This window comes from Paenibacillus wenxiniae, assembly GCF_039822605.1.
Taxonomy (GTDB): Bacteria; Bacillota; Bacilli; order Paenibacillales; family Paenibacillaceae; genus Saccharibacillus; species Saccharibacillus wenxiniae.
In genome coordinates this window covers 173,015-230,685 of sequence record NZ_JBCGUH010000003.1, presented here as the reverse complement: position 1 = coordinate 230,685, position 57,671 = coordinate 173,015, and the positions used below count along the sequence as shown (strand labels likewise).

Below are 57,671 nucleotides of genomic sequence, written 5' to 3'. Positions count from 1 at the left end.
ACTATACAAATAACTACAACCCAGACACCTACAACTAGAACACAGACATGATAAGCACACCTCATATACCCACTAAACTGCACCTAAAAATAAAAGAGGCAACTATCCTAATCAAACGGTAGTTGCCTCTTTTTATAATGATCAAAAAATCTATGTATACACATACTAAGCATCTATTGAGATCAACAAAACTACAATCCTAAACCTAACCTCACCCAACCATAAACAATCATGCCAAAGCGATATTAAAAAAGAGCTAACTAGAGAACCCCGAAATACCGTAGGAGAATAATAAAAACAACAAAATAGCGAAACCACTACATAACGAAACAACAAAATAAAAGAAGCAAGGAAAGAACAACCAAACAACGTACAGCCTAAAAAAAAATTACATAAATACCCCTATAACCTGACTCCATCCCAAAGTTAATTCAAAACCATTCACTTTATATACTATTACCTATATACATCATCAAATCATAACAAGCGACACAACTAACAATTTCAATACTAAGAAATTTATTAAACTCCATTTAATTCAACCCAACCTAACTATAACAACTAAGCAGAAAGTAGAAAAATTAGTTCAGACAGTAATCATACATTAGTGATACCAGCAAGAATCATTCAGTATACCCCACCAAGAAAAAAACACCTTACCAAACAATACCTTCAAACCAGTAACCTATCTAAACTAACATTCTTTCCTATGCCCTCCTCCCACCCTAAGTGGGGTTGCGATCCTCACTTAGAAATTCCAAATGTTGCGCCCGCACAGAACGGAGGGAAGGAAATAAGGGGAAAGGACGACCTTTGAGCACGGGAATCTACAACTCACTCCTACTCCGTAGATTCCTGTGCGAGACCGGAGTCCGTCCCCTTATTCCTTCCCGGAGTGGTGTCCACAACAACAACGCAATTTCTCATCCCCAGCAACCCCACCAATTTTAATAACATTTTTAGTCCAACTTCATAAACTTTTAAGATAACCCGGTTATAGTTAAGTCATACCCCTTTTTGAATATATAAACAACTTGAACGCTACGGACTGCGACCGTAGCGTTCTCTTTTTGGGCAAATATTATAATAGAAGATACCTAAAATTATAAAATTAATGTTTCTTTAAGGTTGTTATCAGGTAATTTTAAGATGAGCAGGCTATAATGTCTGTAATAACCCCTTTTGAATTACTATACCTTGAACCCTATCAACTGCGAATGATAGGGTTCCTTTTTTTTGTCTGGATAAGCGATAATTGGACGATCCCCGGTCTTACAACCTGAATGGTTGTCATGACCGGGGATCTGTTTGGTGTGTTGCGTCTTATGTTTTATAGTTCGTGTCATAAGCCAATCATGCAGCTTACGAGCCATATGTGAAATGCTTCATGTGCGTTTGTTATACGTGAACAAGACGGTTCAAGTCGAACTAGGCGTTATGCCGGTTCGAACGCTGAGATGGATCAGCGTGCGTAGAGTCAGGATGCGTAGACCTGCTCTCCAGTTTCATATGGCTGCCTGCTGCAGCTATTTGTTAACCCGTAACCTCGTGTATGCGGTGAAAAAACATGGTGGACGAGGACGGTTTTGGTTCGCTTGCTTGTAAGGTATGCACATAGCCATACATGGAATAGGTTATGTGAGCATACACGGTAAATCCAAAACAACAAAAGCCCTACCTCTCTTCTGTCCTTGCGGCTCCGATGACCGCGCCAGTGTGAATCAGATCGTCAAATTTCAATGGGTTTAGGAAAAAGGAAATTTGAAATGATTCCGGCAGCATCCGGAAAATTGCGAAGGATAAAACCGAGGGTTAAAAATAACATCTAATAGCATACCGCATATCCGTGAAGAAGTCAAATTTTACAATCAATAGAACAAAAAAGCGAACAGGAAGGGCTGCAATGAATAGAGGCTTTGTGCCGTACTGTCTTTCCTTTTATGTATGTTGCGCCTTGAAGAGCTACGATGAATGTAGGCTTTGTGCTGCTTCCTATGATGGCACGATAGCTACAATTGCACAACGAAGTAGGATGCACTGGTGCTGATTCGATCGCATACATAGTAAAACCCGAAGCTTCTATATTAAAAGAGGCTTCGGGTTTTGTTGTTGCGATACTTCACTTATGGAATACGTAAGCAAAAAGGTGTGCGTAAACGAATGTGGCTATACATCGCACGGGAATCTACATCTATTCCTACTCCGTAGATTCCTGTGCGAGACGAGAGTTCGTCTCCTTATTCCTTACCGTAGTTGTGGATGCCCTACCACATATGTTTGCGCATTACTTTATTTTCGCTATCGTCATCTATCTAAAACGATTAATACGTTTTGCTCAATGTAACCATGCCGTTGCTGTAAGCGAGGTTCCATTCGAAGTTGTCAGCGAACCAGCGTACTGGAACGAGCGTGTGACCGTTCATCGAAATGATCGGATCGTTCAGCGCTTTACGCATGTTGTCTACTTTGTACACTTTTGCGTTAGCGCCTTTTGTCCAGAACTCGTAACGTGCCAGACCTGTATCCAGCCATGTCGTGGATGTCATTGGATCGTACCATGTTTTCATGTTGGCATTAGCTGCCAGATGACGAAGTGGAACATACGTTGTACCCATGTATACTACTGGTTTCATTGGCATCATCATGGACATACCATTCACCATGTACATTTTGCTGTTCATGTTGAATTGGATGGCGCGTGTTTGCAGCTCCGGATTGAAGTCAGCGCTTGTGCCTTGTGCAGCAAATGCGCCAGCAGCAGGAAGCATCAGGGAGAGTCCAAGAACAGGTGCAAGCAGTTTTCTCATTTTCATTGTCTATTACCCCTTTACGAAAAGTTAATGTATTGGCCTGACCATAAGGAAATATAACGCTTCCACTAATCAGGAAAAGCGTGACCGTTCTCCAAATCTATTCGTATGTCAGCACATTGATGCATATTGGAGAATCGTATGCTTATGTTGTTGCTATCTATGTATTGTATAAACGGATTCGAAAGTAGTTAATCAGATAGTACCAAAAAAGGATAGATTTTGGTTGGATGGCGAGTCATCCTCGACCGAATGAAGCAGGACTATGGAAACGGATTCCAGATTTTAAGGACAGGATAAAGGGCAGGGAAGTCAGCGAGCATTATGCTATATTGTTTATTTAAACCGGATAGCGATCGTTCCACCATAGGATGTATGATCAGGCTGTACATAGTAGTCCAGCGACTACGTTATAGGTAGAGGGGAATAGTAATGTTGTACAGTAAGAAGCAGCTCCTGGGTAAATGCAGGTGTATTTTATGAAAGAGTGTGCATCACAATTGGAATTGCAGTTCGTAAATGGTGTCTATCCCAGCAACAACAGTTTGCATGTATGTTCTGATCCATAGACTGGCAATTGCACATAAGGCTAGCAATCGCACATATATAGTATCTATTCCCAACCAGACTAATCATAAAAAAACCAGCCGATCAAGGAACATCGCCCTTCGATCGGCTGGCTGGTGTGGCGGCATGTGAGTACAGGCTTTCGCCTGTCCATCACATGACTACGGTATCGTCATTCCATATCATCATTCAATTAATACGTTTTGCTTAGTGTGATCATGCCATTGTTGTACGTTACATTCCAATCGAATGTCTCCGCTACAAAGCGAACAGGCACCAGTGTGCGTCCGTCTCTGGAGATCGTCATCGAATCGGTCATCATCAACATATTGTTGATTTTGTAACGACGAGAGTTGTTCCAGAATTCAAGTACATCACTACCTGTGTTCAGCGTAGTCGATTTCATTTTGTTGTCGAAGGAGATTTTTGCACCGATATTTGCTGCCAGATAACGCAGTGGGATATACGTTCTGCCATTGTACATCACCGGTTTTGTCGTCATACCCATCGATTCACCGTTTACCATATACATTTTGCTACCTACAGTGAACTGAATGACTTTGGTTTGCAGTTCAGGGCTTGCATCGGCAGATGTTGTACCGTTCATGCCGCCCGTTGTACCACCGTGGTTCATACCGCTATGATCCGTACCTGTAGAAGGTGTTGTTGTACCGCCAGTTGAAGGTGTGGTGGAGCCGCCGCTGGATGTACCGCCGAATTTCTCAGGGTACTGCATTACGATCGCTTCGCTCAGAATATCGCCAAACATAAACATGTGGGCATAAGCCATACGTTCCTGGCTATAGGCTTTGGCGTAATCTTTTGCTACATAATCGTCAAATGCCATCAGCAGCATGTTAATATGCTCAGCCAGACCTGCTTCCAGCGCAGATTGTGGCAGATTCGGGTTCGCATCAGCAAAGAATTTCGCCTGCGTTACTTTGTACTCGGCCAGCTCGTCTTTCGCTTTTTGCTTCGCTGCATCGTCTTTCGCCGCTGTTGCTTTTACATAGTCAACAAAGTAGCCGATATGAGACGACCAGATCGTTTTGAATGCATCGCCAGCAGCCTGACCGTATACGCTTGCTACAGCCGCAGACAGCTCATCTGTATTTTTGTTCAACAGACCCGCAGCCTGATTGAAGTCGGGTGCACCGTCAATTCCTTTTTGCATCGCCCATACAGCCAGTGTTGCATGCTCACCCAGAATGATACCGAGTGCAGAACGCAGGTCGGATGCTTGCATGGTGGACATATCACCTGTGAATTTGTTCGGGAATTGTTTTTCGATCGCCGCGCTCAGGATATCGCCAAACATAAACATATGCTTATACGCCTGATCCGCAGTATCGTAAGCTTTCGTATAATCCTTCGCTACATAAGCATCAAAAGCAGTCAGCAGCATATTGATATGCTCCGTCAAACCTGCTTCCAGAGCGGCTTGTTGCAGATTTGGATTGGCATCAGCGAAAAACTTCGCCTGTGTTACTTTGTACTCGGCCAGTTCGTCTTTCGCTTTTTGCTTCGCTGCGCTGTCATTCGCAGCGGTTGCTTTCACATAATCAACAAAGTAGCCGATATGAGACGACCAGATTTTTTTGAATGCTTCACCAGCGGAAGCACCGTACACGCTAGCTACCGCAGCGCTCAGATCATCGGTATTGGCATTCAGTGCAGCGGCAGCCTGATCAAAATCAGCTTTGCCGTCAATTCCTTTTTGCATAGCGATAATCGCCAGCAATGCATGTTCACCAAGAATTTGTCCCAGCGCAGAACGTAGATCAGCGCCAGCCCCTTTAGTTGTTGTTGCTGCTGCACCTACTGTTGTTGGTATGATCAATACAACAGCCATCAGCAAAATGCTGATTTTAGATAGAACCGATTTGAACATCATCCCACACTCCTTCAAGTTGATGAATAGACGTCAGCCTCTAACCGCTTGTCTATCCGATAAAACGGGTAAAACAAAAAAGCGGACCACACGACAGGTTAAAATGAATCTCTGGTCATGAAAAGGCTTGCAGAAATTATTCAAAGCGACGATACACGGTTACTGCCAGCCCATTTATGTAAGTTCTAGGTGGTACAAAAGGGCTACATGCAGTTATTAAACCGTCTGTAATCATTTCATGCAGGTGAGGAGGTATAAAATTAAGGAACTGTCATATACGGAGAAATGGTCGTATCTGCAAGCTGATATAAAAGCAGGAATGAGTACTGCCTAAACCTTTGCCAATAAAGGAAAAAGTACGCTTGCTTGTGAAGTGTGTACACGGATATAACTTACATTAGCTGTGATGAAATTAAATTTTGAACAAACAATATAGAAGTTAACATAACTCCCTTAATAACGGGTAGCTAAAAATATTTGCATATAAAAGTCATCCATCGCAAAATTTTGTGCGAACGTTATAATAGAGGGGACTGGGAAAGGAGCCCTTGGATGAATGAACTGAGTGAATGGATAGACGATAGAGAACTCATGCACCGGATTGCCGCAAAGGACCCGGAGGCACTAGAACAAGTATATGATCGTTATGAACGTGCGATATATTCATTTGCTTACCGAATCGTGCACGATACGATGGCAGCGGAGGAAGTCGTACAGGAGCTATTTTTACGAGTATGGAATCACGCGGAACGCTATGATCGGAGCCAGGGGAAGCTTTCGACATGGATGTTCACAATTGCACGAAACATAGCCGTAGATATGCTGCGGCGCAAAGCATCGCGAGCTGTAGCCGACCAGGTGGGCGACGAGGCTCTACAGGTTCTTCCGGATACAGACGCCGATGTGGAGCAAGAGGTGGCTATGAATTTTGAACGCCAGCGCATTCGTGAAGCAATGAAGGAACTCCGTGAAGAACAGCAGCAAGTCATCGAGTCAATCTATTTTCAAGGATTGACGCAGCATGAAGTATCCGAGAAGTTTAGCATTCCGCTTGGAACCGTTAAAAGCAGGGTCAGACTTGCGATACGGCAGCTTCATGGGAAGCTTGCTGAAGCGGTAAAGGGGGGAAACGCATATGAATAATGAACATGAACACAATGAATGGATGGATATGGTCGAAATGTATGTACTCGGCGGGCTGGATCGGGAAGAACAGGAGCGATTTGAGGCATATATGAAACAGAACAAAGAATGCCGCCTCGCTGTCGAGGAGTTTCGTGAAGTTGTCGGGTTTTTGCCACTATCCGTTGAACGTATAGAGCCGCCACAGGGCATGAAAAATCGTATTTTGGAACGTGTATTTGCCGAAGGCAAGCAAGATGGAGGGCAAGCTCGTTCAGTAGCTAGTACAGCAACATTATCTGAAGCACCGCGTGCTACGCTCGCTAGCGCAATGCCTGCTCAGGCATCGCAGTCAGAGCGTACTATGCCTACAGCGACAGAAACGTCAGCAACGACGCCACTGCGTACAGAGAAAACGACCGTGGGACGACGCAGCAGCGCACGTAACAGGGCAACACTGTGGCAGATGACTACAGCTATCGCTGTCGCTGCGGCTGTGCTAATCGGTATGTATGCTAGTAATTTGCGCGGTGAGATCGGTAATCTGCAACAGCAATTAGCGATGACTAGCGATGAGATGGGGAATTTGCAACAGAAGATTGTATCCGCGTCGATGCCTAGTCAGGGTCTGCGTGTGAATGAAGCGGTCAAGTTAAGCCCGGCTGCCAAAGATATTGTGGCACAGGGACTGGCAACGATCGTGATTGATGCCAAAGGTACACATTTGCTCGTACAGGCAGATAAGTTGCCGCAGCTCAAAGGTTCGCAAGCTTTTCAAGTATGGTTAATTAAAGGTGATGTGAAGCAGAGCGCCGGTACATTTCTTACGAGAGACGGTACAGGGGCGATGTATTACACGTTTAAGCCGGATGATTATGATACCGTTGCGATCACGCTGGAGCCAGATGAAAAAGGCAGTCAGCCACGCGGTCCGGTAATTCTCGCCGCTAGTATTGCCGATCAAGGTTAAATGATCGTATGCCGCTCATGACTGCAATCGCTTGGTCACGTTGTTACAGATCACAACGGATCGATAGCGTTATTAAAAATTCAATTGGAGTTTTCCATGACAGACAAGAGCAGCGATATACCAAAAAGGCAGTATGTCGGATATTGAGACATACTGCCTTTTTTGATATGGCTTATATACAGGTGCATGTAACGTATAGGAAGAACTTTCCGTATTCAATGTGACGTAGCTTTTATACTAAAAATAAAAAGTAGAATTAAAAAGTGAAATCGAAAATAGGAGCAGCAAGTATCGTAAGCAATATACTTGCTGCTCCTATTTGTATCATAATCGTCATGGCTACTGTTGCCTGCTCCAGTGTCTACCTGTCAGGAAACGGATGGAGAAGGATTGGTTTCGCCGGTAAACAGGCGCCGGATATCTTCGCGCTTATCTTTAGGTCCGAGCAAATAAATTTTATCGCCCGGCATCAATACCGTATCTCCGCGCGGTGTAACGATATCTTCATTACGCAGCACAGCGGTGATCAGCACGCTAGGTGGTAGGTCGATATCCTGTAGTTGTCGATGGATTAGCTTACTACGTGGAGTGAGCGTCATATGACTGATTTCCGATTGGGTTCGTCCTGTAGCGACCAGCTCCATAATCGATGGCTGGGCATACTTGTCCGTTTCGGTTAGACCGAGCTTCTCGGCAAGCGGTGAAATCGTTGTGCCTTGAATCAATGCTGATGTGAGTACGACGAAGAAGATGACGTTAAAAAATAACTGTCCATTTTCTATACCTGCCAGCAGCGGATACGTAGCGAGTACGATCGGTACCGCACCACGCAAACCAGCCCATGATAACAGCGTCTTCTCGGTAAAATTGAACTGGCTAAACATCAAACTAATAAATACGCCAATCGGACGCGCTACGATCATCAGCAAGACCGATAGCGCCAGACCTTGCCAGATAATCGATGGCAATTGCTCTGGAAAGACAAGCAACCCGAGCAACACAAACATCAAAATTTGCATAATCCAGCCAAATCCCTGATTAAATTGCAAAATCGTCCGGCGATATGTCAAATCGGAATTCCCCATCACTAGCGCCATCACATATACACCAAGAAAGCCACTGGCATGCGTAATCGAGCTGACCCCATACGTGAACAGTGCACTGGAGATAGCGAGCACCGGATACAGACTGGACGTCTCAAAATGAATTTTATTAATGAGCCAGACGGCAAGTTTTCCGCAAATGAGACCGAGCACAAGCCCGAAGCCCATCTCCCAGAAGAAAGATAGGATTTTACCAATAATGCTCGTTTCCGGTGTCTGAATTAACTCAATAAACATAATGGTTAAAAACACCGCCATCGGATCATTACTACCCGATTCCGCTTCCAGTGTGGACGTGAGCGAACTCCGTACATTTTTGCCGCCCAGGACAGAGAAGACGGCAGCCGCATCGGTAGAGCCGACAATCGAGCCGAACAACATCCCCTCCAGCAGACTTACGCCAAGAATCAGATGGGCAAAATAGCCGATCACCGAAGCGGTGAGCAGCACTCCGATCGTTGCCAGTGATAAGGAAGGCCGGATAATCGGTCGAATCTGCCGAAATTCGGTTTGCATCCCACCTTCAAACAAAATAATGACCAGTGCCAGCACACCGAACCATTGCGTAATAAAGGCGTTATCGTAATAAATGAAGCGGCCCAGAATCATACCCGCGATAATAAAAAAGACGAGTGCTGGCATGCCGAACCGTGAGGAAATTTTGGCAGATAGTACGCCGAGCAGTAGCAATGTGCCCAGCAGTAAAATCAGATCACTTGTCATTTCGGTTGCTTCCATGCTAAGCCCTCCTGTAATGATAGAATTTCTGTCGGTATCTCTTATCGCTTCGTAGTAAAGTCAGAATCGCTGTAAGAAAAGCATCAACTTTTTGCTCGATTTGCCGAAATATAATAGTGAGACTCTACATTTGGAAACGAACCTACTACTCATTTCTCAATTGAAAAATTCGGGCATCAGGTACATGAGAAGTCACCTGATCCCAACTATAGGTTTTAATGTGCGGGAAAGAGGAACCCACTGTGAAAGAATATAAAAAATTTCTGCGAAAAATGATTGCGAATTACCTTATGGGTTCTGTACTTGCGGTAGCTGTAGTTGGCGGATTGATGATTATGACGACCATCAATACGACGCTCTTTCAAAATCTAATTTTGATCGGCATTATGTTTGTGTCCTTTATCATTATGCTGCTGTTAGAAGGCATTACCTTTTATAAGCATGTAGCCCCGATTCGGCAGGCATTATTGCCGGATATCGCGAGCATTGAGCAACTGGAAACCGCCTATGTGCAGCTGCATCGATTTCCCAAACTAACGATCTATCGGATTATGTTGCCCCATTTTATGGGGTTAACGATCCCTGCCATTGCACTCGTTAGTGTGGCGATTGCCGAACAATGGATAACGATACCGTGGTATTATCTTGGCATTGGCACAGCGGGAGCGATCATGGTCGCCAGTATGCATGCTTTTATTGAATTTTTCCTCACATCGATTACGATTCGTCCGGTGCTGCGTGTCGTCAAAGACAAGCTATTCAAAATCCACGGGCGTGATACGCTGGCGCTAGCGCATGTGTATTTGACGGTACGCCAGAAGTATCAGCTCAGTATTTTCCTGATCGGTGTATTCCCGGTCGCCTTATTTAGTCTGGCTGCTCAGATTCGTCTACAGGAGATGACCGGCATCAATGCGCTGGAATACTGGCAATGGGCAGGACTGGTTATCGTCGTCAGCATTGTGTTCAGTCTATGTGGTGCGTTGCTGCTGGCACGTGATGTGGAGCATCCGATTAACAATCTGTTTAACGCGATGTCCCGTGTAGAAGCCGGAGACTTTGGCGTGATTGCACATGATGATTATTCAGATGACTTTTCCCGGTTGATCCTCGGCTTTAATCATATGGTCAAAGGGCTTAATATGCGCGATAGCCGCAATCAGCAGCTATTAGACAGCTATTTTGCGACACTGGCGGCAGCGCTTGATGCGCGTGATCCATACACCGCCGGCCATTCTCAGCGCGTGGCAGCCTATGCCGTCGAGATCGGTCTGCGTGCCGGTCTGTGCGAATACGATATCGACCAGCTACGTAAAACAGCATTGCTTCACGATATTGGCAAGATCGGTGTTAAAGATGCCGTGCTGCTCAAAGACGGTAAATTAACCGATGAAGAATTCGATCAGATCAAAAAGCATCCTGAGATGGGTGAAAGTATTTTGCGACAGGTCGAGCCTGCCGATGCGATGCGCCCTTATCTGCCTGGCGTGCGCTCCCATCACGAGCGCTTTGACGGTAAAGGCTATCCTGATGGACTCAAAGGCAACAGCATCCCCTTATTCGGACGAATTATCGCCGTTGCCGATGCTTTTGATGCCATGACCTCAGATCGACCTTACCGTAAAGGAATGCCCAAAGATCGAGCGATCATGATTCTGGAAGAAGGGCGCGGCACACAGTGGGACCCACAGCTAGCCACCTTATTCATCGAAGATTATCGCCGCAAACAGCAGGAGCAAATGGGCTTACACAACGCCGAAGCTCAGTAAATTCATGCAACAAGCGAACGATATCATCTGCCGCTACGCACATAGGATAAACGTAAATAATGTCCTATCGCTCATTCAACAATGGATATAAGCCTATTCCTTACAAACCTACCTACTATCAAAAACCTCATTTAGACGATAACGAAACAGCAAAAAGGTCTGATCCTTAAAAGCATCAGACCGAAGCGACCGTCCTAGCGCCATTGCGAGGACGGTTATTTTGCGATTTGCTTAGGGGTTTCGTTTGCAAACAGGGGGTGGGGGGCAGACACCACTCCGGGAAGGAATAAGGGGACGGACTCCGGTTTCACACAGGAATCTACGGAGTAGGAGTGAGTTGTAGATTCCCGTGTTCAAAGGTCGTCCTTTCCCCTTATTTCCTTCCCTCCGTTCCGTGCTGCTTGCACCCCTATGCGATTGTGCATACGAGATAAGTGGAATCGCAGCATTGTTAAGACAAGAGCAGATCAAATTCAAAATCTGACCTATTTGATTCGATACTTCGAGTCTAGTTCATTTTGTGATCGGGTCTAGCTTATAAAAATAGATGTTCGTCTTATTATTAGATTATCTCTGTTAGGCAAGATGCTAGTTCACGTGTAGCACGCTGAACGCACTAGCTAGCATCTTGACTATCATGGATGAAAGGCGAACCGCTTCAAGTTGTGCATCACAGCGACATTTGTACAGGATATATATTTATTATTTAAAAAGGTCAACGCATTAGCTGACCAGTACATAGATTCTAATCAAGCCAACAACTGACTTCTCAGATAAAGCAATAGACGTCGCACCCAATTGAACCTGATTGCAATTTGCATATATTCCTCATCCTCAACATATACCTCCAGTAGAGATCAAGCCGACAAGCTAAGCGCTAAAAAAGATATTTCATATAGTCAAATTAACTCATGCAATTCATCCAGTTCCTAAAGCCTTTAAAGCTCTTAAAGCTCTTAAAGCTCTTAAAGTTCTTAAAGTTCTTAAAGTTCTTAAAGTTCTTAAAGCTCTTAAAGCTCTTAAAGCTCTTAAAGCTCTTAAAGCTCTTAAAGCTCTTAAAGCTCTTAAAGCTCTTAAAGCTCTTAAAGCTCTTAAAGCTCTTAAAGCTCTTAAAGTTCTTAAAGTTCTTAAAGTTCTTAAAGCTCTTAAAGCTCTTAAAGCTCTTAAAGTTCTTAAAGCTCTTAAAGTTCTTAAAGCTCTTAAAGTTCTTAAAGCTCTTAAAGCTCTTAAAGCTCTTAAAGTTCTTAAAATTCTTGAAGTTCTTAAAGTTCTTAAAGTTCTTAAAGTTCTTGAAGTTCTTGAAGTTCTTGAAGTTCTTGAAGTTCTTGAAGCTCTTAAAGCCCTTAAAGCCCTTAAAGCCCTTAAAGCCCTTAAAGCCCTTAAAGCCCTTGCCCTACCTGCTACCGCCCCCATCAGCTGCGTGCAGTTATTCAACTTTTGCTGCGAGCAGCACGGAACGGAGGCAAGGAAATAAGGGGAAAGGACGACCTTTGAACACGGGAATCTACATTCTCTCCTACTCCGTAGATTCCTGTGTGAAACCGGAGTCCGTCCCCTTATTCCTTGCCGGAGTGGTGTCTGCCCAGAGCAAAAGTCAGCGAATAATCCCACCCAGCCAACACTAAGGAATCATTTTGGTTTTTTTGGCTTTCTCAGCCATCTTTTCCGTCAACGGTCCCAGCGGCTTTTTAAGCAACAGGGCAAATAGAATGAAAATTAGCATAAAGCCGATCAAATATAAAATATCTTTGTACACGGTGGACATGAGCATCCCGCCGACCGTTTCGCGCAGTAGTTCCACCGCATACGTAAATGGAAACCACGGGTGAATCGCCTGGAAAAATGTGCCGGTCATGCTGACCGGGAACGTTCCGCCGGAGCTGGAAAATTGCAGGACGAGGAAGATGATCGCCAGTCCTTTTCCGATACTGCCAAATACGGAGACGAGTGTATAGACCATCGTCACAAATACCATGCTGATCAGCATACTCATCGCGACAAACCACGCCTTGTCTGCAACATAAGCACCGAGTATGAAAATATCGCCCATCGAGATAATGAACGCCTGTACAAGCCCGATCGTCATAAAGGTAGCGAGACGTCCAAAATACACCTGATATGGGCGGAAACGTCGTTCGGGATCATCGACTTCGACTTTGAACATGGAGATTAGCAGCATGCCACCTACCCAGATCGATAGTGTCGTATAAAAGGGCGACATGGACGAGCCATAGTTCGGGATCGGGTACGTGCGCACCTGTTTCAGCTCGACTGGACTTGATAGAAAGTCGCTCTCCTGCTGAATATCGCCTTTAAGCCATTTGATAATCTGGGATAGCTCACTATCGCTATTTTTCAGGACGCGTACTTTATCCGCAGCATTCCGTACCGATTTCTCCAATCCAGGCAGATCGTTACGGACAAAATCGCCCACCTTATGCACTGCCGTTTCGGCTTCCGGCAGTTTATTTTGGATCAGGTCGGTAATTTTGTTCAGTTCTTTTTCGGCGTGTGGCAGGTCATTACGCACAAAATTAGCTGCTTCGTGCACTTTATTTTCAATACCAGGCAGATCGTTATTGACGAAGCTAGCCGCCGTATTGACCAGCTCGTTAAACTGATCCATTCGGCTCTGAATCAGCTCGTTCGCATCATGCAGCTTGGTACGGATTTGCGGTAAATCCTGTTTGACTCGTGCCAGCTCTTGCTGTCCGAAGGCGACACCGCTCTGTGCATCGCTTAATACAGCTGCGATATCCGGCAATGTGTTATGGGCGGTATGCAGCACATCGGAAGCATCGCGAGCGACGGTTTTCAGATGGTCCAGACCTTTATTAATGTCCGGTACGATCTGCGAATCATAGACAGAGATCAGCTCGCCCAGTGCATCGCTCGTCTGGGTAGAAAGCTGACGCAAATTGTCCAGAATATCGCGTGCAGGCTGCTTTCCGTTCCGGATCGCATCGCTAATGCCCTGTACGAGTGCAATCTGACGCTGCATCAGATCATGGATGCTGTTCAGACGGCTAATCCGGTCGCTCAGCGGATGATTAGGCAGCACATTGTTCAAACGGGTCAGCAGATCGGTGATCCGTTCCACGATCGCGGCACCACGTGTTAATCTCGTCTCGGCAAAGGAGAGTGTATCAAGCGCAGTTTGCGGATCCATATTGGCATTGTCGACCGCATCGACTAACTGTGTCGTAGCATCGGCAGTTTGTTGTAATAACACCAGATTTTGACGAATGACTGGAGCAATCGCATCAAATGCGCCATCATTATCGTTCAAAAAGGTATCGACCCGATCGGCAAAATCGGAACCGATATTCGTAATCTCCTGCACTTTCGGCAATGTCTGCTGAGCGGTCGCAATAATATTCGCAAGCTTATCCGCATCGGTAATCGCCTGATTCAGTGCATCTTCGACTTTATAAAAGTTCGCATCCAGCTCATTCACTTTATCCGCCGCTTTGCGAATTTCTGGCAGTCGCTTTTGCAATTCTAAAATCGCATTGCCTGCTTCTTTGATCTTCGGCAGATTTTGCTCGACTTTGAGAATCATCTGTCCAGCTTGCTCAATCTCCGGCAGTCGCTTTTGCAGCTCGACGATTTTTTGCGCCTGGGCATTGATTTCCGGTAGCTTTTTCTCCAGCACAAGCGCCTGATCGGCAAACTGGTTAATTTCGGGCAAACGCGCCTCTAAAGTTAAGATTTTATTTTCAATATTACGGATGGTAGGCAGTTCTTCTTCCAGCTTGATGCCCGCGTCTTTCATCTTGGTAAGCACCGCTTCACTGGCGGTTTCGATAAACTCCTCACTGATCTCCTGTGTGAGTGTAGTGGCACCTTTATCAGTAATCTTTGGCGCGATGGCGCTAATTTTCTCGTTTACTGTATAGACGATCTCCGGCTTGACCGGATCGTCGGTCAGAATGCTACCGATTTTTTCGGAAAAGTCCGGCGGAATCAAAATGGTCGCGTAATAATCACCATGATCCAGGCCACGCTTCGCTTGATTTTCGTCGACAAATGTCCAGCCCAGCTTGTTATTTTGTTTCAAGTTGCTGACGACCTGTTCACCGACATTCACGTCTTTATTTTGAATGCGGGTGCCTTTGTCTTCATTGGTTACGGCAATGACAATGCCAGACGTGTTGCTGTACGGGTCCCACATCGCTTTGATGTTAAACCAGGCGTACACCGATGGAAGCAACATAATCGCCACGGCCAGCAAAATGCCAGTTGAGACGCTAAATAGATTTTTCCAGTCGGATTTGTAAATATCCCATATATTTCTCATCGATTTTAATAACCACCCGGCTCTATAGTATTGGTATAGACTGATCTTGCGTATTAGTATGAATTGATCTTGAATATCGGTGTGAGCTAATCTTGAGTATCGGTATGAACGGATCTTTGTTCAATGTAATGTCCATTACCCAAAAGCTTCATCGGCGTTCACTGGGACAATCATTGCATCTACGGAGCTGGTCATACATTTGCCCCAGGCCTTTGCAAATCTAGCTTACCGATTACGAAGATCATATAAAGTATACCAAATGAATAAAGGGCAAAATAATTAGGCATACTATCTAATTATAAAATAGTATGCCTGTTTTTGCACGGCCGGGTTTCGTCTGTCTGAGTAAATATAGGCGTAATAGGACGGAATAGGTAGGTTCAAGCGCTAGTTTCCTGCTGGTTTTTATTGCTTTTGATCGCGTCACTGTCATAATGAATCTTTTGATTGTTTTATTTTGATCCTTTTTGAAGGAAGCTGCCGACTTATTATCGGATCGGTCATTCTACTCTGCCCACTTCTTTTTTACGATGAAAAACAGCGAGCACCAGTCCCAGCACAATCAGCATCGTGACAATGACGATCCAGATGGCAATAAGTGGAATACGCTGCTCCACGACCGTCGCGATGACCGCTCCACCGCCGTAAATGAAAATGGCGATCAGACGCAGCAATGTTTCTGCGGCAGGCCAGCTTTCGCGTGCAGCGGTTCCGTCACGACGTGCAAGCTGACGCAGGCGTGCCGTCACGTCTTCCACAATGCTTGCCATATTGTTCGTCAGTACAGTAGTCGAGATGCCGGCAATGCCGAGTCGACGCGCCATCGTCGTCTGCATGCCCATCGTGAAGCTGAGTAGGGCGATCAAGCTGTATTCCACTGCTGGAATAAGCAGTTCTTTTGCCAATAGCGCGAAGATTAGGAAAAAGAGTAGCTGGATCACGACCAGTATCGTTAGACGCGGCGACCACGGGCCATCTGGTTTACGACTCCCCAGAAACAGTCTGGCTACCGCATTGCCTGCGATAAAGCCAGCAAAGGCAACACCAGAACGCAAAAACGAGACGGTATGCAGATTACCAATCGCCATCCCCATCACGATAATATTCCCGGTCATGTTGGCGGTAAACACACGCCCCAGATTCAGATAACCGATCACATCCACAATGCCTGCGACCAGACAAAGCAGTACAATAATTAAATTACGGTAAAAATTAATATTCAACACGTATTCTCCTTCCAACAACGATAACCTGCTTTTGATGATGCCTGTTTTTAGTCAGCTAAGTATGCTAACCTGCGCAGGAGCTGCTTACCCTTATAATGTATAATGATCAAGCAATCATACTGCATCTGTGAGCATACGTATGACGATGATCTCTATTATGTTACCACAGTCTAGCCCTTCATTTAACGGCGCAGTAGGCATCGTAACTTGTTTACAATTCAATTGTGCATCTAAAAATTACAAATATGTAATATTTACCAAATGGCAATTTTATTCGCAAAAGGGGTTGCAAGTTTGTCCAAAGTGGGTTAGTATTACATTGCATCTGACAACGACATAGAAGGCACATAACATAAAGGACGGCTGTAGCATCCCATCTGGGAACTACAGCCGTCTGTTTTTATTTTAATATTTGACTGTTCGTTACAAAATAGATATACTGATGTCGTTACAGAAGAAGCCAAAGGAGGATATGATCGTGCCTGCACCTGGTAGACCGCGAGAATTTAAAGATCAGCGTGTCGTGGAAGCTGCTGTGGACGCATTTTTGAATAAAGGCTATGCTGCTTGTTCGGCGCAGGATTTGTGTGAGCAGACAGGGCTTGGACGAGGCAGTCTATACAATGCGTTTGGCAATAAGCATGAGCTGTATATCGAAGCGTTGGAGCATTACGATCAAGAGGGCATTACGGAACAACAACGTATTTTGCAGCAGTCTCTATCTGCTAAAGAACGATTGCAGACGTTGTTTGAGTACGCATTGCCGTTCGATTTTACAGACCAGCAAAAGCCCGGCTGTCTGATCATTAATGCTGCGATGGAACGCGGCGGTATGGATGACGATGTGGATCGTATTTTCCGCAGACACGTGGATATATTGGAACAGATGATTGTACAGGTGTTGCATGAAGCGATAGCGACTGGCGAATTGCCTTTACCGCAATCAGCTGTGGCAGACACGTATGTCGCTGAGCTTGCGGATATGGCGATGAGCAGTTTCTATGGATTGCGTGTATTGAATAAAGGTACGCAAAATCCAGCGCTGGCAAGCCGCATTATCCGCGGAACGCTAACAGCAATATTCGGAAATTAGCTACGAACATACTTGCAATGATTGCAGGCAGGAACAAAAAACTGGCATTGCCGATGCCGGTTTGTTTTTGGACTAATTCTGTAACGATGATTACAAAATAGGAGGAGATCACGATGCCTATAACGGTATACATACTTGGATTGATTGTGTTTGCCATGACAACGTCAGAATTTATGGTGGCTGGTATGATGAGCGAATTGTCAGCGCAGTTTGGCGTATCGATTGCGATGATCGGCTATCTTGTAGCTGCGTATGCAGGCGCGATGACGATCGGAGGCCCTTTACTGGCAATTGGATTAAGCAAAACGTCGAAAAAGAAAGCGTTGATGCTGTTAGTAATTATTTTTATTGTCGGACAGACGCTTGGCGCGCTCGCGTGGAATTATGAAAGTATGTTCGTTGCTCGCATCCTTACAGGCATCTCAGCTTCGGCTGCTTTTGGGATTGCGATCTCGATCTGCTCGGATCTGGTGCCGATTCAATTGCGCGGACGTGCCGCATCGGTTGTGCTAAGTGGAGCGATGCTATCGAATATTGCGGGACTGCCGCTCGCTACCGCCATTACCCAGTTATGGGATTGGCGGGCAAGCTTTTGGATCGTAGATGGCTTTGTACTCTTATCCGGGATCGTGTCGTTTACTTTAATCCCGGTGCTGGCTGCTTCGGCAACACAAGCGGGTTCGGAATGGTCATCGTTTCGCAATAAAAGTCTGTGGGCGGCTTATATGACAAGCATGTTTATTATTGGAGCGACGTTTGCGGCATTTAGTTATTTTGGGCCGATTTTGACTGGGTTATCCGGTTTTGCAGCGAGTACGGTACCGTGGTTGCTCGTTCTTTATGGAGCGGCTACAGTTGTAGGTAATCTCGTTGTTGGGCGATTAGCAGACCGATATACATATCCGGTTTTGATCGGCGGTTTATTGCTGCTCGTTATCGGATTGCTCGCATTTGCCTTATTCGGGCATCAACAGATGATCGTAATTGCTGCTCTGCTCGTCATCGGCTTGACAGGCATTACTATGAACCCTGCGATGTCCGCCCGAGTGATGCGAGCAGGAGGAAGTGGGATGCTTGTGAATACAGTACACACGTCCGTCATTACACTTGGCGTGCTGCTCGGTTCTTCGATTGGAGGACGAGCGATGGATAACGGCTATGGTTTGACTGCTCCGTTATGGACAGGTGTCGTGCTGGGCGTATTCGGTCTAGTCTCGATTGCTATCGTGAAAGTACCGCGTATGTACCGTCCAGCACCATCTTTGCGTTCCCATGAGTAATTCAACCCATATGACCGTTAACGATTTTCAACGCTATGGAAAAAGCACCCTGTCAGCTGGATCGCTGAGCAGGGTGCTTTTAATGTTTATGCTATTTTCAAATGGAACGCTTCTGGTTCATGAACAACGTTATTGTGAGGGATTCTTTTAATAAGCGAACGATTGCTTACATGGGTAGTGGAGCGAATATCATCACTTCCACGATTACTCTTTATGAGCCAACTATGACTGAGTAGAACTCATTACAGCGGTAATAAGTCAACCTGCTGCCGTTTGCTGACTTCATTCACCATATGCTCCCAGGCTTCCGGCTTTTGTGCCAGCACAGCATAATAACGACGCAGGAACTTTTCGATCAATGCACCGGGCAGTGCATCGGTATGACCGTCATAAGCGAGGAAACATAAATCCAGCTCGGATACGGCTTCACCGTCATTGTTCCATGATGGATGTACATAGGTGAAATCCAGCTTACGATAGCCCAGATGCGCCAGCACTTCGCGGCGCACAAACGGGTCCATCGGCTTCACGCCGCCAAATTCATGACGCTCGGCACGGTATGGATCGTAAATTTCGGCAAACATCCCGAACAGTTCCTTTCCATTGGCAGCAGCAAGCTGTTTAAGGTCATGCTGACGATGTTGAGCGAGGAATGGCCCGATACCAAGTCCCGGCTCACCGATAATTGTAAAATCGGTCATCGCCACATTGTCATCCTCATAATAACGGTATTCCGTTGCCCCAACGACACGTCCTTCATGTACGGCAACAAATACACGAATACCCGGATCTTCGAGCGGCTCGCGCCACAGTCCAAATTCCAACACTTCTTCCGCTGGGAAAATGCGTCCCATCAAGGCATGCATATTAGCAAATAGCGGATCGTCAATATGTGTAATACGAATATAGTCCATCGTTATGTTGTCCTCCTTTAGTATTCTGCCGGTGGCAGCGGATTTCTCCATTCCATTAAAACAGCATAATTCAGCGATTCTTCATCGTCCAGATAATCTGCAATGACGGTCAGTGGCGTACGCCCGCAGCGCATCAAAAAGGAGATCACCGGATCATACAGCTCACCAGACGTAATCCGCTCGACATATTGCTCGGGTGAACAATGGTCTGCTACCTGATGATAGCCGGGCATACGACCTGCACCAAGCAGTCTTGTTAATCCCAGTGCAGCCGTTACCTCATACATCGACTGCATGAGCAATTTACCGAGTCCCCATTGCCGATAGTCGGGATGCACACACAGGTCAGCCACATAGAGCGTATCGCCATGCGGATTATGATTGCGAATATAGCCATGATCGGTCATCTGCTCCCATGTGTGCTGCGGATGAGATTCATCGAACTTTACGATGAGTCCGGTCATCGAACCTGCCAGCTTGCCGTCGATCTCAACGCAGAGCGCTCCCTGTGGAAAGCGCGTAATATGTTGATGCAACTGCTCTGTATTCCACCATAATTCTTCTGGATAAGGAGCAGGGAAAGCAGCAGCCTGAATCGCAATGAGCTGCTGGAAATCCTCAGCGGTGTACGAGCGAACGATGGCAGGATACGGACGCTTATCATGATACACATAACACGATTTGGCATAGTTTGGCACCGTTTGGTTCATCGTGCATCAACTCCAATCGGTATATAGATCGGTACGGCGATCACGCCATGTCGTAACCGAGCCTTTCTCACGTACTGTATACAATAGCTCCAGATCGAGATCAGCGGTAATGATCATATCATCGTTAATCTCGCCTTCCGCTAAAATGCCGCGTGGTGGGAAAGGCACATCATTCGGCGTAATGACCGCTGCCTGTCCGAAGTTACCGCGCATAAAGTCTACCGTTGGCAGTGAACCGATCGTGCCTGTGGTGACGACATACACCTGATTTTCTACCGCACGGGCATGACTTGTATAACGGACACGGTGGAAGCCGTGACGATCATCGGTACACGATGGGCAGAAGATCACATCCGCACCGCGCGCTTTGGCCATGCGCACAATTTCAGGGAATTCGATGTCATAGCAGGTGAGCAGTGCAATCGTCCCTTTCTCGGTCTCAAACACATTCAGTTCGTCGCCAGCGGACATATTCCACTCCGTCACCTCAGTCGGTGTAATATGTAGCTTCGGCTGAGCCGCAACCCGTCCATCTGGATAAAAAAGGTGCGCCGTATTGTACAGCTTCCCGTCTTTTTCAATCACATGGGTACCGGCGATAATATGCGTATGGCTCTCCGCAGCTAGACGGCGGAACAAATCTAAGTAAGCATCGGTAAATTCCGGCAGACGCTCAATACCGAGCGCAGTGCCCGTTTCGTCACCGATCGATAAGAGCTGCGTGGTAAAAAACTCTGGAAATAAAATAAAGTCGACTTCAAATTCCTGCGCAGTACGCACATAATGCGTGGCCTGAGCTGCGAATTCGTCGAAGGAAGATATCGTATGAAGATGATACTGCACAGCAGATACACGGAATTTCATGGTCGTATAACAGCCTCCTCTGCCAGCGTCCGCACAAGCAGACACCGCTCTGATAATAAACGTATACATAGGATATACATTTCACTCATCATAACAGAAGCCGTATCACCGCAAAAGAGAGGAATACTCATCATAATGTGGTATGATAAATAAGGACATTACCGATTATTTTACAAATAATCCAAACTCACGTATATCAATACATACGAGCAACGACATCCACCGCATGCCCAATACCTAATACCCATCTTATCCCACTCAGGAGTGAGCGCATGGAATTGGTAAAGAACTTCCTGATGAATGCCGGTATGATGATTACGCTAGCCTACCTGGCGAATCTATTGTACAAATACGGTCTGACTCGTGTATCACCTCGATTAAAATATACACTTTCCATTGTTTTACTCATTTTCGCCGGTTGGCTTAGCTCGTTTTTCGGCTTTCGTTTACCGGAACATCTCATCTTTGATCTTCGTTTTGTTCCGTTAATTGTAGCGGCGATGGTGTATTCGCGCCCATCGATCATTATTGTGATCGGAATTGGGATCGGTTTGCTGCGATTTACGTTTGGAATGACAGAGGCGGCATTTATCGGTTTTATTAATGCAACTACGATCGGTGTAGTCTGTGCGCTGATGAATGTATGGATGCGTCGCAGTCAGGCACGTCTGGCGGTCAAAGGAACCGTGACGGTGCTTGTCGTTAATGTGGTAAATATGTTGATTCTGGCGGTCATCGGTATTTTGCCCTTTAAAGTATATGTGACCGAAATTGTACCGTTTATGCTGCCGATCTGTATCTTTTTAAGTATGGTCATGATGCTGCTGCTGCGTGAATTTCATCTGGAGCAGCAGCGACGTTTACAGATTGAGCATGCGAACCGTCTATTATCCCGGCAAACGGAAGAATTGCAGCAGGCGCATCATGTGCTGGAAGAGCGAGCACATCAGCTTCTGCTATCGTCTCAATATAAATCGGAATTTCTCGCCAATATGTCACATGAGCTGCGTACACCGCTAAACAGTATTATTAATCTGGCGCAAATCATGTCAGAGCAGGATGAGGAACGCACACCCGGCGAAACGAAACTGTACGGCAATATGATCTACCGCTCCGGACTTGATCTGCTAGAGCTAATCAATGACGTGCTTGATCTGTCGAAAGTCGAAGCAGGCAAACTGGAAATTGTGCAGGAAGAAGTGAATGTGAGCGAGATTCCGGAGCTACTTCAGATGCACTTCGAGATGACAGCCGCTCGCAAAGACTTGCAATTCCATATCGTACAGGAGCAGCCACTACCGGAAATTATGATCTCCGACTCGCAGCGCTTGCAGCAGATTTTGCGTAATTTGCTGGCGAATGCGTTCAAATTCACCAGAGAAGGCAGTGTAACGCTATGTATTCGTGTGGAGGAAGAACAGACAGACGAAGGGCTATTGAGCTGGATCATCTTCGATGTGACGGATACGGGCATTGGAATTGCGGATGCCAAGCATCAATTAATTTTTGAAGCGTTCCAGCAGGCGGATGGCTCGATTACACGCCAGTATGGCGGCACCGGACTCGGCTTATCCATCAGCCGCGATCTGGCACATTTGCTGGGCGGTCATCTTCGTTTACAAAGCGAAGAGGGGCGGGGCAGTACATTTTCACTGTATTTGCCGATTCGGTAGTGCAGTAGAGCACACCCGATGGTTGCCAATGCAAGATTCGCCCGATAGAATAAATGAAGATGATCCATGTGAAGGCGATACAGTGTCGAATTGCTGAGTGATCGGCGATTCTGGCGCTCCTTCCTTCACGAATCCATACGAAAAGAGGACGTTATACATGAGTAAACAACCGATTGCAACCGATCGTGCACCGGGCGCACTAGGCCCGTATTCTCAGGCTATTGATACCGGTATGTTCATCTTCGCTTCCGGCCAACTCGGTCTGGACCCGGTCAGTGGTGAACTGGCAGAAGGTGTACAGGAGCAAGCACGCGTAGCCCTGCAAAATGTCGTAGCTGTATTAGAAGCAGCAGGCAGCAGTCTGGATCAAGTTGTGAAAACAACGGTGTTCCTGCACGATATGAACGATTTTGCGGCAATGAACGAGATTTACGGTCAATTTTTCCAGGAGCCATATCCAGCGCGCAGTGCGGTGCAGGTTGCTCGTCTGCCGAAGGATGCACTGGTAGAGATTGAAGTGATTGCGTTGAAGAAGTAATGTATTACGGAGGAAGTAATAGATTGCACAAGTGATGTGGAAATAGCATAAAAGCTTTGCCTTCGTACAGATTCCGGTGTAACATCGCTCGGTATCTGCGCAGGCAAAGCTTTTATTCGTTTAGACATTAGTACAACATCGGCAATTACAAAAACATGTGCACCGCTTATTACCAACAGAGGAGTAATCTGTTGTAAAATACTTGGCGATCCGTTAAAGGATCAGATCCTAACACGATCAGATCCTAATAGTCGGTGCAAGTGTAAGGCTTGACTGGTGATACTGACAGTAACCTTAATCCCGCGCATTATTCCGTACAAAGAACATCCAGATCGCTGCTACTAGCAGCAGTGCAGCAACAACGAGCGATGTCCACCATACCGTCTGAATATCCGGATGCTTCATCGCAATCGCGACATACGCCCATACAAATACAAGCGGATAGATGCTATCACGGAAACGGTAACTAATAATCAGCGCAAGCAGCGCCCCGACAATTAGAGCTATGACTGACCAGACAGTCGGTGATAATCCAAAGCCGGACCATTCATTTTTGCTAAGCGCAATCCCTGCATTCAAAATCGTGGCGACCGATACCCAGCCCATGTAAATACTGTACGGCAGCTTCACAAACCAGATTTGTCCCATCGTCGGATGGACGAGACGGCGAATTTTTAAATACGGCACGATCAGTGTTACGAGCAGCAGTACAATAACGAGTACCGCAATTTCAAGCTGTAACGTATGCCAGAGCATTAACCAGCCGATATTGCAGAGCGAGTTCAAAAATAGCCACGGCCCAATCGTGAGCACCGATTCCTGGCTATCGTCGCGATTACGGAACTGATAAATGACAAACCCGATTAACAGCAGGTAAATGATCGACCAGATCGAGAACGCATAACCAGCTGGTGTAATATACAGCGGATACTGATCCGAAATATCCCCTGTATCCCTTCCGAATAGTCTGAGCGCTGATGCCATGTAGTTCACCACAAGCACCGCCACAATGCCAATCACGTTCAGCCAGCGATACATATTCAGTTTTCCCAAATCAATTGCCTCCTTGTTCCAAGATAATAGTGCTGTTAGAGGACAGTACGTTAATTATATACCCTGCAAGTGACCGATCGCCAACAGGGGGATTTATATTTTAAAAAGAAAATTACATTATTAAAATAATTGCTGCTAAAGGGAGCTACTGTACATAAACCGTCATGTTGCGATAAGCACAGAACGGAGGGAAGGAAATAAGGGGAAAGGGCGACTTTGGAGGGGCGGGAATCTTCAAGTACTCCTCATCCAAAGATTCCCGCGTCTCCACCGGAGTCCCGTCCCCTTATTCCTTCCCGGAGTGGTGCCCATCCCAACACCCCTGTTTATCCCAGTAACCTCTCCAAATGATAGCGTTACCAAAAAATCTCCTAATAACGTCATCAGTTTTACAATGTTTGGGTATATAACAATATATTGCGATTGAAAATATGGAAGTGGTCCATCGATTTACGGCATAGTGTTTCCATCGCAATCTACATATTCCAGAACTGTGCCGAAGGAAAATGCTGATGCTAAAGGGGTTGAAATGATGAACGATATCAGGGTATCGGATGCAACACAGGGAGCCGCTAAAAGCGCTGGGCGTAAGCGGTTGTTGCAATGGCTTCACCAGATTGTATTTGTAGGCCCGGCTACATTTTTCTTTATTTTGATCGTGCTGATTCCTTTTTTTCTGGGCGTGTACTACTCGTTTACAGACTGGAACGGGATTTCGCGTAACATCAATTTTATCGGTATTGAGAATTACACCCATATCCTGACCAAAGACCCCGATTTTCGAAATGCGTTCTGGTTTACTGTTCGCTTTACGGTAGTTGGCATTCTACTGACGAATCTACTCGGTTTTGTCCTCGCGTATGTGCTTACCAAACCGATTCGTACCCGAAATATGATGCGTACAATTTTCTTTATGCCGAATATGATCGGCGGCTTGCTGCTCGGTTTTATCTGGCAATTTATTTTCATTCGTGGTTTTGCAGCAGTAGGGGAAGCAACGGGAATTGGCCTGTTCAATCTGCCGTGGCTCGGTGATCGGGCAACCTCATTCTGGGGGATTGTGATCGTATTTGTATGGCAGACTGCTGGTTATCTCATGGTTATTTACATTTCCTCGCTAAATAACATTCCGAAGGATGTGCTGGAATCAGCGGAAATTGATGGAGCGACCCGGATGCAGGTGATTCGCCATATCATCTTGCCGCTCATCATGCCAGCGGTCACGATCTGCCTGTTCCTGGCGATTTCGTGGGCATTTAAAATGTTCGACTTGAATCTGGCGCTGACCGCAGGGGGACCGTTTAAAGCGACCGAGTCGGTAGCACTGGACATTTACAATGAAGCGTTTACGAATAACCGTCTGGGATTAGGAACGGCGAAGGCTGTTATTTTCTTCATCATTGTCGCGATTATTACGACCATTCAGGTGCGTGCGACCAAGAGCAGGGAGGTTGAGATGTAATGGACGTACAGAGCAGATATACGTTTCGCACATTGATTTTGGAAATTATCGTGGGGATCGTGGGCTTAATCTTCCTCATTCCGTTTTACTTTTTGCTCGTGAATTCGGTCAAATCGTTCGGCGATATTTTGTCCAACTCGGCTTCATGGCCGCAGCAGTTTGTCTGGAGTAACTATGCAGAAGCATGGAAGGCGATTGACTTCCCATCAGCATTTGGGAACTCGCTCATTATTACGGTAGTGAGCAATATTTTCCTCGTCTTGATTAGTTCGATGGCGGCGTACCAGATGGTGCGTAAACCGAGTCGGTTCAATCAGATTTTATACTTTGTGTTCGTGGCGGCGATGGTCATTCCATTCCAGTCCATCATGCTGCCACTTGTGGAAATGGCGAGCAAATATGGTCTGAACAATAGCCGTACCGGTCTGATCATTAGTTATCTGGGCTTTGGCGCACCCTTATCGGTGTTTCTGTTTCATGGTTTTGTGAAGACGGTGCCGCTGGAGATTGAACAGGCAGCAAGGGTAGATGGCTCTAATCGCTACGGTGTCTTTTTCCGCATTGTGTGTCCGCTCATGATGCCGATGTTTGTTACGGTTATTATTTTGAACACGCTATGGATCTGGAACGACTATCTGTTACCATCGCTCATTTTATCCAGTCCGGAGCTTCGCACGATTCCGATTGCGACGTACAGCTTCTTCGGACAGTATACAAAACAATGGGATATGGCTTTGCCGGCACTGGTGCTGGGCATTACGCCGATCATTATTTTCTTCCTATTTTTGCAGCGGTACATCATTCAGGGCATTACAGCCGGATCGGTAAAAGGGTGAAAATTGCGGTTATCTGAAAATAGGATGGACCTATTCATTAGTATGATCGCAGTGTTCACGATGGATGTATTGTTATTATGATCGCAGTGTTCATGATAGACCTGTTGTTCATGAAACAAAAATGCTCAGGGTGATAGAAATATTCGCTAAATAGATCGTACAGGCAGAACAGGAATACATTGTACGGACACGCAACAGGCAGACCAACAAAGGAATTTACGGACGGGAGGACCTTTGCATGAAAAAACGGTGGCTTACTCCCCTGATGCTGTTAACGGTGATGGCGCTGATCGTCGCGGGCTGTGGTAACAATAACGACAGCCATATTTCATCCAGTGGGAAAAAAGTAATCCAGATTTATCAAGGTAAAGTCGAGATTGCGGATGCGTTAGCCAAGCTCAAGGTCGAATATGAGAAGCAGCATCCTGATGTGGAACTACAAATTCAATCGGTCGGTGGTGGCGCTGACTATGCTGCATCGCTGAAAGCGAAGTTTGCAGCGGGCGATGTACCGGACATCTTCACCAATGGTGGAGATGAGGAACTGAATTTGTGGCAGGAATATTTGGAAGATTTGTCTGATCAGCCGTGGGTAAGCGATCTGGTGGACGGTGCAGCCGATCAGATTAGCAAAGATGGCCATATTTACGGTCAGCCGAATGGTCTGGAAGGGTACGGATTTATTTATAACAAGGATATTTTCGAAAAGGTTGGCATTACCGAAGTACCAACCACGATTGATGAACTGCGTGCTGCATGTGAAAAATTGAAAGCGGCAGGCTATACGCCATTTTCGAACGGTTTTCAGGAATGGTGGGTGCTGGGCAATCATAATGTAACGATTCCGTTCTCACACCAGCCTGACCCGGACAAATTTATCGAAGAGCTGGACAACGGAACCGCTCAAATTCCAGGCAATGAGAAGTTTAATGAATGGCTGAATCTGCTCGATCTGATGGTGCAGTACGGTAACCCAAATCCGCTGACGACCGACTATAATACACAGGTGACGCTGTTTGCTAACGGCAAAGCGGCGATGATGCAGCAGGGCAACTGGACACAGGTACAGATCGACGGGATCAAGCCGAATATGAATATCGGGCTGATGCCGATGCCGATTAACAATAACAAAGAGGAAAATGACCGCCTATTCGTTCGCGTGCCGAACAACTGGGTCGTCTACAAAGATTCGCCGGTGAAAAAGGAAGCGAAAGAATTCCTCAACTGGCTCGTCACGTCAGACACGGGTCGACATTATATTACCGATGAATTCAAATTCGTCCCTGCATTCAAAAGCATCAAAACGACGGATAAGCAGCTCGGTCCAATCGGTGCTGACATCGTCCGCTACAATAATGCTTGCAAAATACTACCGTGGATTTTCCCAAAATTCCCGATGGGATTGAGTAAAGATTATGCAAGCACGATGCAGGCGTATCTAGCAGGTGAGCTGACTCGTGAGGGCATGCTACAGCAGATGCAGGAGCAGTGGGTGAATTTACAATTGCGTTAAATAAGCAGATGGGTATAGAGGCAAAAAGCACTTCACGGCAGGAAGGAAATAAGGGGGAAGAACGACTTCCCGTGTTAGCGATTTTCTACCATGAGGTGCGATAGGAAAGCGATGTTTGCAAAGTCCAATATCGTGCTGCCTTTGAACATAGGAGTCCGCCTCGTTAGTTCTGACCGAAATCGGGTTTCTCCTATAACATAATTGTGCATACAGCTTAATGAAATATAGTCTTATCAAAAGCCGAACGATCATGCAAAATGGCTCGTTCGGCTTTTCATTTGCAAGTATAAACAATTATTGTGCAAACGTTAGCACAAATGCTATAATGCATCCTATCAGGGAGAAAATTTTCTTCAACGGCAGATTGAAGGCAGGGCAGACGGCTTATATACATTTTATACTTTATAGCCGCTCCGCTCCTGAACAGACCCTTCACCATGAACCCGTCACCGTACGATGATCCAGGCGGCTTGCCCCAATCTGTGCCTTATCTCAAAATACTAGCCATGGAGGGAAACGATAATGATGGAAGATACGAGTGAAGCGATACACCCCGACAAAGCCGACGCCCCGGTTATACAGGAGGTATGGAACACATTTGGACAGCTGCGGGATTGGCGTGAATATGATGGCGCTTACTTGTGCCACGGTCAAAAGGCAGGCGCTGCGCTGGTCTTTTTTTCGCCAATCGAGTTTCGTTTTAAAGTGTTTGGTGAAGGTGTTATCGATCTGACGACGACGATTGCTGTGCTGCCGCCTAAGGAAATTTTTAAGCCGGAGATCGAAGAAGATGAGCAGCAGCTTAACTTTCTGACAGGGGAGCTAACGGTTTCCATTGATAAGCAAACGTTTGCACTGACGGTAACGAACAAAGAAGGCATTGAGGTCGCCCGGCAGGAGACGCTTAGCTGGAGTCCGCGTGGTGCGACAAGTGCGCTGTTTAATATGCAGGATGACTCGCACTTTTACGGATTAGGCGAGAAATCGAGTTTTCTGGATAAGCGTGGCGAGCGTTACACGATGTGGAATACAGATGTGTACGCACCGCATATGCCTGAAATTGAAGCGCTCTATGAGTCGATTCCGTTGCTCATTCATATGCATAGTGGTATCAATTACGGTATATTCCTCGATAACCCGGGGCGCTCGGAATTTGATATGCGCTCGCATGGTGTCGCGTATACGATTGGCTGTATGACAGGCGCGTACGATATTTATTTTATTTACGGCCCGGAACTGAAAGATGTGGTGAGTCGTTATACGGCGCTAACCGGACGGATTACATTGCCGCCGAAATGGTCGCTTGGTTACCATCAGTCTCGTTATAGCTATATGAGCCAGACGGAAGTGATGGAGCTGGCACATAATTTCCGTGACAAACAGATTCCGTGTGATGTGATCTATTTGGATATTCACTACATGGATGAATACCGTGTATTTACATTTGATAAAATTCGTTTCCCTGATCCGAAGGGCATGATCGCAGAGCTGCGTGAGATGGGCATTCGCATCGTACCGATCGTCGATCCAGGCGTGAAAAAAGATCCAAAATATAAAATTTACCGTGAAGGTGTGCAGGAGGAACATTTCTGTCGCCGGCTGGAGGGCGATATTTACTTTGGCGATGTATGGCCGGGAACCAGTGCTTTTCCTGACTTTACCGAAACTCGTACAGCCAAATGGTGGGGCGATCAGCATGAATTTTATACGTCACTTGGCATCGATGGCATCTGGAATGATATGAACGAGCCGGCTGTATTTAATACGCTAAAAACGATGGACCCGGATGTGATGCATTTGAACGATGGTGATCCGGTCACACATGAGGAGATTCACAATCTGTACGGTATGCTCATGTCGCGTGCGACATATGAAGGGATGAAAAGCCATATGAATGGACGCCGTCCATTTGTACTCACACGCGCTGGTTATTCCGGTATTCAGCGCTATGCGGCGATCTGGACGGGGGACAACCGCAGCTTCTGGGAGCATATGGCGATGGCGATTCCAATGGTGCTGAATATGGGATTGTCCGGTCTACCCTTTGCAGGCCCGGATATCGGTGGCTTTGCGTATCATACATCCGCACAGCTGCTTGTACGCTGGACGCAAATGGGTGTATTTTTCCCCTACTGTCGTAATCACTCGGCGCTGGGCACGACGCGTCAGGAACCGTGGTCGTTTGGCGAGCAGGTAGAAGAGATTGTACGTGACTATATCAGTTTGCGTTATCGCTGGATGCCGCATCTGTACAATCTATTTTATGAAGCGTCGCAGACGGGCATGCCGATCATGCGTCCGCTCCTGTTGGAATATCCGAATGATCCCAAAGTGACCAATCTGTGTGACCAGTTTTTATTTGGCCCGGATGTGATCATTGCGCCCGTCTATCGTCCTGATACGGATTATCGCGCGGTGTATTTGCCAGCAGGGATATGGCATGATTACTGGACCGGTGAAAAGCATGCAGGTGGGCGTACCATTCTGGCGGATGCGCCTTTGGACGTACTGCCGATCTATGTGCGCGCAGGTGCGATTGTCGCTGAAGGGGCACTGCATCAGTATAGCGATGACCATGAGAACGATGATGTGATCACCTTCCATGTGTACGGTGCAGAAGCGAAGCCGGAGTTCCGTGCAGAGTATACGCTGTATGAAGATGATGGTGAAACGTTCGCCTATGAAAGTGGTAAAACGTCCAAGCTGTATATTCGCGCGCAAGGGCAAGACGATGCGCTGCGTCTAATGATCCATTATATCGAGGATGCGTATGTAGCGAAGCGTCAGCATCTACGTTTTACGCTGCGTCAGCCGGGCTTTGAACCAGCTGCGATTGAGCAACTGGATCGTATTTCACTGGATGAGCTAGCTGAGGGTGGTATCGGCTGGAGTCTGGACGAGAATAGTGGAGATATTTTGATCCAGATTGAAGATCGGAAGCTGGAGGAACTGGTGTTAAAGGTGTAGGTGTGGAATAACGTTTATATAAGGATGAGATTGGTTGAAGGTAATAACTCCAGTTGCACCCAAGAGGTGCTATTGGATCGAGATATAGCTTGGTGTAACACGAAGATACAATGTAATGTCGGATGCAAACGCTATGAGATGTGAAGTAAGGGTTAATTAGTTGAACAGAAAAGGCCCGCCTACTCAGCGGGCTTTTCCTTATGTGCAATGGCTGTATGTGCAATGTGCAATGGCTGTGGAGAGCGGTTATTTGCCTCGAATTGTGGTGGATAGATTGTATAAGCTGATTGCTAATGCAACAAGCGTAATAGCTAGTGTCACGTATTCCAGCATTAGAACACCTCCTTATCGAAATTTGAGTGTATGGGTATCGAAGCAGGATGATGTAGATTCGAAATTTTTAAGAGCATTTGAATATTTTAATGGAAAATAGCTTTTAAACGTGAGTTTGAAAGGGTATAATGATGTTAGGGAGAGGGGGATTCAATCCCCCTCAGATGTAACTAGCTTTGGGTCTTCGAGCGCTTGCGACGCTTGGAGACCTTTTTCTTTCGGCTGTAGCTGTACATGATCTTTCCATACAGCGTCATAGCTGCAACGGCTAGATTAATCAGCGCCGTCAGAAGAGTAAGCATAGTATCACCTCCTAACGTTTTAACTATATAACAATAACTTTTATAAGTCATTATGATTTCATCAAAAATCTAAAAAAGTTATCTATTTAGCAAGAGTACATATTGTATTCCTGTTTTTAAGTTGGAGAAAATCACATCAATCATACGATTATTCCGTGCTGAGTAAGTAAATACATGACATGGTATAATCTTTTACAAGCAAAACATCGATAACATGATAGTGGGCAGATCAATGTACGACAGATATTACCTTGCATTCATGGAGATGATCGACATGCAATCATGCTGGATTGGAATAGATATAGGCGGTACAGCGATTAAGGGCGCGCTCGTGAATGAGCACGGCCAGATGATCGAGCGGATGGAGCTTCCTACTCGCGCTGAGCAAGGGGCAGAATATATTCTTGGACGTGTATTATATATCGCGAATGAACTGAAAAGTATCGTTTACGACAATGTGAAACGCTCTTTTATTACGGTTCATGGCATCGGCATCGGCTCGGCAGGACGGATTGATCGTGAAAGTGGAGCGGTGCTGGAAGCAACGGATAATTTACCTGGCTGGAAAGGATTGCGTCTGGCAGAAAAAGTGTCTGAGGCGACGGGCTTGCCCGTATATGCGGTAAATGATGCGCATGCGGCAGCGGTAGGCGAGGACTGGATCGGTGCAGCCTGTACGATTCAATCGTGGATTATGTTGACGATTGGTACAGGGATCGGTGGAGCGCTGGTTCATTATGGCGAGATCATTTCGGGGCAGTATGGCGGTGCAGGTGAACTCGGTCATATGATTTTGCATCCGGGCGGGTTGCCTTGTAATTGTGGTAAACGTGGCTGTGTGGAACAGTATGTGTCCGGCACGGCACTGAATCGACTGGCACAGGAGTATCAGCCAGACTGGACATCGCATAGCCTGCTGGAAGCGGCTCAGACTGGGGATACAGGTGCGCATTATATTTTGGATAACTGGCTGAATGATCTGGCAAATACGATCATTAATCTGGATCAGATCTTCGATCCGCAGGCGATTATTATTGGCGGTGGCATCATTGTTACACGTGAAACATGGTGGACACGACTCATTCAGCGTATCGATGAGCTAGGCGGACATCCGGTTCAGCTGGAGCCAGCGATGCTTGGCAATCATGCAGGCATGGTTGGTGCGGCGCGGATTGCGATGCAACGTCATGCACTATTGTTTGGCTAAAATGAATAGCAGGCGAAGAAAGCAGTCGTCCTTCTATATGTATGGCATCTACAGGCATGTACATATACGATAAGCGCTGAATTCGATCAAGTGATCTGCGGATACATGACCAGGACGGTACGAGTAGAAGAAGCACCTTATCTCGTACCATCCTGGTCAGGGCGGCTTATCTATAAATAAAACCATCATACTTATGCAAACGGCACAGCAATTCCGAATCGACGGAGCTGCGGTGCCGTTTTATTTTAATGAATTGATCCTATGGATGCGTTCACGATCATCATCAGCCCGTCTCGTTCAATTAGGTTCCACACAAGCATCTAGGATTTGACGTGCATGACGAATCCGTTCCGCATCCAGTGGAAGATCAATATTTCCCTGCTGACGCACGGCACTACCTAGATGAACTTCACGAACCCCGGTCTGACGCACAAAATCTGCTAACGTATCCAGCGTGAGTCCAGCGCCTGCAATCAGCGATAACGAATGTTGCTCGGCTACTCGTATAAGTTCAGGAAAAGCAGCCGCGGCTTCCAGCACAGACGGTCGTCCGCCTGATGTAAGAATACGTGTAATGCTGCTGTATTGACCGAGTACCTGGATGCTCTGCTGCAAATCTATGACCTCATCAAATGCACGATGAAACGTAATCTGTATCCCGTCTCGTTGCTCGCTGGCTACATCGATCATTCGTTGTAAAGCGACTTCATCAATATGTCCATTTGCATCTAGCACACCAAGTACAAGTGCCGTTACGCCACTATTAGCAAAATAGCGAATATCACGTAGCATGCACTCCAGCTCCTCCCCATCATAGGTAAAGCTGCGGCTATGCGGCCGAACCATCACATGCACAGGAATGGCGATTTGCGATACGATCTGCTCCACCATACCGATACTCGGTGTCAGTCCGCCTTCCCCCTGTGCACAGATTAGCTCGATCCGATCGGCTCCAGCTGCCTCGGCAATGTGTGCATCCTCAGGTGTTGTCGCAATCACTTCAAGCAGGATTCGATTCATCTGACGGTCTCCTTTGACTTAAAATAAATAGTCTGTCTTTGTCGCTCATTATACATGATCGGCTACGATATAGTTTACGATGTGTGCCTAATTTACTGCAAAAATCGCGTCATATTGTCGTCCAGATCGTTAACGAACGTACTGCCAGTTCCGCTATAAAAAGATGACTCTGATGCGCTTCCGCTTGCTTTTGCTAGGCTTGAATCGCTCCAATCCGTTGCTGAAGCGCCTGTACCTGTAGGTCAGTAATTTGCTGCTCCAGTGTGCGGGTCGACTGTTTCAACAACGCTTGATCATCCGCAGCTATATAATGTTCAAGGCATCGCTTGACCTGCGGAACAGCCACATCAAGTTGCCGTAAAAGTAAAATATGAGCAAGCCGATACATCTCGTCCGTTCCATACATGCGGTACTGATTATCCCCTGTGAGAGCAGGCGGTAACAGCCCATTTTCCTCAAAATACCGAATCTGATGCACAGATACATGCATGAGCTTGGCCAGCTTAAAGATCATAATAGATGGATTCATCGCGATCTCTCCTGTCGGTTACTGACCCTGTATGTACGATAAAGGTTAGGTCGAATCTAAGGTCAACTATAAACTTTTAAATCACGCCATTCTGAATTTTCAGAAGTATTTTGTCAAAATATAGGTAGGAATAGCATAGAAACCGCGCAATTAAACGGATGGATAACTAAAGGAGGGATGGCATTTTTCTATAACCAATCTTATAATAGATAAGATACCTGTGCTGGGTGAAGGAATCGTTCGTGCCCGAGCAGGCGAAGTAACAGAGGACCGACAAAAGCTTGTTTTCAAGTTATGAAAGGGACACCCTGTGATGAAAATAAATACCAAATACAACGATCGCAAAGATTTGACCGAGATGGACGGGAGACGATGATGGATCAACCGTTATATGGAATATGGATTGGAGACGTATTTTTCTGTTTTTCCGGTGAGATGTCCGAGCCGAAGGTAGACGCGTGGATGAAAGTCATGCGGCGTCTGCAATTGCCAGCAGGTATTCGCCCATTTGCGCAATCCGGTTTGCGTCTGGCAGAACTAAAGTCCGGGCCGGTTAGTAGTCATGCAAATGCAACAGCAACACGCGAGCCGATCGTACGACGCGCTGGACGCAATAAGCGGCTACCCGGTCGTATGGTGGAAGGGCTTGCTCTGTCCGCAGAGCAGGCTTATGATCTGCTGCTCGCATGGGATGAACAGGCGATTATCGCGCAGGGCATTCAGCCTGGCGGCGAGATGGTGTACTGGCAAACGGTCGCCCGTTTCGCCCGTAAGCTGCTGCGCGATGGCAAAATTGTACCGGATAGCCGCATCGTTGCGGGTACCGGACGACGCAGTGCGCAAGCATCGCTCTATGGCGTATGGAAGCCGCTGCTTGTCGGCGAAGATCGCGAGATGTTTGCCAAGCTAGCAGAAGCGATTCCGATGATCGGCTTGTCTGCGCTATCGCTATTCGCTTCATCTGAGCCACCTGTTGCTTCGCGCGCACGCGCCGAAGTGCTGCATTCCTTCCTCGTGGCAATGATGGATGCAGAGATACGCCGGATGTTGCGAGATGCCGGTTACGGTAAATTCCGTATGTATCAAGCTAGCTATCGCCGCGGAACGTCACCACAGGCGCATCTATGGTGGAATACATTATTCGATGCATCCAGTGAGCTGGCGGTACAGGGGACGGCTGAAGATATGGCTGTGCTAGAGCAGGATATTCGCATTCACAGTCATGCTGAGACGCCTGTTCCTGAAGCCGGTACGGTGAGCAGCGTTGCGGGCGAGCTATCGCTCGTCGTGCGTTTGGAACCACCGCAAGAGCAAGGTGCAGCAGGTATGCAGGAGTGGCGGATGAGCTTCTGGGCAGGTGATGAATCCGATCCGGCCGTGCTGCTTCCAGCTGCGCTGTTATGGCGGCACGAAGATGAGGATTTGATGGTACGTGGGCGCACCTATGCCGATGTACAACGTTCGATGCTGTCGCAGCTCGGACAGGCGGCAGAATGCTCGCCGATCGTGCGTTACTGGATCGATTATTCGCATCCGGTCGGTGGAACGCTGGAAGCTGCCGATGTGTATGCGTTTTTGAAAAATGATGTGCCTCGTCTGCGGAAGGCAGGCATTATCGTGCAAATTCCTTCGCGCTGGACGCGTGAAGGGAAGCGTCGAACCGGTCTTAAGCTAAAAGTGAAAACGTCCCAGCTGCATGAGAAGCGCAGCCCGAATGAATCGGCGCGTCTCGGTATGGAGCAGATGGTGTCGTTTGAACCGGAAGCGGTACTCGATGGCAGAACACTTAGCTCGGCAGAGCTTGCCGAGATCGTCAAAAATGGCGTGCCGATCATTCCGCTTGATGGCGGCTGGGTCGAGGTCGACCTGAACGAGATCAAGCAGGTGCTGCGCTTTATTCGTCGTCATGAAGAAGGCGAGATTTCATTTAACGAGCTGATGCATATTTATGCTGAAGAGCAAGATGCATTGTGGAACGGTCTGCATATTTTCGAGATTGAGACGAATCCGTTACTGAGTAGTCTGATGGAAGGTGGCACATGGCGTGAGCTGTCCAAACGCGAGGTGCCGGAGGGACTGCATGGCACACTGCGTCCATATCAGGAGCGCGGCTTCCAGTGGCTCGCAACGATGCGTGATCTGGGTTTTGGCGCCTGTCTTGCCGATGATATGGGACTGGGCAAAACGGTGCAGGTGATCACCTGCATGCTGGATCAACCGGTGAATGCACCGCGTCTGATCGTATGCCCGACATCGCTGCTGGGCAACTGGCAGCGTGAGCTGGAGCGTTTTGCACCGGAAATGCAAATGTATATTCACCATGGTAGCCGTCGTCCGCGCGGTGAAGAATTTATCGCCGAGGCGAAGGCGCATGATATCGTGCTCACTACGTACCATTTGGCTGGTCGAGATGGAGAAGATTTGCGCCAGGTCGAATGGTCGTCGATCGTACTGGATGAAGCACAATATATTAAAAACTACCGTACCAAACAGGCGCAAAGTGTGATGAAGCTGAACGCGCCGCACCGGATTGCGATGACCGGTACACCAGTAGAAAATCGGCTTAGTGAGTTATGGTCGATTTTCCAATTTCTGAATCCGGGTTATCTGGGCACGTCATCCGCATTTCGGCAAACGTACAATACGGCGATGGGACCGGAAGCGGAAGGACGTCTATCGATGTTACGCAAGCTGGTCGCGCCATTCATGCTGCGTCGTCTCAAAAGCGACCCGGATATTCGCCGCGATCTGCCGGATAAGATCGAACTCAAGTCATATTGTTATATGACCGTGGAGCAGGCAGGAATGTATCAGAGCGTCGTATCTGATATGCTTGGCAAAATGAGCAATAGTGAAGGCATTACTCGCAAAGGGATCGTACTGTCCTCACTGACCAAGCTCAAGCAAATTTGCGACCATCCGTATTTGATTGGTGGTTCAGGCAAGCAGGATACCGGTAAGCAAGAACGTTCCGGTAAAATGGCACGCTTGATCGAATTACTCGATATGATCCGCGATAGCGGCGAGGCCGCGCTTGTGTTCACACAGTATGTAGAGATGGGCGAATTGTTAACGGCTCGACTCGGCAGACACTATGGAGAGCAGCCCTTTTTCCTGCATGGTGGTGTGAGTAAAGCGAGTCGGGATGAGATGATCGGCTTATTCCAGCAAGGAGAAGGCCCGCCAATCTTCGTTCTGTCGTTGAAAGCAGGCGGTGTTGGGCTTAACTTGACCCGTGCGAACCATGTCGTTCACTATGATCGCTGGTGGAATCCGGCGGTAGAGAATCAGGCGACCGACCGCGTGTTCCGGATTGGACAGCAGCGTAATGTACAGGTGCACAAGCTGATCTGTCAGGGCACGCTGGAGGAACGAATCGATGAATTGATCGAGAGTAAGAAGTCACTTGCCGAGCAGGTTGTTGGAGCAGGTGAACAATGGCTGACCGAGATGTCGGATGAGGAGCTGAAACAGCTCGTCTCCTTACAGGCGGCAGAATGGGGGACGGAAGAATGAGTACCAAGCAATGGACGATGCAGGATTGGCAAATTGCCTCGGGTTCGATTCAGGCGACCGTTCGCCCATTTTCTGGCGCGGACAGTCAGAAGAGCCAGGAACGTACGTTTACCATTGCACCACTCGAGCCAAAGCAGTTACAGCTGATGCTGGAAAAGCTCAGTCTGTCTGCATTGCTGGTCGAACTGCTACTGCGTACCGAACTACCTGCACGTTCCGGTAAAAACAGCTCGTCATCTGCACGTCTATCGATATGGAATCTACAGCTAGCAGATAGTGAGGATGAGGAGGAAGCGCCTGCGGCAGAACGTCTGCTGGCATGCACACCTTACGTGAGCGAGCCGTGGGAGCAGTGGCTGAGCAGGATCGCTGACCCAAAGATGCAGGATGACGCCGGATTGTTTATACTAAAAGAGACGCATGAACGACTAAGAGAGCATCCGCTGCTTGCCTGGAAGCTTGCCGGACTGGAGCGTGAGCAGTTACAGGAGCGCATCTGGAAGCTGTGGCGCGGCGATATGTTGATTGCACCGGAGGCGACTTCAGAACAATTGGATGAAGTTGGCGATGAAGGTGTTCTTTCAGACGAACCGAGTCTTGGCAGCTTGCTTGCAGAATCTGCTGCGGCAGGCACTCTTCATCAGGTAGGTGAACTGCTGGCTGATGTGCAAGCGTATCTGGAGCAAGACGAGCCGGCATGGGAAGTAGCAGCAAGCAAAGCTCCCGTATTTGGAGCAAGCGAGGATGAGCAGCAGCAATTGCCCGATCTGTCCGATCTGTTGCCGGAGATTCCGGCCGCACCCAATGGCTACGAAGAGATTCGACGCCGGATTGCGGAACGGACAAGACAGCGTCATGCAGCCGCCCGGCGCGGCAAAACCTAAAGTCAACGTTGCAGAGCCGGAATGTTCCATTGCCGGCTCTATTTATTTTCAGCCAACGTGACGAACAAAGGAGACCAATAATGAACAAGTCAACTTCTTGGAAATGGGCAGTTCCGGCAGGCATCCTTATGTCTGGTATGATCTTTGCCGGATGTGCAGGAAATGCACAGAATGATACAGGTGCAGCTACACAGCAAGGTAGTACAGCAGAGAGCACACAGACAGGCAATACGGGCAGCACGAACACAACAGAGAACACAGATACGACCAACAAAACCGGTCAAACAGATACGGCGAACAGCTCGGAGCAAACGACAGGTAATAGCCAGACTTCCGGTAGTGCGAACAATACGTCAGCATCGAATAACTCATCCGATGGACAGAGCAGTTCGGGCAGCAGTCAGAGCAATACAGGCAGCGGAAGTACAACGAATGACAGTACAGGCGAAACGACGAATAGCGCTGCTCCAAGTGGTGATGCAGCGAGTCTGCTACAAATCCGTGAACAAAGCTCTCTGCAATCCACCATCTCGGAAAAGGGTGGTAAAATGGTCGTAAACAACCCTGAATCCATTACCGTAATCGTGAACAAAAAGCGCTCCCTGCCAGACGGTTACATTCCACCGGATCTGGTCGTGCCCAATGTAGCCTTTTCCTATAGCGGTGTGCTTGAAAAGAGCCATATGCGCAAAGAAGCCGCTGCCGCATTGGAACAGCTATTTGCCGCATCGAAAAAGGACGGTCTGGATTTGCGCGCCGTATCCGGCTATCGCTCCTACAAACGTCAGGTGTCCATTTACAAAAATAACGTAGCAACCAAAGGTCAGGCATACACCGATCGTGTCAGCGCACGCCCAGGCACAAGTGAGCACCAAACTGGTCTCGCCATCGACGTATCCGGCCCTGGCATCGGCTATGGACTGGAACAAAGCTTCGGTGCAACGAAAGAAGGCAAATGGCTCAAACAACACGCACCCGAATACGGATTTGTGATCCGTTACACCGAAAACGGCGAATCCAGCACCGGCTACACATGGGAACCGTGGCATATCCGTTACATCGGCAAAGCTATTGCCCAGGATGTAACGAGCAAAGGCATGACGCTGGAGCAATATTTTGACGAGAAAAATATGAAATCCTAACGCACCATTCAAATCGATCGTATAGGGATACGATGAAAGGGGAATGACGATATGGCAACGATTGAAGATTTCCACAAGCTGGATGTACGCATAGGTACGATTATCAAGGCAGAGCCTTTTGAAAAAGCAAGAGTACCTGCAATTAAGCTCGAGATTGACTTTGGCGAACAACTGGGCATCAAACGCTCCAGCGCTCAGATCACCAAACGTTACACACCTAATGAACTGATCGGTCGCCAAATTATTGCCATCGTCAATTTCCCGCCCCGCCGAATCGCCGGCTTCGACTCTGAGGTACTCGTCCTCGGCGGCATCCCCGGTGAAGGCGATGTCGTATTGCTACAAGCAGATGAGCAACTGCCCAATGGCACGCCAATTGCTTAAAAAAGCTTGAAAAAAGAGCCTGACCGCATAGAACGGAATTTATATTCCGTAGCGATCAGGCTCTTTTTGTTGTGAAAAGAATCGTTCTTGATTCCGTACCAAAATGTGAGCGGCTATATAGACTAACAGTCTGCATGACTCCTGTTTCGAGAAATCCACCTACCGCTGCAAAAACTCGTCAGGCTCCAGTTATTTCCCCCGAAAAGCCTCTACCAAAAACCGCGATGGCGGCACCGTCTTCCCATGATGCATCGCCGGCGACGACACATACAGCTCATGCTTCGCTCGCGTCACCGCTACATAGGCAATCCGCCGTTCTTCCTCCAGCGCCGCCTGCATCAGCTTCCCATCTGGATCAGGCCCACTTACGCCCTGACCTGCTTTCACATCTTCCGGCGCTTCATCTTGCAATGCTGCCTTATGCGGCAAAATCCCTTCCGACGCTCCCAGCAAATACACACATGGAAACTCCAATCCTTTCGCCCGATGCACGGTCATCAGATGAATGCCCTGCGGATCGGCTTGCTTCATCAGCTCGATCATCTGCTCACGCTTGATCGTCAGTTCATCGGCAAAGGTGACCATTTCCTCTACGGTTGCAAATTTGCCAGCGGCACTTTCCAGCTCATCCAGCGTTTCGCGAATCGTATCCTTATGACGGGTCGCCGGGCCACTAAAGTCCGCACTGGCGAATTTATCATAAAACACTCTGCGAATTTCACGAATCGCGTACAATGGCTTCAGTTCACGCAGCTTTTTCAAAAACACGATTCGTTCTTTCACCTGCTGACGCTGGAATGTTTGCAGTCGTTCCCAGTGATACAGGTGAATTAGTGGATATTTCTTCGCCTGCTTTTGCTCCTGACTCATAATATAGTCCATTCCGACATCGCGCGAAATGTACAGCGGCCCGATCACACCCGGCAAAGCCTCCATCCGGCGCGGATTCACAGCCAGACGCAGATGATCCATCACCGGACGAATGAGTGAATGATCATAGAATACCGGCGCTTCGCCATACTGAATAAATGGAATATCCTCCATCAGTAGCCGCTCGGCAATCGCACGCGTGCCGCTCACCGTCCGATGCAAAATCGCAATATCACCCAGCGCATACCCATCATCCTGCTGCTGACGCAGCCGCTGTACAATCCAATCGGCTTCTTCATCCGCATGAGCAGGGCGCAAATAACGCGGACTTTGCCCTTCGGAGGCACCAGCTTGCAGTGTCTTCGCATGACGTGCTTCATTGTGAGCAATCAGCTTCACACCAAGTCCCAAAATTTGCGGATGGCTGCGGTAGTTAATATCGAGCGCAATAATACGTGTCCCCGGATACCGTTTGGGGAAATCTAAAATATATTCCTGACGCGCCCCGTTAAATGAATAGATCGTCTGATCATCATCACCAACGACCATTAGATTGCGGTGCTGTTGCGCCAATTTGTCTACCATTCCGTATTGCAGGCGGTTCGTATCCTGAAATTCATCCACCATAATATATTGAAAACGCTGCTGTAACGTAGCGAGCAGCCCTTCATTTTCCAGCAATTGCTCGGTACGCAGCAAAATATCGTCAAAATCGATCCGGTTATAGTTCCGTTTCCATTCCTCGTACCGGCATAACAAGGCACAGCGATCGCGTTCTTCCGGCGTATCTTTGGGCAGGTCTTCTGCCGTTTTCCCTTCGAGCTTGATCGCGGATAGCATCGCCAGTAACGTTTCCGGTGGAGTGGTGCTGGTCGAGTTAATTTCGCGCCGCAGCCGCTGGATCACACCATGCTGAGCACGTGTATCACCGAATATGTCCTCAGTCAGTTGACCATAGCGACGCAATAGCAGTAAGCCAAACGAATGAAATGTACGTGCTTCAATCGCTTTAGCGGTACGCGCATTCACGCCGGGCAGTGCAGCAATCCGGCTTTTCATCTCACCAGCAGCTTTAGTCGTGAACGTCACGAGCAAAATTTGCTTCGGATCGACTTGGCGCACGGATAATAAGTAGCCTGTACGCGCGGTCAATACCGTCGTTTTACCACAGCCAGCACCTGCCAGTGTGAGCAGCGGGCCTTCTCCATGCCGAACCGCTTCAATCTGCGGTGCATTTAGTAGAATCCCTTGTTTCTCCAGCGCGCGGAAGAAAAAAGAATCCTCCATGCTATCCGGTACGAGCGTTACACTTGTGTCCGATGGCGCTACAGCCGCAGCAGGTAAAGTTGTATGCAGGGTCACCCCCTGAGGTCTAAGGGAGTCTTTCATCATTGTGTCTTTCAAAAGGGATCTTCCTTTCCTTGCTATTCACAGCGTCCGATCATAGGGGACGAAGCGGGTTTATGCCCGTTTTTTTTAACTGAGCGAAAATTTTGTTATGATAGGGTTACAAGCCGTTTTGATTGCGGGTATATTCGTTATAACCGATTACTTTTATACATATCCTTCTATTATAATGGATGTATACTCTTTGAGTAATCCCCCAATAGCGCGCTTGTTATGATGGATAAAGGGAAAGTAGCGGCTGCACGGTGAAAAATAGGCGCAGCGGTTCGGTGGAATTAGAGGAGGAGAATGGTGATGAACATATTACAACGGCTAAAGAGCGGTGCTGGCAAGGCAACCGAGCGAGCGCAAAATGCGGTAGAGGTCAATCGGATGAATGGCCATATCGTGGATATTGAGCGCGAAATTGGCGTACATTATATGCGTATGGGCGAAGTGTTTTACGAAGGTTATCGTGCAGGCGACATGTCGATTGCCGAAGAAGAGATGACCGAACTGTGCAAAGCATGCGATCTGCTCAATGAAGAGATTGAAGAGATTCGTACACGCATTGCCATTTTGAAAAATGAACGTATTTGCGAATGCGGTACCGTGGTAGCATTGGATGCTAACTTTTGCCCGAATTGTGGACGCAAAATGGAAAAGCTCCCTACTCCGCGCAGCGAACGCGAAGCTACAGGCGAGCGTGAATCGTCGTATGAGAACGGTCTGGATGCGCTCGTATCTTCGCCACATCGCGATGAGCAAGAGCTGGACCTGTCCGAATTAGCAGGGGAAGAAACCGAACAGCGCCGAGCCGAACGTCTGCGCGAAGATCAGGAGCGTCAGGATGAGCTGGATCGTCTGGTACGGGCATGGAAGCAAGATCTGGGCATTCCACAGGAGGAACAAGAAGAGGCAGCTGGAGCCGTTAAACCTGCACCACCTGCAAGTTCGGCTGCATCGTCGCCACCTGTTACGGCTCCACCGCTCACCAAAACTGCTGATGCTGATGAAACTGGCGATACACTCGTTGCTACAGAACCTGTAGAGGCACCGGAAACGGCTGATCCAGGTACCTTTAACTGTCAGGTATGCGGCAAAGCATTACCAAAAGGCTCCAAATGGTGTCCAAGCTGCGGAACCGAGCAAGTGGTCTAATTACGGTAAATAATTTTACTGCTGTAGCGGAACTGGGATCTTGACCGAGCGTGATTTCAACTTTATATCTGCTTCAATGATGGAATGACAGACATGTGTGATGATAGACATGTGTGATGATAGATATGCGTGATGATAGATGGGCACGTGTACGATCAAAGTCCAATCCAACGTCGGAGTTATTTTATTTGGATGTAGCTTATTTTGATTTATTTTATATGGTGGAGATGATATCTGTATCCACGATATAAACTCATCGCTGTGGTGACACATCATATTTTACATGTAGCACGGTCTATGTACTGACCTATGTAAAAGGTGATTGGAAAATCACATATGAATGAAATACCCACAATGAAATACCTACCTATCATCAACTACCCATACATCATGAAGCACATACACAATCAAGCAATAGCAGGCTGATCCTCATCATGAGATCAGCCTGCTGCTGTCTATACATAACACATCGTTCATTCGCTGGATGGACGATCAAGCGGAAATGGAACACCGTAATTCTTTGCTGATGCCTGCTTGTGTTTGTCTGTCGGGCATTAAGATGACTGAAAAGGACGGTATGCCTGATGGAACAACTGCTTCAGCATTTGCGTAATCTTGGATTTACCGAGCTGGAATCAAAGGTCATGGTCTGTCTGGCACAACAATCAACACAGTCAGGGTATGAGGTAGCCAAGCGTCTTGGCGTATCGCGTTCAAACGTATATGCGACATTGCAGCGGCTACTCACACGCGGTGTCGTTCAACTGACACCAGGCGAGCCAGCACGATATAGCATGCTTCCGGTCAAAGAACTAACCCGTATGATCGCAGGGCAGATTGATGCGTCGTTGTCATATTTAGAACAGGAAATGCCGAGCAGTCGGGAGGAAAATCCTTCGTTTCACATTGTAGAGGGCGAGCGGAATGTGATCGAGCTGATCAATCGCGAGCTGGATAAGGCAGGCGAGGAGATTGTCGCAGGCATATGGCGCGAGGAAGCGGCATGGTTTCGTCAAAAGTTGGAACATGCGGAACAGCGCGGTGTGCGCGTGCTATGGTCATTCGAAGGATTGGAGGAGGACGGACATCCGGGGATTCGTTTGCTCAAGGGAGGAATCAGCGGACGCAAATTTTGGATGGTCATTGACCGTCACTGGTGCATCGTCGGTATGCGCGGCGATGGCATTCCAGCGCAGGCACTCGTGACCGAGCATCCGCTGATGGCTGAGCTGCTATTGCAGCACTTTTCCCAGGAGATTATTTTATACGAGATGGAAAATGATCTGGGTCAGGAATTGATCCGGCGTTATGGGCAGGGATACACACGTATTTTGGATCGTTATTTGCCCGGTATTATTCCAACGGACTAAGCTGCTGTAGGTGTGTGCAGGTCTGCTCATAATAGCCGTGCGGCTGTGGAACAAACTGTTCCAGCGTGACTTCTATATGCACATACGGTTGCTCTTGCGTAGGCGCTCCATCTGGCTGACCATATACGCCTGTTGCTGCCACCGATGAACGTTCCCCGTGGAACAATTCGAGCATATGCGATAGCGGCGCTTCGAATACACCGGCTACTTCATCCGCCTGTAACCGATATTCTCGTAAAGTTAGTGGACTGCACGCGCCGAATACACTGCTCACTTCGCGATCAATTAATGGCCCATTTGCACCTTCACCATGCCATTCATCGCGGGCAATGAATAGCGGTGTGAGCTGGTCAAAGCGAAGCGGCACACCCAGTTCTTCTTCCAGCTCACGCACTGCCTGTTCTACTGTTTCTCCTGCCAGTAAATGCCCGGCAGCTGTAATATCATACAGATCAGGAAACGTATCTTTATGATGCTGACGCTTCTGAAAAACGAGCATCCGACCGGCTTCTGTGTCTCGTACAAGCCAGCAGTGGAATGTATGATGCCAGTGTCCGACTCGATGCACCTCTGAGCGCGGACATACACCGAGATGACGATCATGTTCGTCGTAAATATCCAGTAGTTCATGAGCTGCCATAATGGGAGTCACATCCTTATCATTGAAATGGTTTGGTGTTTACTGTTTACGGAGTGATATCGTTTCGTATTGTGCAAAGTAGAGCTTACGGTTGTTTTCTTTGCAATGGGGAAGATGGGGCTTTTAATTATACGCAGATGGTATGCTGTAAGATGATACACCGCTCAGGCAAGGAGCTACTTAATATGAAGTAATACTTGGAACGGCTCAAATGTAAAGTCTGAGCTATTCCATAGATTCCTGTGCAAATGCGGAACCCATCCTCTTATTTTTTCCAGAAGTCGTATGTGCCCGATAAACAAAGTATACGCACAGCTCCTAAACCATTCAATGCTGCATGTATACACACCATTATAATAGAAGAAAAATTGTGAATATTTATCAAACTAAATAAAAAATAATCTGTGCAAAGTTAAATATCTTACATCTTTTTGATCGAGTTTCTTCTATTATAATAGTGAGCCGTGAAGTGGGTAAAATGCGGTTAGGTTTATCTGGCATCGCGTAAGTATGAACGTCATGTATGCTCATCATTAGATCAAGGTTAAAACGATGCCACCACTACAGCATACCATACCCTACAATAGAGAAAGGATGGAGAGCCAAATGGAATGTATCGTAAAATTTGATGTGGTTCATGAACAGGAGACCAAGTCGCTGCGAGGGCTTATTTTTGTAAAGGAAGATGAGCTTCCGAATGTGAATCAACTGACCGAGATGTTCAACGATATGAAGTATGAAGTAAAAGCAGACGCCGCCGATCCGATGCGGTATATCCCTGTACATCCAGACGCAACCTATCAACATATTCAAATTCGCGAGCTGGATACAGGCGATAAGACATATAAGGAAGACCGGGACTTAAAGAATATCGTATCGAATCTTCTACCCAGCCAGAACCGCCCCATCTAGTCCTAATCCCCGTTCTGGCAGGATAAAAATGAGCATACAGCACTTATTCACTTAAACTAAAGCGCCCTCAACGAACATTCACTGTCCAGAGGGCGCTTTGTTTTGCGTATTTATGAAAATTACTAAATTAAGGCAATATTGGTATTAAAAGTAATCAATATGCAAAGCTAGCAGTATGACATAAGCGATTTGTGAGTGGAGAATAGCGAAGTGCTCGAAGTGCTCTAAATATCTGGTGTACTTAAAAAGCAGACGGTGGGATAATCGTTTAGAAGGTAGAAGGTAGAAGGTAGAAGGTAGAAGGTAGAAGGTAGAAGGTAGAAGGTAGAAGGTAGAAGGTAGAAGGCAAAGTTTAGAAATGAACTATTATTTAGTAGTTAGATGGAGAAAAAGAGAAAAGGTATCGTAGGAGAAATATAATTAAGCTTATTTATAAAATACATAGAACAAAATAATTTGAATTGTTTTAGCTCGAATTGTATATCGATGTTCACAAGAGCGATCATATGGAAGAGAAAACCGATCTTGATATCGTTTATTTATGAATTTAGGTTTATAGGCTTAATGCACATGTTGCGAGCAGCACTTCACTGCGGGAAGGAAATAAGGGGTAAGGACGACTTCTAGTGTTAGTGATTTCCTAACACGGGGTTCAATAAAAAAGTGATTTTTGCGAAGCAAAATATCTTAACTGCCTCCGAGCACGGGAATCTACAATACCCTCCTACTCCGTAGATTCCTGTGCGAGACGGGAGTCCGTCCCCTTATTCCTTACCGGAAGTGATTGATGCTCCAACACCATAATATGCATACGCTCTCACCACTCCAAACAAAAAGACTGCCAAAGGCAGCCTTTACCAAACCAACTACATATATACCTTCCTAATTTCCAAACCAATCCAACAATCACCTTTATCACTCCGCGCTTGTTTATCGCAGCTTCAACACCTCAGCACACCCAGGCTAGAGCACAAGCGGCATTCCTAAACACTCCAACTAATCAAACCGTCGTCGCAGCCGTATCCAGTTGAGAAGTACAATGTGGACAACGTGTCGCCTTAATCGATACTTCACTTGTGCAATACGGACAGGCACGCGTCGTTTTTTCTGGTTCCGGTTTTGCATGTTCTTTGCGCTTGAGCATATTGATTCCTTTCACTAGCAAAAACACACACAAAGCTACAATCAGAAAGTCGATCACATTGTTAATAAACTGACCATACGCAATGACCGCAGCGCCTGCTTGTTGAGCTTCCGCGAGTGAAGCGAAATGCTTCGCATTGGAACCGGTTAATTCATCCAGATTGATGAACAGATCGGCGAAATTCACGCCGCCGAGGATCTTCCCGACAGGTGGCATAATGATATCATTTACTAGGGAAGTTACAATTTTACCAAAGGCTGCACCGATGATCACCCCGACAGCGAGGTCGATTACGTTGCCACGGACGGCAAATTCTTTAAATTCTTTGACTAATCCCATAGTTCTTAGCTCCTTTTTATTCAAAATAGGGTCGTTTTGCTACATTTCGTAGTAAAAAATGTCGTATTGGCGGTTTTGGAACTTTGGACATAGCATTAAGCCGATTTCATTTTAACATATTTACCAAAAAACATAGGAATTCCTGCTTTCTTTTTAGAAGAGATACATGAGGTTAAAGAAATGTAAACGCGTACATTGAATAGTAACAAATAATTAACCAACGTAATTAACAAATTTAACCAGTTTCAATATTTAAAAACTGTTTAAATTACCAAGTAAACTGTAAATAGGGTGAGAACTAGACAGAAAGACCTGTAATTTTCTGAAAAGAAAAAAAGGCTGAGTCTAAAGGGATAGGATACGACAATTTATGTTTCTTAATGCCCAAACCCAAAGATATACAAAGTCGAAAATTAAAAAAATAAAGTTTTATTTTTAGACTAGCGTTCGACATGATTTTCAGATAACCTAAATTATAATTTATTCAAAACGAATAAGTGTTAACCGGATTAATAGGAGGGAATTGATGTGAGAAATCAGCAAGTCCTTAATCAATCATGGATTGAAAAGAAGAATGAGGTGAAAACATTCTTCCACCTTCTTTCCACCGATCCATCACTACAGGACAGTGAAACTTGCAAATCAGATGGACATCTGGCAGACTGGTTGTCGTTGGCCCGTTACCCGTTGAACCAAGAAATATCGTACCAACAAGGTATTTATCAGGATAAAATGTATCGTCCGATGACAGAACAGAGCGCTAAGAGCATCAATGTCGCCTTGTTGATTGATATGATTTTCGAGAAAATGGGCATTCAAGGCAATGTGGATGATCTCATGAACCATATCAACAGTGGAGGAACTTTGGAAGGATTCATGACAGCAGAGGACAACCATTCTTCATAAAAATGGTAAATGAAACCATTTTCGCAAGTCAGGGTGGTTTACAAAGCTTTCATCAGGCAGTATAATGAGCGCATAAGTTATTCAAAACGAATAACTATTAAGGACGGGAATTCGCTTCATCCCACAACTGCATAGCGAAATATGGAATATGGATGTAAGAAGCAATGTACGCGGCTTTGTAGCAGTCATCATATACAGAACGGCAATCTCTCTTGATCTGACATTGAAGTGAAAGCCGTTATTTTCTATTTTTAACATGTTACAAATTTGTAATTTAAAAATGACATAATGTAACTAATAAACGTACATGTTGATTTTCAAGTCGGAAAGGAGAATGTCAACCGGATATACGGGCCACATCAGCAAACACAGAATGACGAAGCGAACTGCCCATTCTAGCAGAGTGTTTGTGAACTTCCAGATGCCAGGTTCAACGAAACGTGGGTGTGATGGAAGTCAACTATTTTAACAGTTACTGGAGGAGACATAGTGGAGATTAGACAGTATCTGAATATTATAAAAAAGCGCCTCTGGCTCATTATGTTGATCGTCGTCGTCATTACGGCTGCAACGGCTGCTTACGCATTTATGACGAATGCGCCCAAGTATACAGCCACAGCGAAGCTGGTCGTTAACAGCACGCCGAAATCGTCAGATGGCACTACCGGTAATCAACTGGATCTTGGAACGATCAATTCTAATATTCAGCTGATTAAGACGTATCAGGAGATTATCAAAACGCCAGCGATTATGAATAAGGTCGTTCAAGATCATCCTGAACTGGGTCTGAATGCGACACAGCTGATCAATATGGTGAGTGTAAGCTCAGTCAACGAAACACAGGTGATGTCGCTTACCGTAACCGATGGATCGTATGAGCGTGCTGCGAAGACCGTTAATGCGATTGCGAAAGTGTTCCAGAGCGAAGTGCCACAGATTATGAATCTGGACAATATCATTGTGCTTGATCAAGCAGATCCTTCTGCTGGCGGCGCTCCAATTGGTAACAGTCCTATTTTGTTCGTGCTGATTGCACTGGTGTTGTCGGTTGTGATTGGTATTGCGGTAGCATTCCTGCTCGAATATATGGATGATTCGATTAAGACGGAAGAAGATATTCGCGATGTGCTTGGACTTCCGGTACTTGGTGTGATTGCCAAGATGACCGAAGAAGACATGACTGCGAAAGAACATATACCGGCAAAGCCTTTAGTAGGAGGTGGAGAACGTGCCAACCACACTTAAATGGCCGCTTATTACGAAGCAAAACCCCAAGTCGCTTATCGCCGAGTCGTACAAGGGACTGCGTACCAATATCGACTTCTCCCGTCTGGATGCGCGTGTCAAAAGCGTACTCGTCACCTCGGCGGCGCTTGGTGAGGGCAAGAGTACAACGGTGGCGAATCTCGCTATCGCTTATGCCGAAACCGGACGCAGCGTATTGATCGTCGATGGCGATCTGCGTAATCCAGCGATGCATCGTATTTTCAATCTATCGAATGATAAAGGGCTGTCTCATGTACTGTTTAACACAGCCGATCTGGAAAAGAACATTCAGGCAAGTCGCACGATGAACCTGAGCGTGCTCACGTCAGGTCCTGTGCCACCGAATCCATCGGAGATTGTTGGCTCACGTCAAATGGAAGCATTGATGGAAGAAGTAAAGTCGCAATATGATCTCGTTATTCTCGATACGCCGCCGATTCTTCCGTTTACAGATGCACAGGTAGCGACGACCCTTTGCGATGGTGTCGTACTGGTGATCAAGTCGGGTGGCGAGAGCCGTAAAGATATTACGAAGGCGATCACGAGTCTGGAATTTGTAGGTGCGCGCATTCTGGGCGCGGTACTCAATCAGGCCAGTCGCAAAACGCTGTCTGCTGCGTATCACGATTAAGCTGAAGCAGCGACATCACATGTACGTATCATCAAAAGGTGTATTACCCTGTGATGAAGCATCTCATCTAATGGTGCTTCGAACAGGTTCGATAGCACAACATATAGACCAAGCTTGGGGTAATGCCTCCTGCACCCATATCACTGGAGACACTCGGTCATGCTGTGGGCTGCATATGCAGCCTTAGACGTACATCGTCAAAGGCATGAAGATGAGGACGGGTTGAAGGCCCGGTAACGGCTTTTACCGGCGCTGCCTGCGCATGTCTGAGATGATACGTGATATCCCATATAGAGCAAGGAGAGAGTATAACGTATCCTTTCAGACGGCATGGCAGTGTTCGGAAGGCTGTGCGATCTCTGGAAGATAGGGAGAAGGCATAGTCTACATATGTGCAGCCTGGTCACCAGGGAAAACAAATAAAAAAGGGATAGGGTGTGATCTTGTGAAGAAAGTTCGTAAGGCAATCATTCCTGCCGCAGGTTTGGGAACACGCTTCTTGCCTGCCACGAAGGCAATGCCGAAGGAAATGCTTCCGATCGTGGACAAGCCGACCATTCAGTACATTGTAGAAGAAGCGATCGCTTCCGGTATTGAAGACATCATTATCGTCACAGGTAAAGGGAAACGCGCGATTGAAGATCATTTTGACAATGCGTTTGAATTAGAAACGACACTGCTGGAAAAAGGCAAACTTGATCTGCTGGATGAAGTGCAAAAGTCATCCAAAGTCGATATCCACTATATTCGTCAAAAGGAAGCGAAAGGATTAGGACATGCAGTATGGTGTGCACGCAATTTTATCGGCGATGAGCCATTTGCCGTATTGCTTGGTGACGATATCGTTGAATCGGATACGCCTTGCACACGTCAGTTGATCGAACAATACGAAGTGACCGAGAAATCGGTTATTGGTGTACAAACGGTAGCTGATCATCAGACGCATCGTTATGGCATTATCGATCCGATTGAGCAGTTTGGACGTTTGCATGAAGTGCGTCAATTTGTGGAAAAACCGGCTCCGGGAACAGCGCCATCGAATCTAGCGATTATGGGTCGTTATGTGCTAACACCAGAAATTTTTGAATTCCTCGGTGAGCAGCAGATCGGTGCGGGTGGCGAGATCCAGCTGACCGATGCGATTCAGCGACTGAACGAACTGCAACAGGTGTTTGCATATGACTTCCAGGGCACACGCTTTGATGTAGGTGAAAAGCTCGGGTTTATTCAAACGACGATTGAATTTGCCTTGAAAAATGAAGATTTGAAAGCACCGCTGTTATCTTCTCTCAAGGACGTACTGGAGAGAGAAGCGCAGAAGGACGTGCTGCTGGCAAGAGGTGAAGTGTAATGACTCCAAGACATGGGAGTGAAGCCGAGGCTTTAGCAAGCTACAGCGAGTTTTATGCGAGACATGTAGGCAGCATGACCACCAAACTCCGGTTTTATATGCTGGTGAAACGAACGCTCGATATTATTTGCTCACTGCTGGGGTTAATCGTTCTGTTACCACTCTTTATTGTACTTGGCATCCTGATCAAGCTAGAAGACCCGAAGGGAAAAGTGTTTTTCTACCAGACCCGAGTCGGCAAAGATGAACAGCTATTTCGAATGTATAAGTTCAGGTCAATGGTTTCCGATGCGGAAGAGAGGTTAAAGGATCTACTTGCGCAGAACGAAGTTGAAGGTGCCATGTTCAAAATGAAAAACGATCCTCGGATTACGAGAGTCGGTCGCTTTATTCGGAAAACAAGTATCGATGAATTGCCGCAATTGTGGAATGTACTGCGCGGCGATATGAGTCTGGTTGGACCTCGTCCGCCATTGCCGCGTGAAGTGGAAGAATACAGTCCACGCGACAAGCTGAGACTGAGCGTAACACCGGGGTGCACCGGGTTATGGCAGGTCAGCGGACGGAACGAGCTAAGCTTTGATGAGATGGTTGATCTCGATTTACATTATATCAAAAAACGAGGGATAATTTTCGATTTATTTATTCTCGTGAAAACAGTCAAAGTGCTATTCGGTGCGAAAGACGCGTTTTGACGACTATTTTATCTTATGATGAGGTGATTATTAATGAATAAAGACTCCAAGATTTATGTAGCCGGACATCGTGGGCTGGTTGGCTCAGCGATTGTACGGGCGCTGGAAAAGCAGGGCTATACGAACCTCATCTATCGTACCAGTGCTGAACTGGATTTGCGGAATCTGAATGCGGTGTATAGCTTTTTTAAAGAGCAACAGATTGATTATGTATTCCTGGCTGCCGCGAAGGTAGGCGGAATTGCGGCTAACAACGATTTTCCGGCAGACTTCATTCGCGACAATCTGCTCATTCAGACAAATGTCATCGACGCTGCTTACTTTAATGGCGTGAAAAAACTGCTGTTCCTCGGCTCCACGTGCATCTATCCGAAGTATGCACCACAGCCGCTCAAAGAGGAGTATCTACTCACTGGCGAGCTGGAACCGACCAACGAACCGTATGCCATCGCGAAGATTGCCGGTATCAAAATGTGCGAATCGTACAACCGACAGTATGGTTCCACTTTTATTTCAGCGATGCCAACGAATATGTACGGGCCAAACGATAACTTTGACTTGAAAACATCGCATGTCTTGCCAGCGCTTGTGCGCAAAATCCATGAAGCGAAGGAAAGCGGCGCTGCAACGGTAGAAATCTGGGGTACAGGCACACCGAAGCGTGAATTTTTGCACTCTGATGATCTGGCTGATGCATGCATCTTCCTCATGAACAACTACGAGGGCAATGAGATTGTCAACGTCGGTGTAGGTGAAGATATTGCGATCAAGGATCTGGCATTGATGATTAAAGATATCGTCGGCTTCCAGGGTGAACTGGTGTTCAACTCTTCCGTGCCGGACGGTACACCACGCAAGCTGGTGGATACGACCAAAATTAACGGACTGGGCTGGAAAGCGAGCATTCCGCTTGAAGAAGGCATTCGCGCCGTGTATGAAGATTACCGGAGCAGCCTGGCTGTTCGCTAATGGATAGTATATGTGATTTTCTTTGAATACACATAAACAGATAATTTACAAAAAAACATATGGTGGAGGGAATTCATTTATGAAAAGCGCATTGATTACGGGTGTAACAGGACAAGACGGATCGTACCTGGCAGAGTTGCTGTTGGAGAAAGGCTACAAAGTATACGGTATTCGCCGCAGAACAAGTACACCGAACTACGAAAATGTAGAGCATATCAAAAACCAGATCGAATGGATTTCGGCAGACCTGACCGATCTTGGTTCGCTGATCGAAGCAGTACGTGAAGCCGATCCGGACGAAGTGTACAATCTGGGGGCGCAATCATTCGTTGCTTCTTCGTGGCCACAACCAGTAGCGACCGGTCAGATTACAGCCATCGGTGTAACGAACATGCTGGAAGCGGTTCGTCTCGTCAAACCGGAAGCTCGTTTCTATCAAGCATCCAGCAGTGAGATGTTCGGTAAAGTACAGGCGATTCCGCAGGCGGAAACAACGCCATTTTATCCGCGTAGCCCTTACGGTGTAGCGAAGCTGTACGGTCACTGGATTACCGTTAACTATCGCGAAAGCTTCGATATGTTCGCTTGCTCCGGCATTTTGTTCAACCACGAATCTCCGCGCCGCGGATTGGAATTTGTAACACGCAAAGTAACGGACGGTGTAGCACAGATCAAGCTCGGTCTGGCAAAAGAACTGCGTCTGGGTAATCTGGATGCGAAGCGTGACTGGGGCTTTGCTGGTGACTACGTAAAAGCGATGTGGCTGATGCTGCAACAGGATACACCGGACGATTATGTTATCTCGACAGGTGAGATGCACACGGTGGAAGAGCTGGTGCAAATCGCATTTGACCATGTCGGTCTGAACTGGAGAGACTATGTGGTGATCGATGAGAAATTCGTTCGTCCGGCAGAAGTCGATCTGCTGCTTGGCGATTGCACGAAGGCAAAGGAAAAGCTGGGCTGGGAGCTGGAAGTTGGCTTTGAGCAGCTGGTGAAAAACATGGTCGATGCAGATCTGAAGCGTCATTCCTTGAAGCCATCGGCTGTACCTGTCTATTAAGCGAGATGATTATGAATGGCTAATCCGATTGCCAAAATAAAACGCAAGCTATCGATGACTCCCGAAAAGCGCAAAATCTTCTTTAACAGCAACTGGCAATTGATGGACAAGTTCCTACGGCTTGGCATTAACCTGATCGTCAGTATCTGGATTGCGCGCTATCTGGGACCGGAACAGTTCGGTCAGTATAACTTTGCGATCTCGTTCGTGACGATTATCGCGGCGGTCGTACCGCTCGGTCTGGCAAACATTATCGTCAAAGAACTGGTCGAACACCCGGATAACAAAAACGAGATTCTTGGCACGGTATCGACACTGCGCATGGTCAGCGGCCTGATCGCTTTTGCGATCACGGTCGCACTTGCCTTTGCTATTCCGGGTCAGGATGCGATGGTTCGCTGGAGTATTATCATTATCGCAGCGAATATGCTGTTCCAGCCGCTGGATGTCATTTCCCAGTGGTTTGATTCTACGGTGGAAGCGAAGTATGCGGTCTATGCGAAAGGCATTGCTTTTGCGATGACGTCGATCATGAAGGTATTGCTCATCGTCTTCCATTCTTCGCTGATCTGGTTTGCCGCATCGTATGCGCTGGAACTCATTCTCGGCTACCTGTTCCTGCTGTTCACTCAGCGCAAACGCGTATCGCTATCCAAGTGGAGCTTTAACTGGAAACTTGGTAAACGATTAACGAATAGCTCATGGCCGCTCATCGTTGCCGGTATTTCCACGATCATCTATTTGAAAATCGACCAGGTCATGCTGAGCTATATGATTAACGATACCGCCGTCGGTATTTATGCGGTCGCTGCCCGGTTGTCCGAAGTATGGTACGTCATTCCGACCGTCGTCGCCGCTTCGTACTTCCCGAGCATGATCAAAAACAAAAAGCTAGGCCCGGCAGTCTATCATGCCGAACTGCAAAAGCTGTACAATTTGCTGTTCTGGTTCGCACTCGGTATTTGCATTACCGTCACGTTGATGGCCAAACCCGTCATCTCGATTTTATATGGTAAAGCATATCTGGAATCGATCAGCATTCTCGTCATTCACGTCTGGGCATGTTTGTTCATCTTTATGCGTGCTGCTCTGAACAAATGGATTATTAGCGAAGGACTGTATCGGTTCGAGCTGATCAGCCAGGTGATGGGCGCCGTCACAAAGATCGTCATCAACCTGATTCTGATCCCGCTATTCGGCGGCATGGGTGCAGCGGTCGGTACGGTATTTGCCTTTATCGTATCCAGCTACGCCTTCACCTTCATGTTCAAAGAAACGAGGGTATCCGGCATAATGATGTCCAAAACGTTGATCTCGCCTATCACAGCGCTGATCGCCAGATTGAAAGCAGGCAAAGCGAAGCTTTCGACCAATCAAGAATAGGCACACGGAACATCAGGTTCCCCTACATACGGGGAACCGATGCTTTCCTGCTTCCTAAATTGAAAATAAACTTCAAATTTGTGAAAACTGTTCATGAAAAGGCTGGTTTTCTTATAGCGCCTGATCAAGTCTTAAATATTTTTGAATGTGATGCAGCATGCTTAACAGATGAAAGATGATTTTGCCAGTAGTGGTATGCAAACGGGGATGTTGAAGCATCAACCACTCCGGTAAGGAATAAGGGAACGTCCTCAGGTGGAACCCAGGAATCTTTGGATGAGATGGGAATGAAGATTCCCGGGTTCCAAAGCAGTACGATATTTTGCTTCGCAAAAATCACTTTTCATTGAACCCCGTGTTAGAAGATCGCTAACACTGTAAGTCGTCCTTTTCCCTTATTTCCTTTCCTCCGTTATGTGATTGTTGCAACAGAAGCGTTCGCGCACACTGGCAAAATCGTATTTTAACTGTTTTACAGCTCGCGTTTAAGCTTTCAACGCTGGTTGCCTTATATTCAAGTGCATTTAAGCAAATGCAATTTACTTTCAAATTCACTCATCAAGATAAATAAATTAAAAAGTCAAATTCAAATACATGCAACATTAACTAAGGAGGCGTAAGCATTGAAAAAGGTATTGTATGTCCATCATTCCGGTCACATGGGTGGCGCACCACGAAGTCTTACTTATCTGATCAGTCATCTGGATAAGCAGAAATTCCAGGGCAATGTGCTCACGATCCGTAACGGCCCGGCAGTGAAATTGTTGGAATCCGGTGGTTTGCCGGTGGAAGTCGCGAAAGGGATGTTTCCTTTTCACGGTTCAACGGTGTCAGGGATGACCCCCAAGCTGTTCATCCGTAATCTGATC

At 46.9% G+C, this 57,671-nt stretch carries 44 protein-coding genes (1 of these 44 cut by a window edge); 28 read left to right on the top strand and 16 right to left on the bottom strand.

Features of this window, described 5'->3' with window-relative positions:
- Positions 1 to 2,321 precede the first annotated feature (2,321 nt).
- Together AAHF22_RS07060 and AAHF22_RS07055 are read right to left on the bottom strand one after the other, a co-directional pair.
- Positions 2,322 to 2,813: a stalk domain-containing protein gene (locus AAHF22_RS07060; RefSeq protein ID WP_347324287.1), complete on the bottom strand. Its 492-nt coding sequence runs from the start codon at positions 2,811 to 2,813 to the stop codon at positions 2,322 to 2,324.
- A gap of 757 nt (positions 2,814 to 3,570) precedes the next feature.
- Positions 3,571 to 5,268, bottom strand: coding sequence for a copper amine oxidase N-terminal domain-containing protein (locus AAHF22_RS07055; RefSeq protein WP_347324286.1), 1,698 nt, complete (start codon positions 5,266 to 5,268; stop codon positions 3,571 to 3,573).
- A gap of 552 nt (positions 5,269 to 5,820) precedes the next feature.
- Here AAHF22_RS07055 and AAHF22_RS07050 point away from each other — a divergent pair.
- Both AAHF22_RS07050 and AAHF22_RS07045 read left to right on the top strand, forming a co-directional pair.
- Entirely contained in the window at positions 5,821 to 6,411 is a 591-nt protein-coding gene (locus AAHF22_RS07050; protein ID WP_347324285.1) for an RNA polymerase sigma factor, read from the top strand.
- Positions 6,404 to 7,360 (top strand): anti-sigma factor domain-containing protein, encoded by a 957-nt coding sequence (locus AAHF22_RS07045; protein ID WP_347324284.1) that lies wholly within the window; start codon positions 6,404 to 6,406, stop codon positions 7,358 to 7,360. Before AAHF22_RS07050 ends, AAHF22_RS07045 begins: the two co-directional genes overlap by 8 nt.
- Positions 7,361 to 7,728: 368 nt before the next feature.
- On the opposite strand, the gene AAHF22_RS07040 is transcribed toward AAHF22_RS07045, so the two are convergent.
- Complete coding sequence (locus AAHF22_RS07040) at positions 7,729 to 9,201, bottom strand: potassium/proton antiporter (RefSeq protein ID WP_347324283.1); 1,473 nt, start codon at positions 9,199 to 9,201, stop codon at positions 7,729 to 7,731.
- Between the two features lie 242 nt (positions 9,202 to 9,443).
- Here AAHF22_RS07040 and AAHF22_RS07035 point away from each other — a divergent pair, with 242 nt between their 5' ends.
- Positions 9,444 to 10,970: an HD domain-containing phosphohydrolase gene (locus tag AAHF22_RS07035; protein WP_347324282.1), complete on the top strand. Its 1,527-nt coding sequence runs from the start codon at positions 9,444 to 9,446 to the stop codon at positions 10,968 to 10,970.
- A gap of 918 nt (positions 10,971 to 11,888) precedes the next feature.
- Here the strand turns inward: AAHF22_RS07035 and AAHF22_RS07030 are convergent.
- From AAHF22_RS07030 to AAHF22_RS07020, 3 genes are all read right to left on the bottom strand, one after another.
- A complete protein-coding gene (locus AAHF22_RS07030; protein WP_347324281.1) occupies positions 11,889 to 12,383 on the bottom strand; it encodes a hypothetical protein in 495 nt (164 codons plus the stop codon).
- Between the two features lie 208 nt (positions 12,384 to 12,591).
- Positions 12,592 to 15,270: a YhgE/Pip family protein gene (locus AAHF22_RS07025; RefSeq protein WP_347324280.1), complete on the bottom strand. Its 2,679-nt coding sequence runs from the start codon at positions 15,268 to 15,270 to the stop codon at positions 12,592 to 12,594.
- 500 nt (positions 15,271 to 15,770) lie between these two features.
- Positions 15,771 to 16,493, bottom strand: coding sequence for a YoaK family protein (locus tag AAHF22_RS07020; protein WP_347324279.1), 723 nt, complete (start codon positions 16,491 to 16,493; stop codon positions 15,771 to 15,773).
- A gap of 481 nt (positions 16,494 to 16,974) precedes the next feature.
- Between AAHF22_RS07020 and AAHF22_RS07015 the strand changes: the two genes are divergently transcribed.
- Both AAHF22_RS07015 and AAHF22_RS07010 read left to right on the top strand, forming a co-directional pair.
- Complete coding sequence (locus AAHF22_RS07015) at positions 16,975 to 17,589, top strand: TetR/AcrR family transcriptional regulator (RefSeq protein WP_347324278.1); 615 nt, start codon at positions 16,975 to 16,977, stop codon at positions 17,587 to 17,589.
- Positions 17,590 to 17,702: 113 nt separating this feature from the next.
- Positions 17,703 to 18,869, top strand: a complete 1,167-nt coding sequence (locus tag AAHF22_RS07010; RefSeq protein ID WP_347324277.1) for an MFS transporter — start codon at positions 17,703 to 17,705, stop codon at positions 18,867 to 18,869.
- 242 nt (positions 18,870 to 19,111) lie between these two features.
- On the opposite strand, the gene AAHF22_RS07005 is transcribed toward AAHF22_RS07010, so the two are convergent.
- Genes AAHF22_RS07005 through AAHF22_RS06995 form a run of 3 tightly spaced genes read right to left on the bottom strand, consistent with a single transcriptional unit; the run spans position 19,112 to position 21,357 of the window.
- A complete protein-coding gene (locus AAHF22_RS07005) occupies positions 19,112 to 19,783 on the bottom strand; it encodes a GNAT family N-acetyltransferase (RefSeq protein WP_347324276.1) in 672 nt (223 codons plus the stop codon).
- A 17-nt stretch (positions 19,784 to 19,800) separates the two neighbouring features.
- Positions 19,801 to 20,493, bottom strand: coding sequence for a GNAT family N-acetyltransferase (locus tag AAHF22_RS07000; RefSeq protein WP_347324275.1), 693 nt, complete (start codon positions 20,491 to 20,493; stop codon positions 19,801 to 19,803).
- A 6-nt stretch (positions 20,494 to 20,499) separates the two neighbouring features.
- The gene (locus AAHF22_RS06995; protein ID WP_347324274.1) at positions 20,500 to 21,357 is read right to left on the bottom strand and encodes a carbon-nitrogen hydrolase family protein; all 858 of its coding nucleotides are present in this window, start codon (positions 21,355 to 21,357) and stop codon (positions 20,500 to 20,502) included.
- A gap of 272 nt (positions 21,358 to 21,629) precedes the next feature.
- Between AAHF22_RS06995 and AAHF22_RS06990 the strand changes: the two genes are divergently transcribed.
- Both AAHF22_RS06990 and AAHF22_RS06985 read left to right on the top strand, forming a co-directional pair.
- A complete protein-coding gene (locus tag AAHF22_RS06990; protein ID WP_347324273.1) occupies positions 21,630 to 23,030 on the top strand; it encodes a sensor histidine kinase in 1,401 nt (466 codons plus the stop codon).
- Between the two features lie 157 nt (positions 23,031 to 23,187).
- On the top strand, positions 23,188 to 23,568 hold the full coding sequence (locus AAHF22_RS06985; protein WP_188775782.1) for a RidA family protein: 381 nt from the start codon (positions 23,188 to 23,190) through the stop codon (positions 23,566 to 23,568).
- A gap of 294 nt (positions 23,569 to 23,862) precedes the next feature.
- Here AAHF22_RS06985 and AAHF22_RS06980 read toward each other — a convergent pair whose 3' ends face one another.
- The gene (locus AAHF22_RS06980; protein ID WP_347324272.1) at positions 23,863 to 24,621 is read right to left on the bottom strand and encodes a TspO-related membrane protein; all 759 of its coding nucleotides are present in this window, start codon (positions 24,619 to 24,621) and stop codon (positions 23,863 to 23,865) included.
- Between the two features lie 532 nt (positions 24,622 to 25,153).
- On the opposite strand from AAHF22_RS06980, the gene AAHF22_RS06975 reads away from it, so the two are divergent.
- The 4 genes from AAHF22_RS06975 to AAHF22_RS06960 all read left to right on the top strand — a co-directional run bounded on the left by AAHF22_RS06975 (position 25,154) and on the right by AAHF22_RS06960 (position 31,399).
- On the top strand, positions 25,154 to 26,083 hold the full coding sequence (locus AAHF22_RS06975) for a carbohydrate ABC transporter permease (RefSeq protein WP_347324271.1): 930 nt from the start codon (positions 25,154 to 25,156) through the stop codon (positions 26,081 to 26,083).
- Positions 26,083 to 26,919: a carbohydrate ABC transporter permease gene (locus AAHF22_RS06970; RefSeq protein ID WP_347324270.1), complete on the top strand. Its 837-nt coding sequence runs from the start codon at positions 26,083 to 26,085 to the stop codon at positions 26,917 to 26,919. Before AAHF22_RS06975 ends, AAHF22_RS06970 begins: the two co-directional genes overlap by 1 nt.
- A gap of 238 nt (positions 26,920 to 27,157) precedes the next feature.
- On the top strand, positions 27,158 to 28,432 hold the full coding sequence (locus AAHF22_RS06965; RefSeq protein WP_347324269.1) for an ABC transporter substrate-binding protein: 1,275 nt from the start codon (positions 27,158 to 27,160) through the stop codon (positions 28,430 to 28,432).
- 522 nt (positions 28,433 to 28,954) lie between these two features.
- Positions 28,955 to 31,399 (top strand): glycoside hydrolase family 31 protein, encoded by a 2,445-nt coding sequence (locus tag AAHF22_RS06960; protein ID WP_347324268.1) that lies wholly within the window; start codon positions 28,955 to 28,957, stop codon positions 31,397 to 31,399.
- 503 nt (positions 31,400 to 31,902) lie between these two features.
- Here the strand turns inward: AAHF22_RS06960 and AAHF22_RS06955 are convergent.
- Positions 31,903 to 32,034 (bottom strand): hypothetical protein, encoded by a 132-nt coding sequence (locus AAHF22_RS06955; RefSeq protein ID WP_347324267.1) that lies wholly within the window; start codon positions 32,032 to 32,034, stop codon positions 31,903 to 31,905.
- A gap of 274 nt (positions 32,035 to 32,308) precedes the next feature.
- Between AAHF22_RS06955 and AAHF22_RS06950 the strand changes: the two genes are divergently transcribed.
- Entirely contained in the window at positions 32,309 to 33,241 is a 933-nt protein-coding gene (locus AAHF22_RS06950) for an ROK family protein (protein ID WP_347324266.1), read from the top strand.
- A gap of 297 nt (positions 33,242 to 33,538) precedes the next feature.
- On the opposite strand, the gene AAHF22_RS06945 is transcribed toward AAHF22_RS06950, so the two are convergent.
- Positions 33,539 to 34,261 (bottom strand): copper homeostasis protein CutC, encoded by a 723-nt coding sequence (locus AAHF22_RS06945; RefSeq protein WP_347324265.1) that lies wholly within the window; start codon positions 34,259 to 34,261, stop codon positions 33,539 to 33,541.
- A 193-nt stretch (positions 34,262 to 34,454) separates the two neighbouring features.
- Positions 34,455 to 34,790 (bottom strand): helix-turn-helix domain-containing protein, encoded by a 336-nt coding sequence (locus tag AAHF22_RS06940; protein WP_347324264.1) that lies wholly within the window; start codon positions 34,788 to 34,790, stop codon positions 34,455 to 34,457.
- A 375-nt stretch (positions 34,791 to 35,165) separates the two neighbouring features.
- On the opposite strand from AAHF22_RS06940, the gene AAHF22_RS06935 reads away from it, so the two are divergent.
- From AAHF22_RS06935 to csaA, 4 genes are all read left to right on the top strand, one after another.
- On the top strand, positions 35,166 to 38,306 hold the full coding sequence (locus AAHF22_RS06935; protein ID WP_347324263.1) for a DEAD/DEAH box helicase: 3,141 nt from the start codon (positions 35,166 to 35,168) through the stop codon (positions 38,304 to 38,306).
- Entirely contained in the window at positions 38,303 to 39,190 is an 888-nt protein-coding gene (locus AAHF22_RS06930) for a hypothetical protein (RefSeq protein WP_347324262.1), read from the top strand. The genes AAHF22_RS06935 and AAHF22_RS06930 overlap by 4 nt, the downstream gene beginning before the upstream one ends.
- Before the next feature lie 80 nt (positions 39,191 to 39,270).
- On the top strand, positions 39,271 to 40,332 hold the full coding sequence (locus AAHF22_RS06925) for a M15 family metallopeptidase (protein ID WP_347324261.1): 1,062 nt from the start codon (positions 39,271 to 39,273) through the stop codon (positions 40,330 to 40,332).
- 51 nt (positions 40,333 to 40,383) lie between these two features.
- Positions 40,384 to 40,716, top strand: a complete 333-nt coding sequence (csaA, locus tag AAHF22_RS06920) for a chaperone CsaA (protein WP_347324260.1) — start codon at positions 40,384 to 40,386, stop codon at positions 40,714 to 40,716.
- Between the two features lie 189 nt (positions 40,717 to 40,905).
- Here csaA and AAHF22_RS06915 read toward each other — a convergent pair whose 3' ends face one another.
- Positions 40,906 to 42,990, bottom strand: coding sequence for an ATP-dependent helicase (locus AAHF22_RS06915; protein WP_347324259.1), 2,085 nt, complete (start codon positions 42,988 to 42,990; stop codon positions 40,906 to 40,908).
- Between the two features lie 297 nt (positions 42,991 to 43,287).
- On the opposite strand from AAHF22_RS06915, the gene AAHF22_RS06910 reads away from it, so the two are divergent.
- Positions 43,288 to 44,133 (top strand): zinc ribbon domain-containing protein, encoded by an 846-nt coding sequence (locus tag AAHF22_RS06910; RefSeq protein ID WP_347324258.1) that lies wholly within the window; start codon positions 43,288 to 43,290, stop codon positions 44,131 to 44,133.
- A gap of 584 nt (positions 44,134 to 44,717) precedes the next feature.
- Complete coding sequence (locus AAHF22_RS06905; protein WP_347324257.1) at positions 44,718 to 45,503, top strand: TrmB family transcriptional regulator; 786 nt, start codon at positions 44,718 to 44,720, stop codon at positions 45,501 to 45,503.
- On the opposite strand, the gene AAHF22_RS06900 is transcribed toward AAHF22_RS06905, so the two are convergent.
- Positions 45,487 to 46,143 (bottom strand): NUDIX hydrolase, encoded by a 657-nt coding sequence (locus AAHF22_RS06900; RefSeq protein ID WP_347324256.1) that lies wholly within the window; start codon positions 46,141 to 46,143, stop codon positions 45,487 to 45,489. The two genes, AAHF22_RS06905 and AAHF22_RS06900, sit on opposite strands and share 17 nt — an antisense overlap.
- 606 nt (positions 46,144 to 46,749) lie before the next feature.
- On the opposite strand from AAHF22_RS06900, the gene AAHF22_RS06895 reads away from it, so the two are divergent.
- Positions 46,750 to 47,055, top strand: a complete 306-nt coding sequence (locus AAHF22_RS06895) for a hypothetical protein (protein WP_347324255.1) — start codon at positions 46,750 to 46,752, stop codon at positions 47,053 to 47,055.
- Positions 47,056 to 48,055: 1,000 nt separating this feature from the next.
- Here the strand turns inward: AAHF22_RS06895 and mscL are convergent.
- Entirely contained in the window at positions 48,056 to 48,538 is a 483-nt protein-coding gene (mscL, locus tag AAHF22_RS06890) for a large conductance mechanosensitive channel protein MscL (protein ID WP_347324254.1), read from the bottom strand.
- Between the two features lie 528 nt (positions 48,539 to 49,066).
- Here mscL and AAHF22_RS06885 point away from each other — a divergent pair.
- From AAHF22_RS06885 to AAHF22_RS06845, 9 genes are all read left to right on the top strand, one after another.
- A complete protein-coding gene (locus tag AAHF22_RS06885) occupies positions 49,067 to 49,444 on the top strand; it encodes a hypothetical protein (RefSeq protein WP_347324253.1) in 378 nt (125 codons plus the stop codon).
- Between the two features lie 489 nt (positions 49,445 to 49,933).
- The gene (locus AAHF22_RS06880) at positions 49,934 to 50,689 is read left to right on the top strand and encodes a YveK family protein (RefSeq protein WP_347324252.1); all 756 of its coding nucleotides are present in this window, start codon (positions 49,934 to 49,936) and stop codon (positions 50,687 to 50,689) included.
- Positions 50,673 to 51,341, top strand: a complete 669-nt coding sequence (locus AAHF22_RS06875) for a CpsD/CapB family tyrosine-protein kinase (protein WP_347324251.1) — start codon at positions 50,673 to 50,675, stop codon at positions 51,339 to 51,341. The genes AAHF22_RS06880 and AAHF22_RS06875 overlap by 17 nt, the downstream gene beginning before the upstream one ends.
- A 445-nt stretch (positions 51,342 to 51,786) precedes the next feature.
- The gene (gene galU / locus AAHF22_RS06870) at positions 51,787 to 52,692 is read left to right on the top strand and encodes a UTP--glucose-1-phosphate uridylyltransferase GalU (protein WP_347324250.1); all 906 of its coding nucleotides are present in this window, start codon (positions 51,787 to 51,789) and stop codon (positions 52,690 to 52,692) included.
- Positions 52,692 to 53,387 (top strand): sugar transferase, encoded by a 696-nt coding sequence (locus AAHF22_RS06865; protein WP_371834030.1) that lies wholly within the window; start codon positions 52,692 to 52,694, stop codon positions 53,385 to 53,387. Before galU ends, AAHF22_RS06865 begins: the two co-directional genes overlap by 1 nt.
- Positions 53,388 to 53,420: 33 nt before the next feature.
- Positions 53,421 to 54,356 carry a GDP-L-fucose synthase family protein gene (locus tag AAHF22_RS06860; protein WP_347324249.1) on the top strand — a complete coding sequence of 312 codons (936 nt, stop codon included), beginning with the start codon at positions 53,421 to 53,423 and terminating at the stop codon, positions 54,354 to 54,356.
- A 79-nt stretch (positions 54,357 to 54,435) separates the two neighbouring features.
- The gene (gene gmd, locus AAHF22_RS06855; RefSeq protein WP_347324248.1) at positions 54,436 to 55,419 is read left to right on the top strand and encodes a GDP-mannose 4,6-dehydratase; all 984 of its coding nucleotides are present in this window, start codon (positions 54,436 to 54,438) and stop codon (positions 55,417 to 55,419) included.
- A 15-nt stretch (positions 55,420 to 55,434) separates the two neighbouring features.
- Positions 55,435 to 56,802, top strand: a complete 1,368-nt coding sequence (locus AAHF22_RS06850) for a flippase (protein ID WP_347324247.1) — start codon at positions 55,435 to 55,437, stop codon at positions 56,800 to 56,802.
- 623 nt (positions 56,803 to 57,425) lie between these two features.
- Positions 57,426 to 57,671 carry the 5' end (the start) of a glycosyltransferase family 4 protein gene (locus AAHF22_RS06845; RefSeq protein WP_347324246.1) on the top strand. 915 nt of this gene lie beyond the right edge of the window, so the window shows 246 of its 1,161 coding nt (coding positions 1-246); its start codon is at positions 57,426 to 57,428; the stop codon falls past the right edge of the window.

Bases quoted from the DNA above. Each gene is read 5' to 3' on its own strand.
- AAHF22_RS07045 (WP_347324284.1), top strand. From the start codon at position 6,404: ATGAATAATGAACATGAACACAATGAATGGATGGATATGGTCGAAATG.
- AAHF22_RS07055 (WP_347324286.1), bottom strand. From the start codon at position 5,268: ATGTTCAAATCGGTTCTATCTAAAATCAGCATTTTGCTGATGGCTGTT.
- AAHF22_RS06850 (WP_347324247.1), top strand. From the start codon at position 55,435: ATGGCTAATCCGATTGCCAAAATAAAACGCAAGCTATCGATGACTCCC.
- mscL (WP_347324254.1), bottom strand. From the start codon at position 48,538: ATGGGATTAGTCAAAGAATTTAAAGAATTTGCCGTCCGTGGCAACGTA.
- AAHF22_RS06925 (WP_347324261.1), top strand. From the start codon at position 39,271: ATGAACAAGTCAACTTCTTGGAAATGGGCAGTTCCGGCAGGCATCCTT.
- AAHF22_RS07040 (WP_347324283.1), bottom strand. From the start codon at position 9,201: ATGGAAGCAACCGAAATGACAAGTGATCTGATTTTACTGCTGGGCACA.
- AAHF22_RS07030 (WP_347324281.1), bottom strand. From the start codon at position 12,383: ATGGGGGCGGTAGCAGGTAGGGCAAGGGCTTTAAGGGCTTTAAGGGCT.
- AAHF22_RS06975 (WP_347324271.1), top strand. From the start codon at position 25,154: ATGAACGATATCAGGGTATCGGATGCAACACAGGGAGCCGCTAAAAGC.
- AAHF22_RS06905 (WP_347324257.1), top strand. From the start codon at position 44,718: ATGGAACAACTGCTTCAGCATTTGCGTAATCTTGGATTTACCGAGCTG.
- AAHF22_RS06940 (WP_347324264.1), bottom strand. From the start codon at position 34,790: ATGAATCCATCTATTATGATCTTTAAGCTGGCCAAGCTCATGCATGTA.
- AAHF22_RS07060 (WP_347324287.1), bottom strand. From the start codon at position 2,813: ATGAAAATGAGAAAACTGCTTGCACCTGTTCTTGGACTCTCCCTGATG.
- AAHF22_RS07010 (WP_347324277.1), top strand. From the start codon at position 17,703: ATGCCTATAACGGTATACATACTTGGATTGATTGTGTTTGCCATGACA.
- AAHF22_RS07025 (WP_347324280.1), bottom strand. From the start codon at position 15,270: ATGAGAAATATATGGGATATTTACAAATCCGACTGGAAAAATCTATTT.
- AAHF22_RS07000 (WP_347324275.1), bottom strand. From the start codon at position 20,493: ATGAACCAAACGGTGCCAAACTATGCCAAATCGTGTTATGTGTATCAT.
- AAHF22_RS06860 (WP_347324249.1), top strand. From the start codon at position 53,421: ATGAATAAAGACTCCAAGATTTATGTAGCCGGACATCGTGGGCTGGTT.
- AAHF22_RS06935 (WP_347324263.1), top strand. From the start codon at position 35,166: ATGGATCAACCGTTATATGGAATATGGATTGGAGACGTATTTTTCTGT.
- AAHF22_RS06955 (WP_347324267.1), bottom strand. From the start codon at position 32,034: ATGCTTACTCTTCTGACGGCGCTGATTAATCTAGCCGTTGCAGCTATG.
- AAHF22_RS06900 (WP_347324256.1), bottom strand. From the start codon at position 46,143: ATGGCAGCTCATGAACTACTGGATATTTACGACGAACATGATCGTCAT.
- AAHF22_RS06985 (WP_188775782.1), top strand. From the start codon at position 23,188: ATGAGTAAACAACCGATTGCAACCGATCGTGCACCGGGCGCACTAGGC.
- AAHF22_RS07050 (WP_347324285.1), top strand. From the start codon at position 5,821: ATGAATGAACTGAGTGAATGGATAGACGATAGAGAACTCATGCACCGG.
- AAHF22_RS06965 (WP_347324269.1), top strand. From the start codon at position 27,158: ATGAAAAAACGGTGGCTTACTCCCCTGATGCTGTTAACGGTGATGGCG.
- AAHF22_RS06960 (WP_347324268.1), top strand. From the start codon at position 28,955: ATGATGGAAGATACGAGTGAAGCGATACACCCCGACAAAGCCGACGCC.
- AAHF22_RS06995 (WP_347324274.1), bottom strand. From the start codon at position 21,357: ATGAAATTCCGTGTATCTGCTGTGCAGTATCATCTTCATACGATATCT.
- AAHF22_RS07005 (WP_347324276.1), bottom strand. From the start codon at position 19,783: ATGGACTATATTCGTATTACACATATTGACGATCCGCTATTTGCTAAT.
- AAHF22_RS06930 (WP_347324262.1), top strand. From the start codon at position 38,303: ATGAGTACCAAGCAATGGACGATGCAGGATTGGCAAATTGCCTCGGGT.
- AAHF22_RS06990 (WP_347324273.1), top strand. From the start codon at position 21,630: ATGGAATTGGTAAAGAACTTCCTGATGAATGCCGGTATGATGATTACG.
- AAHF22_RS06865 (WP_371834030.1), top strand. From the start codon at position 52,692: ATGACTCCAAGACATGGGAGTGAAGCCGAGGCTTTAGCAAGCTACAGC.
- csaA (WP_347324260.1), top strand. From the start codon at position 40,384: ATGGCAACGATTGAAGATTTCCACAAGCTGGATGTACGCATAGGTACG.
- gmd (WP_347324248.1), top strand. From the start codon at position 54,436: ATGAAAAGCGCATTGATTACGGGTGTAACAGGACAAGACGGATCGTAC.
- AAHF22_RS06945 (WP_347324265.1), bottom strand. From the start codon at position 34,261: ATGAATCGAATCCTGCTTGAAGTGATTGCGACAACACCTGAGGATGCA.
- AAHF22_RS06910 (WP_347324258.1), top strand. From the start codon at position 43,288: ATGAACATATTACAACGGCTAAAGAGCGGTGCTGGCAAGGCAACCGAG.
- AAHF22_RS06970 (WP_347324270.1), top strand. From the start codon at position 26,083: ATGGACGTACAGAGCAGATATACGTTTCGCACATTGATTTTGGAAATT.
- AAHF22_RS06895 (WP_347324255.1), top strand. From the start codon at position 46,750: ATGGAATGTATCGTAAAATTTGATGTGGTTCATGAACAGGAGACCAAG.
- AAHF22_RS06950 (WP_347324266.1), top strand. From the start codon at position 32,309: ATGCAATCATGCTGGATTGGAATAGATATAGGCGGTACAGCGATTAAG.